Source organism: Nemorincola caseinilytica (genome assembly GCF_039540515.1).
Classification (GTDB): domain Bacteria; phylum Bacteroidota; class Bacteroidia; order Chitinophagales; family Chitinophagaceae; genus Nemorincola; species Nemorincola caseinilytica.
In genome coordinates, this window is sequence record NZ_BAABFA010000015.1 from 115,343 (window position 1) to 173,013 (window position 57,671).

The 57,671-nt window shown below is 52.3% G+C and carries 37 protein-coding genes (2 of these 37 running past the window's edge); 15 read left to right on the forward strand and 22 right to left on the reverse strand.

Annotated elements, in window-relative coordinates; translation table 11 throughout:
* Nucleotides 1–700: the 3' end of an ATP-binding protein gene (locus ABD843_RS11705; RefSeq protein WP_345083336.1), read on the forward strand. It extends 1,364 nt beyond the left edge of the window; only the last 700 of its 2,064 coding nucleotides appear in the window; its start codon lies beyond the left edge, outside the window; it ends in the stop codon at nt 698–700.
* 116 nt (nt 701–816) lie between these two features.
* Here ABD843_RS11705 and rplL read toward each other — a convergent pair whose 3' ends face one another.
* The 5 genes from rplL to ABD843_RS11730 all read right to left on the reverse strand — a co-directional run bounded on the left by rplL (nt 817) and on the right by ABD843_RS11730 (nt 5,469).
* Entirely contained in the window at nt 817–1,194 is a 378-nt protein-coding gene (gene rplL / locus ABD843_RS11710) for a 50S ribosomal protein L7/L12 (RefSeq protein WP_345083338.1), read from the reverse strand.
* Between the two features lie 90 nt (nt 1,195–1,284).
* Nucleotides 1,285–1,797 (reverse strand): 50S ribosomal protein L10, encoded by a 513-nt coding sequence (gene rplJ / locus ABD843_RS11715; RefSeq protein ID WP_345083340.1) that lies wholly within the window; start codon nt 1,795–1,797, stop codon nt 1,285–1,287.
* Between the two features lie 84 nt (nt 1,798–1,881).
* The gene (rplA, locus tag ABD843_RS11720; RefSeq protein ID WP_345083342.1) at nt 1,882–2,568 is read right to left on the reverse strand and encodes a 50S ribosomal protein L1; all 687 of its coding nucleotides are present in this window, start codon (nt 2,566–2,568) and stop codon (nt 1,882–1,884) included.
* Nucleotides 2,569–2,619: 51 nt separating this feature from the next.
* The gene (gene rplK / locus ABD843_RS11725; protein WP_345083344.1) at nt 2,620–3,072 is read right to left on the reverse strand and encodes a 50S ribosomal protein L11; all 453 of its coding nucleotides are present in this window, start codon (nt 3,070–3,072) and stop codon (nt 2,620–2,622) included.
* A gap of 300 nt (nt 3,073–3,372) precedes the next feature.
* Nucleotides 3,373–5,469 (reverse strand): dipeptidyl-peptidase 3 family protein, encoded by a 2,097-nt coding sequence (locus tag ABD843_RS11730; RefSeq protein ID WP_345083346.1) that lies wholly within the window; start codon nt 5,467–5,469, stop codon nt 3,373–3,375.
* Nucleotides 5,470–5,705: 236 nt separating this feature from the next.
* On the opposite strand from ABD843_RS11730, the gene ABD843_RS11735 reads away from it, so the two are divergent.
* Complete coding sequence (locus ABD843_RS11735) at nt 5,706–6,239, forward strand: DUF6252 domain-containing protein (protein ID WP_345083348.1); 534 nt, start codon at nt 5,706–5,708, stop codon at nt 6,237–6,239.
* Nucleotides 6,240–6,353: 114 nt separating this feature from the next.
* Nucleotides 6,354–7,568 (forward strand): lipoprotein N-acyltransferase Lnb domain-containing protein, encoded by a 1,215-nt coding sequence (locus tag ABD843_RS11740; protein ID WP_345083350.1) that lies wholly within the window; start codon nt 6,354–6,356, stop codon nt 7,566–7,568.
* Between the two features lie 15 nt (nt 7,569–7,583).
* Here ABD843_RS11740 and ABD843_RS11745 read toward each other — a convergent pair whose 3' ends face one another.
* Nucleotides 7,584–8,318, reverse strand: coding sequence for a lysophospholipid acyltransferase family protein (locus ABD843_RS11745; protein WP_345083352.1), 735 nt, complete (start codon nt 8,316–8,318; stop codon nt 7,584–7,586).
* A 281-nt stretch (nt 8,319–8,599) separates the two neighbouring features.
* Here ABD843_RS11745 and ABD843_RS11750 point away from each other — a divergent pair, with 281 nt between their 5' ends.
* Both ABD843_RS11750 and ABD843_RS11755 read left to right on the forward strand, forming a co-directional pair.
* The gene (locus ABD843_RS11750; protein ID WP_345083354.1) at nt 8,600–24,634 is read left to right on the forward strand and encodes a T9SS type A sorting domain-containing protein; all 16,035 of its coding nucleotides are present in this window, start codon (nt 8,600–8,602) and stop codon (nt 24,632–24,634) included.
* Nucleotides 24,635–24,705: 71 nt separating this feature from the next.
* Entirely contained in the window at nt 24,706–25,749 is a 1,044-nt protein-coding gene (locus tag ABD843_RS11755; protein WP_345083356.1) for an agmatinase family protein, read from the forward strand.
* Between the two features lie 67 nt (nt 25,750–25,816).
* On the opposite strand, the gene ABD843_RS11760 is transcribed toward ABD843_RS11755, so the two are convergent.
* Together ABD843_RS11760 and ABD843_RS11765 are read right to left on the reverse strand one after the other, a co-directional pair.
* Nucleotides 25,817–26,488, reverse strand: coding sequence for a zinc metallopeptidase (locus ABD843_RS11760; RefSeq protein WP_345083357.1), 672 nt, complete (start codon nt 26,486–26,488; stop codon nt 25,817–25,819).
* 427 nt (nt 26,489–26,915) lie between these two features.
* Nucleotides 26,916–27,356 (reverse strand): hypothetical protein, encoded by a 441-nt coding sequence (locus ABD843_RS11765; RefSeq protein ID WP_345083358.1) that lies wholly within the window; start codon nt 27,354–27,356, stop codon nt 26,916–26,918.
* 148 nt (nt 27,357–27,504) lie between these two features.
* Here ABD843_RS11765 and amaB point away from each other — a divergent pair, with 148 nt between their 5' ends.
* The 4 genes from amaB to mdh all read left to right on the forward strand — a co-directional run bounded on the left by amaB (nt 27,505) and on the right by mdh (nt 32,297).
* Complete coding sequence (amaB, locus tag ABD843_RS11770) at nt 27,505–29,037, forward strand: L-piperidine-6-carboxylate dehydrogenase (protein WP_345083359.1); 1,533 nt, start codon at nt 27,505–27,507, stop codon at nt 29,035–29,037.
* Nucleotides 29,038–29,117: 80 nt separating this feature from the next.
* Entirely contained in the window at nt 29,118–30,377 is a 1,260-nt protein-coding gene (locus tag ABD843_RS11775) for a hypothetical protein (protein ID WP_345083361.1), read from the forward strand.
* Nucleotides 30,378–30,498: 121 nt separating this feature from the next.
* A complete protein-coding gene (locus ABD843_RS11780) occupies nt 30,499–31,200 on the forward strand; it encodes a response regulator transcription factor (RefSeq protein ID WP_345083363.1) in 702 nt (233 codons plus the stop codon).
* Between the two features lie 161 nt (nt 31,201–31,361).
* Entirely contained in the window at nt 31,362–32,297 is a 936-nt protein-coding gene (gene mdh / locus ABD843_RS11785; protein WP_345083365.1) for a malate dehydrogenase, read from the forward strand.
* Nucleotides 32,298–32,480: 183 nt separating this feature from the next.
* On the opposite strand, the gene metK is transcribed toward mdh, so the two are convergent.
* Nucleotides 32,481–33,734 (reverse strand): methionine adenosyltransferase, encoded by a 1,254-nt coding sequence (gene metK / locus ABD843_RS11790; RefSeq protein ID WP_345083367.1) that lies wholly within the window; start codon nt 33,732–33,734, stop codon nt 32,481–32,483.
* A gap of 255 nt (nt 33,735–33,989) precedes the next feature.
* Here metK and ABD843_RS11795 point away from each other — a divergent pair, with 255 nt between their 5' ends.
* A complete protein-coding gene (locus ABD843_RS11795; protein ID WP_345083369.1) occupies nt 33,990–37,616 on the forward strand; it encodes a T9SS type B sorting domain-containing protein in 3,627 nt (1,208 codons plus the stop codon).
* A 78-nt stretch (nt 37,617–37,694) separates the two neighbouring features.
* On the opposite strand, the gene ABD843_RS11800 is transcribed toward ABD843_RS11795, so the two are convergent.
* The 4 genes from ABD843_RS11800 to ABD843_RS11815 all read right to left on the reverse strand — a co-directional run bounded on the left by ABD843_RS11800 (nt 37,695) and on the right by ABD843_RS11815 (nt 45,149).
* Nucleotides 37,695–39,059 (reverse strand): T9SS type A sorting domain-containing protein, encoded by a 1,365-nt coding sequence (locus ABD843_RS11800; protein ID WP_345083371.1) that lies wholly within the window; start codon nt 39,057–39,059, stop codon nt 37,695–37,697.
* Between the two features lie 149 nt (nt 39,060–39,208).
* Nucleotides 39,209–41,089, reverse strand: a complete 1,881-nt coding sequence (locus ABD843_RS11805; protein WP_345083373.1) for an Nramp family divalent metal transporter — start codon at nt 41,087–41,089, stop codon at nt 39,209–39,211.
* A 61-nt stretch (nt 41,090–41,150) separates the two neighbouring features.
* Nucleotides 41,151–43,808, reverse strand: a complete 2,658-nt coding sequence (locus ABD843_RS11810; protein WP_345083375.1) for a LamG-like jellyroll fold domain-containing protein — start codon at nt 43,806–43,808, stop codon at nt 41,151–41,153.
* 24 nt (nt 43,809–43,832) lie between these two features.
* Nucleotides 43,833–45,149, reverse strand: a complete 1,317-nt coding sequence (locus tag ABD843_RS11815) for an MFS transporter (RefSeq protein WP_345083377.1) — start codon at nt 45,147–45,149, stop codon at nt 43,833–43,835.
* A 63-nt stretch (nt 45,150–45,212) separates the two neighbouring features.
* Between ABD843_RS11815 and ABD843_RS11820 the strand changes: the two genes are divergently transcribed.
* Nucleotides 45,213–45,674 carry a PaaI family thioesterase gene (locus tag ABD843_RS11820; protein ID WP_345083379.1) on the forward strand — a complete coding sequence of 154 codons (462 nt, stop codon included), beginning with the start codon at nt 45,213–45,215 and terminating at the stop codon, nt 45,672–45,674.
* A 38-nt stretch (nt 45,675–45,712) separates the two neighbouring features.
* Here ABD843_RS11820 and ricT read toward each other — a convergent pair whose 3' ends face one another.
* A complete protein-coding gene (gene ricT / locus ABD843_RS11825; RefSeq protein ID WP_345083381.1) occupies nt 45,713–47,251 on the reverse strand; it encodes a regulatory iron-sulfur-containing complex subunit RicT in 1,539 nt (512 codons plus the stop codon).
* A 341-nt stretch (nt 47,252–47,592) separates the two neighbouring features.
* Here ricT and ABD843_RS11830 point away from each other — a divergent pair, with 341 nt between their 5' ends.
* Both ABD843_RS11830 and ABD843_RS16425 read left to right on the forward strand, forming a co-directional pair.
* Nucleotides 47,593–47,871, forward strand: coding sequence for a DUF2442 domain-containing protein (locus tag ABD843_RS11830; RefSeq protein WP_345083383.1), 279 nt, complete (start codon nt 47,593–47,595; stop codon nt 47,869–47,871).
* Nucleotides 47,858–48,118 carry a DUF4160 domain-containing protein gene (locus ABD843_RS16425; protein WP_425575743.1) on the forward strand — a complete coding sequence of 87 codons (261 nt, stop codon included), beginning with the start codon at nt 47,858–47,860 and terminating at the stop codon, nt 48,116–48,118. Before ABD843_RS11830 ends, ABD843_RS16425 begins: the two co-directional genes overlap by 14 nt.
* Nucleotides 48,119–48,134: 16 nt before the next feature.
* On the opposite strand, the gene ABD843_RS11835 is transcribed toward ABD843_RS16425, so the two are convergent.
* Nucleotides 48,135–50,378 (reverse strand): GH92 family glycosyl hydrolase, encoded by a 2,244-nt coding sequence (locus ABD843_RS11835; RefSeq protein WP_345083385.1) that lies wholly within the window; start codon nt 50,376–50,378, stop codon nt 48,135–48,137.
* A 168-nt stretch (nt 50,379–50,546) separates the two neighbouring features.
* Here ABD843_RS11835 and ABD843_RS11840 point away from each other — a divergent pair, with 168 nt between their 5' ends.
* Complete coding sequence (locus tag ABD843_RS11840; protein ID WP_345083387.1) at nt 50,547–51,542, forward strand: YihY/virulence factor BrkB family protein; 996 nt, start codon at nt 50,547–50,549, stop codon at nt 51,540–51,542.
* 122 nt (nt 51,543–51,664) lie between these two features.
* Nucleotides 51,665–52,216 (forward strand): DUF4142 domain-containing protein, encoded by a 552-nt coding sequence (locus ABD843_RS11845; RefSeq protein WP_345083389.1) that lies wholly within the window; start codon nt 51,665–51,667, stop codon nt 52,214–52,216.
* 232 nt (nt 52,217–52,448) lie between these two features.
* Here the strand turns inward: ABD843_RS11845 and ABD843_RS11850 are convergent, their stop codons facing one another.
* The 7 genes from ABD843_RS11850 to ABD843_RS11880 all read right to left on the reverse strand — a co-directional run.
* Nucleotides 52,449–52,721, reverse strand: coding sequence for a ribosomal protein L7/L12 (locus ABD843_RS11850; RefSeq protein ID WP_345083391.1), 273 nt, complete (start codon nt 52,719–52,721; stop codon nt 52,449–52,451).
* 275 nt (nt 52,722–52,996) lie between these two features.
* Entirely contained in the window at nt 52,997–53,281 is a 285-nt protein-coding gene (locus tag ABD843_RS11855; protein WP_345083393.1) for a hypothetical protein, read from the reverse strand.
* 3 nt (nt 53,282–53,284) lie between these two features.
* Nucleotides 53,285–53,533: a hypothetical protein gene (locus ABD843_RS11860; RefSeq protein ID WP_345083395.1), complete on the reverse strand. Its 249-nt coding sequence runs from the start codon at nt 53,531–53,533 to the stop codon at nt 53,285–53,287.
* Nucleotides 53,534–53,812: 279 nt separating this feature from the next.
* On the reverse strand, nt 53,813–54,412 hold the full coding sequence (locus ABD843_RS11865) for a YciE/YciF ferroxidase family protein (RefSeq protein WP_345083397.1): 600 nt from the start codon (nt 54,410–54,412) through the stop codon (nt 53,813–53,815).
* A 225-nt stretch (nt 54,413–54,637) separates the two neighbouring features.
* A complete protein-coding gene (locus tag ABD843_RS11870; protein ID WP_345083399.1) occupies nt 54,638–55,852 on the reverse strand; it encodes a DUF763 domain-containing protein in 1,215 nt (404 codons plus the stop codon).
* 134 nt (nt 55,853–55,986) lie between these two features.
* Nucleotides 55,987–57,378 (reverse strand): T9SS type A sorting domain-containing protein, encoded by a 1,392-nt coding sequence (locus tag ABD843_RS11875; protein ID WP_345083401.1) that lies wholly within the window; start codon nt 57,376–57,378, stop codon nt 55,987–55,989.
* 172 nt (nt 57,379–57,550) lie between these two features.
* A protein-coding gene (locus tag ABD843_RS11880) for a T9SS type A sorting domain-containing protein (protein WP_345083403.1) crosses the window boundary here: on the reverse strand, nt 57,551–57,671 show its 3' end. The gene runs 1,322 nt beyond the window's last position; the window shows 121 of its 1,443 coding nt (coding positions 1,323–1,443); its start codon lies beyond the right edge, outside the window; its stop codon occupies nt 57,551–57,553.

Consider the following 57,671-nt stretch of genomic DNA (forward strand, 5'->3'; position numbering starts at 1 on the left):
ACTGCGCAATAAAGAGAAGGATAAGACAAGGATACTGCGGTCTGTAGCGCATGATGTGATGAACCCCATAGCTGCCATAGTATCGCTGACAGATATACTCTTTTACGAAAAAGAGAGCCTTACGGAAGAACAGGTACATGTGATAAACCTGATACGCGAGGCCAGCGCCAATTCGCTGAACCTGAGCAAAGACATAATAGAGGCGGCAGAGCAGTATGATGACAAGACCATGACCCGCGAGAACACCGATATAAATATGCTGGTGGCGCGTGCGGTAGAACTCCTCAATTTCAGGGCGCTATCGAAGAGGCAGCAGATCATCACTAAGTACCCCGCACAGCACATACATGCCAGTGTGTATAAGGATAAGATACGCAGGGTGATAAACAACCTGGTAGCCAATGCCATAAAGTTCAGCTACGAGAGTACGGTGATAAACGTGGTACTGGAGCAGGTGGGCGATAAGGTACATATATCTGTACGCGACTCAGGTATAGGCATACCTGCCAAGAATCTGCCTCATATCTTCGATGTTTTCACGGATGCACGCCAGGCAGGTACACAGGGCGAGGTGACGCATGGCCTGGGTCTATCTATATCTATGCAGATAGCCAGGGCCCATGGCGGCGATATATGGGTAGAGAGCGAGGAAGGCAAGGGCGCTACTTTCCATTTCGAGTTCCCTGTCTCCGGGGAATAATACCAAATGTAATAGTGTTGTGATCTGATTGGGTAATGCAGGGTGTTATGCATACCGCCATAAAGAAAAAGACCATCCCGAAGGATGGTCTTTCCTATAAGATGTGCCGGAGAGAATTAGGCTATCTCTACTTCAGCGCCAGCTTCTTTCAGCTTGTTAGCGATGTCTTCAGCTTCTGCTTTGCCAACGCCTTCTTTCACGTTCTTAGGAGCGCCATCAACCAGTTCTTTGGCTTCTTTCAGGCCAAGACCGGTGAGGTCTTTCACTACCTTCACAACGTTCAGCTTAGACGCACCTGCGTTCTTCAGCACTACGTTGAAAGATGTTTTCTCAGCAGCAGCTGGTGCAGCGTCTGCGCCACCACCACCTGATACTACTACTGCAGCAGCAGCTGGCTCGATGCCGTATTCTGATTTCAGTACGTTAGCCAGTTCCTGTACGTCTTTTACAGTAAGGGCTACTAATTGCTCGGCTAATGCTTTGATGTCTGCCATTTTATTATGTTTTGTTCTGTTTTTAAAATTGTTTTTTGGTACTCACTTAAATATATATTGACCTGGAAGCCGTTGTTGATCGCATCAGCATTATGCCTCTGCGGTAGCCTCTTCTTTGCCTTCGTGGTGGTGCAGCAGGGCAGCCAGTACACGCTTGGCAGGAGACTGAAGGAGACCGATGATCTCGCCGATGAGCTCGTTCTTGGTCTTGATCTTGGTAAGTGCATCGAGCTGGTTGTCGCCTACGAACACGTCAGTGTCTATAAGCGCAGCCTTCAGCACGGGCTTGTCGCCGCCGCCTTTACGGAAAGAAGACAGTATCATGGCCGGTTCTTTCGGAGAGTCGGAGAACATGAGGGCAGTAACACCATGCAGGGAGTCGTATATGCCATCATATTTCGTATCGTTGAAGCTTTCGAGGGCTTTGCGGATGAGGGTGTTCTTGGCCACCTTCATTTCCACATTCTTCTCGAAGCAAAGCCTGCGGAGCTTGCTCACCTGTTCTACCGTCAGAGACTCGGTATTGGTGATGTAAAAATTGCTGTACTGGGCGAATTTGCCTTTCAGTACTTCTATTGCTTCATTTTTTTGAGCAGGTGTCATTTTATTTTATTTTGACGATCTGGGTGTTCCGGCTTTTGGCCGTTATTGCCAGATAGGTTATTCAATTTTGTTTCAATTCGACAATTAAACGCTCTTTGTATCTATCGCAAGGCCGGGGCTCATGGTAGATGCCATGCTGATGCCTTTGAGGTAGGTACCCTTGGCAGTAGCGGGCTTCATGCGCACCAGTGTATTGATGAGTTCCTGTGCGTTCTCTGCTATCTTGCCGGGCTCGAAAGACACACGGCCTACAGAGGCGTGTATGATACCGGCTTTGTCTATTTTGAACGCTATCTTACCACCCTTTACGTCAGTAACGGCTGCGGCCACATCGTTGGTCACAGTACCGGTCTTGGGGTTAGGCATGAGGTTACGGGGGCCGAGTATCTTACCCAGGCGGCCTATCTTAGGCATCACCGAAGGTGTAGCTACTATCACGTCCACATCTGTCCAGCCACCTTCTATCTTCTGTACGAATTCGTCCAGACCTACATAGTCAGCACCTGCGTTCTTTGCTTCTGTTTCCTTATCGGGAGTGCAAAGTACGAGTACACGCTTGGTCTTACCTGTACCGTGAGGCAGGGTAACTGTACCACGGATGGCCTGATCGGCCTTCTTGGGGTCTACACCGAGGCGTATGTGCATATCCACCGAGCTATCGAACTTTGTAAGGTTCACGCTCTTTACCATACCGGCAGCTTCTGCCAGTGTGTATTGCTTGTTTTTATCGAGTTTAGCTTCTACAGCTTTTCTTTTTTTAGTGATCGCCATTTCAGTTCTTTTGAAATAAGGTGAAAAAATACTGTTAACAGGTGGCTGCCATTATTTAACAGTGATGCCTTCGGGTGCTGTACCTTCTACTGTGAAGCCCATGCTGCGTGCCGTACCTGCTACCATGCTCATAGCGCTAACGAGCGTAAAGCAGTTGAGGTCGGGCATTTTGTCCTTGGCTATCTCTTCTACCTGTGCCCAGGTCACCTTACCTACCTTCTGGCGGTTAGGTTCTTTAGAACCTTTCTGCTGTTTTGCAGCTTCCATGAGCTGAATAGCAGCGGGAGGGGTCTTGATAACGAAGTCGAAAGACTTGTCGGTGTAAACGGTAAGGGTAACGGGAAGTACCTTGCCTATCTTGTCCTGTGTGCGAGCGTTGAACTGCTTGCAGAACTCCATGATGTTGACGCCTTTGGAGCCGAGCGCCGGGCCGATGGGCGGAGCTGGGTTCGCTTGTCCGCCTTTTACCTGCAGCTTCACGAAGCCGCTGATCTCTTTAGCCATTTTAATTGGTTTTTGGTGTTAACGAATCTGTCCCTGGCCATTGTGGCTTCGGGGCCTATTCTCCCAATGCATTCTTAAATTAAGAGCAAAATGAGAAATTGGAGTGCAAAGGTATGGGTAAAAAATAAAAGTAAAAAATAAAAAAGAAATTTTTTTGTGTTGTGTTGGTCGAGACGCGGAGCGGGATGGGGCCTGATATAGACCAGGTGTATATATAATGAGACGCAAACCCCAGAGTTTGCGTCTCATTTATATAAAATAGATAGAAGATGCACATGTGCATCTTCTATCGCTATTTTTTTAATTCTTCACAGGCAGGAAGCCATAGCTTTTGCCGTATTCCATCATTTGTGAGAAGAAGTTGTCGGGGTATTCGATCTTTACATCGGTTATATCTTCTCCGTTCTTCACCGGCACCAGCCTCGGCTGTATGAAACCACGGTATGGCTTAATGCCCAGCGTAGAGAAACGGGCCAGCACTTCTTTGTGCAGGGTAGGGTCTACCTTTACGCCATAGGTCTCTACCAGCGCCTTGCCGGCCTTGTAGTCGCCTTCCGATTTGATGCGCTGTATCTCGCGCAGGAGCTCGCCGAAGAGCTGGCGCAGCTTGGCATAGTCGTTGACCTGCACATAGGTCTTGCCATTTTTCTTCACCATGCTCACTACATTGTCCTTCTTGCCTTTTTCGAAGGCCCAGCGGGCTACCAGCGCACGGTTGCGCATGTGTGCCTCTTCCAGCTGCTCGCCCGGCTTCAGGCGGGTAAGCTGGGTAATGATGCCATTCATCATATAATTGTCGTAACCGGCCATACCTACCTCAAGGCTGGGCATAACACCGAGGTCTACGAGCTTTTGGTCGTATATATAATACAGGCCCACAAGATCGGCACGGGCCTCTTCGAGGCAGCTGGCATAGTTCTTCAGCGTTACATCGGTAGTGGCTACGCCGGGGTTCAGCTTGCCCGATGCGTGGCCGATACATTCATGCATATCGGTATGCAGGTCGCTGGCCAGTGAGCCATGCTGCTTCAGGCGCTGTAGTACGGTATCGTTCACTGCGAATTCGGCAGCCAGTCCACCCTTGGCGCTAGCTACATTGTAAGAATGAATGATATTGGTAAGCGATACGGACTTCGAGCCATGCTCTGCACGGATCCACTCGGCATTGGGAAGGTTGATACCGATAGGCGTGCTGGGGGCAGCATCGCCGCTTTCCACTATAACGGTGATGGCCTTGGCAGTGATGCCCTTCACGGTATCTTTCTTATGCTCCTTCATGATGGGCGAGTTGTCCTCGAACCACTGGGCCTCTTTGGCTATGGCCTCTATGCGCTTGGTCTCTTCCATGTCTTTGAGAGACACCGTGCTTTCGTAGCTGCCTTTTTTGCCTATAGCATCCATGTATACCTCTATGAAACCGTTCACGGCATCGAGGCGTGAAGATGTGTTTCGTACCCAGGCTATGCTATACTCGTCGAAGGTCTTGAGGTCGCCGGTCTTGTAGAACTGTACCAGGAGCTCGAGCGCCTTTTTCTGCTCGGCATCTTCGGCCACGGTAACGGCTTTTTCGAGCCAGAAGATGATCTTGTCTATGGCTGCGCCATACATGCCACCGCTCTTCCATACCTTTTCTACCATCTGGCCATTCTCCTTCATCACCTTGCTGTTGAGGCCCCATGAGGGTGCATTGGCGCTGGAGTCGAATTTTTTGTAGAAGGCCTCTACTTCTTTCTGAGTGACCCCTTCGTAGAAATTGTTGGCAGAGCCCACTATGTTATCGACATTGGGGCGGAGGTCTACGAGCTTGGGTTTGAACTTGAGGTCGTACACGGTGGGCTTTATGCGTGCCAGGAAACCATCCACACTTTCTCCGGCCTCTTTAGGCAGCTTCGATGTATCGCTGGCCTTGAGCACAGAGGTGAAGTACTCGTAAGAGCACTCGGGTATGAACTTCTCGTTGCTATAGTGGTGATAGTTGCCACTGCTGAACCATACACGGCCGCAGTAGGTCTCGAACTTCTTCCAGTCATCGCTCTGCTTGTCGCCGGTATAGGTGCCATACATGGTCTCTATGGTCTTGCGGAGCATTATACCTTCCTTGCTCTTCTGATCGTAAATGATGTCGCGGCCGCAGAGGGCGGCCTCGTAGAGGTAGTAGGCGAGCTTTTTCTGCTGCAGCGAAAGCCCTTTGAAGCCGGGTACCTGGTAGCGCAGTAGCTGGAGGTCGGCAAAGGCCTGCGCCTCGGTGACGAAATTGTCGTCATAGCCATCGGCCACAACTGTGGTATCGGCCTTGGGGGCAGATGCTGTGTCGGCACTGTTGCCGCAGCCGGTGAGTACATGGGCGCCTATGGCCATGGCCGGTATGGCCCATTTAAGGTTCATTCTGTTCTTCATGTATTATAAGAAATGGACGTTAAAAGTACATTTTATTTCATTATAAGTATTTGCCCCAGTGCAGATGTAGCGGAAGTGCGGCAGTAGAAAAATATTTGCCACGAAGCATACATTCCGGAGAAATAGCACGTCTCATCTTCTGATGAGGTCCATATGGAGCTACAAGCAGAACATGTGGATAAATATTGACAAGGAACATTTTTTTTGTTTATCTTTACCCGTTATAATTTCTATACATGAAAAAACTATTGTACGGCACTTTGGTATGCGCATTATTGGGTAGTATGGCATCGTGCAGTAACGGAGACTACCAGACAGATCCGAAAAGCCCGGCCAATGGTGCTGTGAACCCTGTGACACCCCTGGATGGCTCGGAGTTCAACTGGAGCGGTTCGGAGCCACTGAGCATGGATATAAACGGCTCTAAATGGGTGGCAGATGATGTATACTTCTACCTCGATACATCGGGGAGCAATGTACTGATAGCTTCTAAGGTCAATAGCTCTGTACGACTGATGCTGTACCTGCGCGATGTGTGGGCAGGTAATGTGTATAGCATGGAATGGCAGAACTATGGCCGCAGGGCAGAATTCAGCGACAGCACTTACATAGGCGAGATATTCACCAGCGACCGCAGCAACTCTGGCGGGCTGAGGATAAGCCGCAATGATACGGCCGTGATAGAAGGCAAATTCTATTTCAAAGGCATATCACAGAACAGCAAGGTTGTGAATATCCGCAATGGGTACTTCAAGATAAATAAGTGGTAAAATATTCTCTGCAGTTAATTTGAGAGACCGCATCCTACAAGATGCGGTCTCTTCATTTATGCGCAGTGCTGATATTTATTGCCCGTTATTGCCGGGATCTGATATTTTTGGCAGATGTTGCAACGTTTTCTTTTCCTGCTGGTATTCGTGGTATCGAGCCAGTTGTATCCGGCACGGTGCTATGCTGTTACCGATCCTGATACAAGCGGGGAGAACTATGCGCACCTGCGAATAAGCCTGCTCATTAGCGGCCCCAGCAAAGAATTCTGGTCGGCCTTCGGGCATGGCAGCATACGGGTAATAGATAGTGCCCGTAATAATGATGAGCATGACAAGATCTACAATTTCGGAGTGCTGGAGCCGTTCCCGGAAAGCATAATGCACCAGTTCCTTACTAAGCGGGTAAAGGCGTCTTTCGATAGTATCACCTATTCGGAGCTTTTGCAGGAATATGCCTTTGCCGGAAGAAGGCTTACGGAATACGAATTTATTCTGACTCCGCAGCAAAAGAAAATGCTCATTGTGTACCTGCGCCGTAAGCTCGACTATAACGAGCGATATTACGATTATGATACTTTTCATGATAACTGCAGCACCCGTATCCTCGATCTTTTCCGGAATGTGTTCGGAACTGCCTTTGTACCCGGGCCCAGCATGCCTCCCGGGGTAAAGATGACCTTCAGGAACGTTTCTGTGAACAGGTATTGTGCGCCATATGGAAAATACTGGTTCGGCCTGGGGCTGAACCTGCTTTACGGCCGCCCTGCCGACAAGATAATGCAGGGCTACGATGGCATGTTCCTTTCCACCTATCTGCAAAAGGGTATGACAGGCGCTACCCTGGCGGGCAAAAAGATATGTACGGGGGAAGGACACGACATATTCAGCGAGACGATAGACTGGTCGCCGGGCCCTAACCCGCCGCACTGGATAGCATGGATGATAGCGGCGCTGGTAATAGTGTGTTATGTGTTCCCAAGATCTGCGGTTCCGGGGCGCATCATGGGGGGGCTGGTGCTGCTATCCATAAGTGTGCTGGGATGTTGCATACTGTATACCTGGTGGCTGGACGGCGAACCTGCATGGACCAATAACCTGAATATATTATGGGCCCTGCCTACCCATTTCCTTATACCATTCCTGGGGCGTAATGCCAGGCGGTGGTATGCATGTGTGGCGCTTGCGCTGCTGGCAGTGGCCGTGCTGGCAAGCGCAATGCAGGTACAGTACTTGCCCTTGTTCGAGGTGGGGCCGCTGCTGCTGGCATTGGTATGGATATATAGTAATATGTATCGGAAGAACACACCCGGCAGCGCTGCGGCGCAATAATACGGCCCATGCTGCCTACTGGCGCGCGTGCCTTAGCAGCTCCTTTTCCATTATAGAGTAGGCATGTGCTTTGAGAGCTGGCAGGTCATCGGTCGTCATGCCATTTACATGTATAGGAGCCAGGTGAAAAGCCCTGTTGCGGCCCGGCCATATCTTCCACCACGCGGTGTGCGGGGCTCTTTTCTCAGCATCGGGGAAAATGATGGGCACAATGGGGGTTCCGGTATCTATAGCAAGGCGGAACGCGCCGTCATAAAAATCTTTCAAGGGTCTGTCCGTAGCGTTGAAGGTACCCTCGGGAAATATGAGAATGCTACCCTCGGTAGCCAGTGTATGGGCCATAGCTGCCATGCTGGCTGCCCTGCTTTCGGGGCTTTTGCGGTCCACTACTATTACCACATGCTTATATAGGTAGCCCCATATAGGCACTTTGGTCATTTCTTTTTTGCCCAGGGGTCTGAAATGACCTTTTATTGCCGGGAATATATTTATGTCGTCGATGTAGGAAGCATGATTGGCAATGTATATATACCTGCCTTTGGCTGTCTTGTTACGGACCCACAACGGCATACCTGTAAGCCAGGACCATGTGGTGAAGCTGAGCCTGATGCCCATATTTATCGCTCTTTTTGAGGCTACGGAGCTAAACAGGCTTGCTATGAAATTGAAAGGGTAAGTGGCCATGAAGCAGATCACGAATGCCAGCAGTGCATATGTGGTGTAGAATAGCTGAAGTATCTTCCTGATCATTGGGGGCGTTGGGACTGCGATGTGTTCTAGCAGGTGCGTACTGTTGTAAAAATAGGTAGTTGGGAGAAGAAAGGAGGGCAAAAAATATGCCCTGTAACTCATTTGCGTGCTTTTAGTTACATCCGGCCCACTAAAAGAGAGGTAACGAAATCATATTGATATCTTAATGCTGTATTTATATATAATTATTATATAATTTGTCTACGAATATTGGCTTTCCTTTAACTATATTGCGAGACACCGTGAAATTGGCGGGTGTGAAACACTCAAATTCTCAGAATATGAACAAAACGAATATACTGACAAAAGTGTACAGGCAGGTCTTATTGTGCCTGTGTCTGCTTGTGTTCTTTGCTGTAAAGCCAACGGATGCGCAGGCTTCTACCGTTACCCAGCGGTATATCAATGGGGTGTCCGCGATATCGGGGAGTACGAGTTTTTGTGCCGGTGCAGCGCCGGGTGGATATGGGTGTAGCTATACAGTAACAAGTTGCACCTCTACTTCGCTTGTAACGTCTAACTACACTCAGACCTTCACTTCTCAGTGGCAGTTGGATGGTGTGAACGTAGGCGGCGCTTCTTCGGGAACGGCATCGTCGAACGGTACGTTCGCGGCAACAGGGCTGACAACGGCGCAGGCTAATACTTTTGCGGCGGGTGTTCATACACTTACCTGTGTTTTCACGCCAACGAACAGCCCCTCAGGGATACCATGTGCTACTACGGCTGTTTATACTGCCACGCTGGTAATAACAGTGAAATCACCGGCGGCGGCCATAGGTGGGGTGTCGTCGGTCTGTGCCAGTGGGGGAACGGGAACCGTGACGAATACAGGTGTAGGCGGAGTATGGAGCGTAGTGAACAATACAGGAACTGCAAGTATATCGACAGCCGGGGTGGTAACGGGGAGTACCGCAGGTACGGTGACAGTGTCTTATAACACCGGCTGTGCCACGCCAGCCGTAACATCGAAGACCGTGTCGGTCAATGTTTTGCCTACCATATCCGGAACGGCAAGTGTTTGCCAGGGTTCTACCACGACCCTGACAGGTTCGCCGGGTGGTGGTACATGGGCGAGCAGTAATGGTACATTGGCAACCGTGGCTGGAGGGGTAGTGTCGGGCCTGTTACCGGGAAACCCTCTCATATCCTATACATTAGCGGGTTGTTTAAGGACGGCTACGGCAACGGTGAATGCGACACCAACGGCTTTTACTATCAGTCCCTCGTCTGGTAACACATGTCCAGGGGTCTCATCTCAGTTGCTAACGGCAGGCAACTCGCTCGCTCCCGGAAGCACTACGCTGGGCACATTCGTGTCTCAGAATACGCTTTCCACATATCCTGCTGTACTGAGCCAGTATTACGGGGGACAGAGGGCACAGTTCCTGGTACTGGCCAGTGAACTACTTAATATGGGATTCGTCAATGGCAGCAGCCTTACAGGTATCAACTTCGTAGTGGCCTCGCTGGGTGGCGCATATACCAATAACAGTTTGCAGATACGTATCGTTCCTACGGCATTGACGGCGCTATCGGGTACAGCATTCACTACAGCGGGTATCACTACTGTAAGGAGCGCATCGAACTATACGCCCCAGGTAGGCAACAACATACTAACTTTTACGAGCCCCTATACATGGAACGGGACCTCTAACCTGATATTCGACGTTACTTTCGGGAATGGCGTAACGGGAAATACCGGTACGGCGTGTATACAATACTATACTACCACGGCCTTCAACAGTCACATGTACTACCGCGCAGATGGGACAGCCGGCTCTGCTGCCACTGCTGCGGCTGCAACTACGGCCAGCTTCGCGGCCTCGAATACAAGACCTACATTCGAGCTTTTCGGTACTAAGGTGGTTGCGCCAGTGTGGACCAATACCAGCGGCCTGTATACCAACGCAGGAGCCACTACCGCATATGTGGGCGGCACAATGACCAATACGGTGTATGCATCGCCGGCAGCTACTGCCACATACACTGCCACATCTACCCTGGGCACATGCTCGCGTGCCAGCACAGCCACCATCAATGTGAACGTGCCAACAGCAGTGACAGTAAGCACTACCGCAGCTACATGCGGCGCTACTACCATTACTGCCACAGGCGGCACGGGTGGCACTATGTATTTCCAGGGCACTACATCGAACGGTACTTCTACGGCCACAGCGGTTACTACCGCCAATATCACTACGGCGGGCACCTATTATTTCCGTTCGCTTTCCGGTACAGGGTGTTGGAGTACGCAGGGGTCCAGAGCGGTGACCCTGCTTACTGCGCCTAACCTGAGCGTACTGAGCACATCCTGTTCTTCGCCATGCCAGAACCTGCCTGCTACAGTAACGGTGAACTCCACAAGTATGGTAGCAGGCTCCTATACCGTTACCTATAGCCTTTCGGGTGTGAATTCCACCGTCAATGCTACTGCAGCCATAACAATGGCATCTAATACGGGTACATTCACAGTGCCGGGCGCACAAATGCCCAATGCAGGCGCTACTACCCTCACCATTACCGGTATAAGTAATGGCTGTAATACCGTGCCCGGCAGTGGCAATACGGCCGCATTCACGGTGAAGACCAACCCCGTAGTAACGAACTTCAGCACTATAGCGCCAACAATATGCCAGAGCACTACAGCAACGGTAACGGTGAACTCTACCACACTCTCGGCAGGCACATACACAGTTGTATACGGTCTTTCTGCGCCTAATGCGGCAGCGGGGCTTACGGCAACCCTCACCATGTCGGTAGGAACGGGTACATTCGCCGTGTCATCGGGATCGCTGGGCAATGCAGGGGCGACCACCATTACCATAACCAGTGTGCAGAACGCATCGTTATGCAGCGTTGCACCGGCATCGGGCAATACTGCATCGATAACTGTTTCGGCAGTGCCTAATGTGAGCAATTTCAGCACATCGGCATCATCGCCCTGCCTGGGCTTTGCATCTACAGTAACGGTAAACTCGTCTACACTTGGTAATGGCACTTTCACAGTGACCTATGACCTTACAGGAGCTAACGCCACTACGGGCAGTACCGCAACCTTGACAATGTCTGGCGGTACGGGCACCTTTACCACGTCGACCCTCGGTGTGGCCGGAGCGACCAACCTGACCATAACCAATGTGACCAATGCAGCGACCTGTAGCTCGGCGCCAGGCAGCGGAAACACCGCGGCTTTCAGCGTGAACTCGAATACCAGCTCTGTATCGGTGACAGGAGGTGGTACCTTCTGCGGCAGCGCTACGCTGAACGCATCGGGCGGTTCGGGCGGTACTATTTACTACCAGGGCACTACATCGGGCGGCACATCTACAGCTACGCCATCTACATCGCAGGGAGTGGCAACTTCCAATACTTACTATTTCAGGGAACGTTCTGTGGCGGGTTGCTGGGGTATACAGGGCAGTGCGTCCGTTACCATAGACCCCTTGCCCAATGTAAGCGACCTGAGCGTATCGGCAACATCGCCCTGCCAGAATGCGGCATCTACTGTGACCGTGAACTCATCGAGCCTGGGCGACGGCACATTCACTGTCACATACGACCTTACCGGCACCAACACCACGACCGGGGCTACGGCATCGCTTACTATGTCTGGCGGTACGGGTACCTTCAGCATACCCGGAGGGTCGCTGGGTACATCGGGCAGTACTACCATATCCATCACCAATGTACAGAACAGCTTCTTGTGCAACAGTGTGCCCGGCACCGGCAATACCGCGGCTTTCACCGTGAATGCCAACCCCACGGCAGTATCGGTAAGCGGTGGCGGCACTTTTTGTGGCAGCGCTATACTGAACGCATCGGGTGCAGGTGGTACCATCTACTACCAGGGTACTACATCGGGCGGTACGTCCACCACTACCGCCTCGATATCGGAAGTAGTGACATCGACCGGCACATATTATTTCAGAACACGGTCGGCAGCGGGCTGCTGGGGGCCGGAGGGCAGCGCATCTGTTACCATAAACCCTTTACCGACAGCGGTAAGCGTGAGCGGGGACGGTACCTTCTGTAACAGCACTACCATAAGTGCAACAGGTGGCGCCGGTGGTACCATATACTACCAGGGAACATTTACAGGGGGAACATCTACCACTACCCCAAGTACTTCGGAGAGTATAGCTACCAGCGGTACCTACTATTTCAGAGCACAGTCGGCAGCAGGCTGCTGGAGCAATGAGGGCAGCGCAGCGGTGACCATCAACTACAGCTCTGATGTGAGCAACTACAGCATGTCTTCGGCTACTGTATGTATGGGTACTGCGGCTACTGTGACCGTGAGCTCATCGAGCCTGGGAGATGGTACCTATACCATTATCTATGACCTGTCGGGCGGTACTACTGCTACGGGGCTTACGGCATCGCTGGTACTGACCGGCGGAACAGGGACCTTTAGCATTCCTGCCGGTTCTATCACCGGTACGGGCGCTACAACGGCCACTGTGACCAGTGTGCGCAATTCTTTCTCTTGTGATGCTACTCCGGCTAGCAATACGGTATCATTCAATGTTAACCCATTGCCAACTATCACATCGATAAGCGCATCGTCATCTATCGTGTGCATAGGTGCGCCGCTTACACTCACAGCAGTTGGCACTACAGGTACGGGCAGCCCTACATCGTTCAGCTGGGGCGGACCTAACTCGTTCAGCGCAGCTACGGCAACAGGCAGCACAGGTTTTACCGCAACTACTGCCGCAGAGAGTGGCGTTTACTCTGTGACCGTTACATATCCGGGTACGGGCTGTACAAGTATGCCTGCCACATCGGGCACTATAGATGTGAACGCAGTGCCTACCGTAGCGGATGTGACAGCAGATAACAATACCCTGTGTGTGGGTACTGCACTGACACTTACGGCTGGTGCCGTGACAGGAACAGGTACGCCATCGTACAACTGGAGCGGCCCTAACAGCTACAGCGCTACTACCAGTGCCAACAGTGCAGTATTCACAGCCACTACTACAGCGGCCAGCGGTGTGTATACTCTTGTTGTCACATATCCGGGAACAGGGTGCAGCTCTTCGCAGGTAACTACCTCGCCTGCTGTAACAGTGAACGCACTGCCTACAGTAGCAAGCATAGACGCTACACCAGGTACATTGTGCGTAGGCGAAACGATATCGCTGAGCGCGGGTGCGGTGACAGGCACAGGCACACCGACCTATAACTGGAGCGGACCAAACAGCTACAGCACTACCACCAGCGGCAACAGTACCAGCTTTGCGACAAGTACCACTGCGGCCAGCGGTGTGTATTCGCTCTCTGTTACTTACCCGGGAGCGGGCTGTACCAGTGCCGGTGTGGCTTCTTCGGCCATTACGGTGAACGCAGTGCCGAGCATTGCAGACATAACTGCATCGACAGACCTGATATGTACAGGTACGCTACTGACCCTGACAGCAGGAACACCGAGCGGTACCGGTAGTATCACATCTTATAACTGGACAGGGCCCAACTCTTACAGTACTACTACATCTTCTGGCAGCACATCGTTCACGCCGGGAACTACGGCCGCTACGGGTAACTATTCGCTGAGTGTGACCTACCCAGGTACCGGCTGTACCAGCCCGGTAGTGCAGACCTCTACTGTAGTGACCGTGAACGCAAAGCCTACACTATCGGGCATAACAGCTCTGCCATCGAGTCTGTGTATCGGTCAGACACTTACGCTGACCGCTAATGGTACAACGGGTACAGGTGGTGTGGTATCTTATGACTGGAGCGGCCCGAACTCATATAGCAGCTCTACCACAACATCGACACAAGGCATTACCATGGCTTCTACCTCTGAGAGCGGGCAGTACAGTGTTTCTGTTACTTTCCCCGGCACCGGATGTACAAGCAATGTGAGATCATCGACCGCAGTGACGGTGAACCCGCTTCCGGTGGTGTACAATGTGACCGGCGGCGGCGTGTACTGCCTGGGTGGTGGTGGCAGCGGCCTGCCTGTAGACCTTAGCGGATCGGAGACAGGCTACAGCTACCAACTGTATCGTGATGGAGCGACCCTTGGATCGCCTTTCATAGGAACAGGGTCGGCACTGAGCATGGGTACATTTACGGTGGCGGGTACATATAGCGTGCTGGCTACAACGCCCAAAACGTGTACGAGCAATATGGCTGACAGCGCAGTGATACAAGTGAGCCCGATACCTAACTACCATAACGTGACCGGTGGCGGTAACTATTGCTTTGGTACGGGTGGTGTTCCCATAGGACTTTCTGCCTCTGACGTGGGGGTGAGCTACCAATTGTACAGGGACGGTATAGCGGTAGGGTCGCTGGTCCTGGGTGACGGTAACCCGCTGACCTTCGGTAACTATAGTACAGATGGCAACTATACGGTAGTGGCCAACCCGGGATCGGTGTGTGTACGCACAATGACAGGTAGCGCTACAGTATTCACTTACCCTCTGCCAACAGTATATGATGTAAGCGGCGGTGGTACCATATGCGAGGGCGATGCGGGTGTGCATGTGAACCTGAGCTGGTCGGTACTGGGCATCAACTATCAGCTATACCTGTCGGGTGTGGGCATAGTGGGTGCGCCTGTGGCAGGAGCGGTATCCTCTCTTGATATGGGTGTAGTGAATGTGGCAGGTACCTATACCGTGCTGGCCACTAATGCAACTACAGGCTGCAGGAGCGACATGAACCTGAGCGCAACGGTATCGGTGAACCCGGCGCCTACACAATACACTGTGACAGGCGGCGGTACTACCTGCAACAATTCGGGTGCGGTATCGGTAGGTCTTGGCAACTCTGATAATGGTGTATCGTACCAGCTTTATAACGGATCGGTAGCGGTAGGTACTCCTGTAGCAGGTACAGGAGCGGCCATCACTTTCGGTTCGCAGAACGCAACAGGAGTATACAGTGTACGCGGCACCAATACGGTGACCACATGTGCCGGACCAATGAACTCAAGCGTGGTGGTAAGCATCAACCCATCGCCGGTAGCATATGCTGTGACGGGTGGCGGCCAATACTGCGCAGGCGGCAGCGGCTATACCATAGGCCTTGCCAATACGAATGTTGGTATATCATACCAGTTATATAATGGTGCTACCAGCGTGGGCTTGCCCATGGCGGGTACAGGTGCATCTATCAGCTTCGGCACCTTCACTGCAACGGGTACATATTCTGTACTAGGCACGAATATGCTTACCCTGTGTACCGGTCCGATGAACGGATCGGCCACGATATCTGTCAACTCATTGCCGGGTGTATATGATGTCACCGGTGGCGGACATTACTGCGTAGGCACTACAACAGGGGCAGCCGTGAACTTGTCGTTCTCGGAGACCGGGGTGAACTACCAGCTCTACAGGGGATCGACAGCAGTAGGTACCCCTGTTGCAGGTACTGGCTCTGCACTGAGCTTTGGCAACCAGCTGACAGCAGGTGTGTACACGGTACATGCCACTAATGCCACCACGGCCTGCGCCAGCGATATGAACAGCAGCGCCACCGTAGTGCCAGATCCGCAGCCAACGCAGTTCGCAGTGACAGGCGGTGGACATTTCTGCACAGGAGGTGGCGGCATGCCAGTGGGTCTTAGCGGATCGCAGAGCGGTATCAACTATCAATTGTATAATGGAACGCCTACCGTAGGCAGCCCTGTAGCAGGTACGGGCAGCGCTATCTCTTTTGGTAACCAGGCAACAGGCGGTACCTATACCGTACTGGCCACCAATGCACTCACTACCTGTACCAGCATAATGACAGGCTCTGCTACTGTAGTGGCCGACCCGCTGCCTACACAATATGTAGTGACAGGCGGAGGGCATTATTGCCAGGGTGGATCGGGTGTAGCTGTTGGTCTTAACGGATCGGATGCGAGCAATATCACTTATCAATTATACAACGGATCGACAGCAGTGGGTAGCCCTGTAGCGGGTACTGGCTTGGCCATCAGCTTTGGCAGCCAGACCGTTATGGCTTCTTATTCTGTAGTGGCCACAAATACCGTGACCGCATGTACGAGCAATATGTTCGGCAGTGTAGCGGTAGTTATAGATCCGCTGCCTACAGCACATACAGTGACCGGCGGCGGCGCATACTGCGCAGGCGGCAGCGGTGTACCTGTAGGACTGAACACATCGAACACGGGCATCAATTATCAACTGTATAATGGTGCATCGCCGGTGGGCGGTCCTGTGGCAGGTACGGGTGTGGCCATCAATTTTGGCAACCAGACGGCAACAGGTACTTATACGGTGCTTGCTACCAATAGCGTGACCTACTGTACCAATGCTATGGCGGGTAATGCAGTAGTATCGGTGAACCCACTGCCGACACAATACAACGTGAGCGGTGGCGGAAGCTACTGCGAGAATGGTACAGGTGTGCCTGTGGGGCTGGTAGGATCGCAGAGTGGTGTTTCTTACCAATTGTACAACGGAGCTACCGCAATGGGCAGCCCTGTGGGTGGTACAGGCTCGGCCATCAGCTTCGGCTCGCAGACACTTGCAGGTACCTATACTGTACTGGGTACGAATACTACCACACTTTGCAGCAAGGCCATGACGGCTAGCGCAACGGTGATAATGAACCCGGCACCTACCACTTATAGCATGACCGGTGGCGGTAGCTACTGCGCCGGCGGAACAGGTACGTCGGTAGGCCTGAGCGGATCGGATATAGGTATCACTTACCAGTTGTACAGGGGAAGTGCGCCTGTGACCTCGCTGAGCGGTACGGGCAACCCACTGAGCTTTGGCACATATACTGCCGCAGGTACTTATACGGTACTGGCAACGAACAATATAACAGCTTGTACAAAGGGTATGAACGGCACATCGGTAGTGGTGATAAACCCGCTGCCTACGCAATACAGCATGACAGGCGGCGGCGGCTACTGCAATGGCGGTACGGGTGTGACCGTGGGTCTGGGCAATTCTGAGGCAGGTGTGAACTATCAACTGTACAGAAGTGCAACATCGGTGGAATCGCCGGTGGCAGGTACGGGCAGCGCCATCAGCTATGGCCTGCAGACAACGGCAGGTACTTACTCTGTACTTGCGACCAATGCTACCACGGGTTGCACGCGCGCTATGAGTACGGTAACTATGGTAGTGGTGAACCCGCTGCCTATAGTATCGAGCGTGACAGGTGGCGGCGGCTACTGTACCGGCGGACCCGGTGCGCATATAGGTGTACTGGTTACCGAGACAGGTGTGAACTATCAGTTGTATCTCGGTTCTTCATCGATAGGCGCTGCAGTACCGGGCTCGGGCGGCGGAATAGACTTCGGTGAAATATATGTTGCAGGTACTTATACGGTTCGTGCTACGAATTCTTCAACAGGCTGTACATCGCACATGAGCGGCAGTGCAACAGTGATCGTGAACGTACCGCCTGTGGCCTATAGTGTAACAGGTGGCGGATCGTACTGCGCAGGTGGCAGCGGTGTAGCTGTGGGCCTGAGCAACTCTGCAAGCGGTGTGAACTATGCGCTGTACAATGGCTCGTCTGTAGTGACGACAATAGCAGGTACAGGCAGCGCTATCGCATTTGGCACACAGCTATCGGCAGGTACATATACAGTGCGCGCTACGAATGCCACATCGGGCTGTGTGACGAACATGACAGGCAGCGTGAGCGTGAACATAAATGCGCTGCCTACGGTATACAACATATCGGGCGGCGGCAACTACTGCCCCGGCTCCGGTGGGGTGAATATAGGACTGAGCGGCTCTAACGTTGGCATCACTTACCAATTGTATATGGGCAGTACGGCCGTAGGCGCACCTATAACAGGTACCAATGCTCCCATAAGCATGGGCGCATATACTACAATAGGTACATACTCTGCAGTAGCTACCAATGTGGTGACGGGTTGTACCAATAATATGACAGGCAGTGCATCGGTAGGACAGTACGCATTGCCAACGGTATACACTATGACAGGCGGCGGCAGCTACTGCAGCGGCAGCAGCGGTGTAGCTATAGGCCTTAGCGGATCGCAGGCAGGAGTTACTTACCAGTTGTACAATGGATCTACGGCCATGGGCTCGTTCGCAGGCACAGGCGCTGCACTGAGCTTCGGTATGGAGACCGCAACGGGTACTTATTCTGTACGCGCTACGAATAACACAACATCTTGCGCAAACAATATGACCGGCACGGCTACAGTAGGTGTGAACGCATTGCCGACCGTATACCTGGTGACAGGGGGCGGCGACTACTGCGCAGGCGGTATGGGATATACAGTGGTGCTGAATGGCTCGCAAAGCGGCATCAGCTACCAGCTATACAAGGATGGTGTGGCTACAGGAACTGCCATGAGCGGTACGGGGTCTTTCCTTGACTTCGGTATACAGTCGGCAGCAGGTTTCTATACAGTAAGGGCTACGAATGCTACATCGGGCTGTAACCGCACAATGGCAGGTACGGCAGAGATAGGCGTACTGCCTTTGCCAACAACATTCAGCGTGACAGGTGGCGGCAGCTACTGCGCAGGTGGCAGCGGCGTAGCGATAGGCCTTTCCGGATCTGCCAATGGTGTGAGCTATCGCCTGTATAATGGCAGCACACCTGTGGGCGCACTGATACCCGGTACAGGCGGCGCCATCACCTTCGGCTCTATGGCCGCAGCAGGAACCTATACAGTACAGGCTGTGAATACAGGTACGGGTTGTACCCGCGGCATGACAGGCAATGCGGTGGTGAGCATCAATACACTCCCTACAGCTTATACTGTGACCGGCGGCGGTGGCTACTGCTCAGGCGGTAACGGTGTGGCAGTAGGTATAAGCAACTCTGATATGGGCGTTAACTACCAGCTTTATTATAATGGTGTGCCTTCGGGTGTTATACTTTCGGGTACAGGTAGTGCGTTGAGCTTCGGGCTGAAAACTGCTACAGGTACCTATATGGTAAAAGGTACTACCAGCAGCACATCGTGTGTGAACAATATGACCGGATCGGTAACGGTGAGCATCAACCCTGCTCCGGCCACACACTCTGTAGCAGGTGGCGGCAGCTACTGCTCGGGCGGTGCTGGTGCCGAAGTGACACTAAGTGGTTCTAATGCCGGTGTGAACTATGTACTCTACAATGGTTCTACACCGGGTACTACAGTGGCCGGTACAGGCGCAGGTATCAGCTTCGGAATGCAGACATCAGGTTCTTACTCTGTAATGGCAGTGGATGCTACAACATCTTGCACCGCAGATATGACGGGCAGTGTGAGCGTATCTATGAACTCGCTGCCGGTGACCTATGTGGTGACGGGCGGTGGAGCTATGTGCGCAGGCAGTGCTGGTGTGAACATAAGCCTGTCGGGATCGGAAGGTAATACCAACTATACTCTTTATAACGGATCGGCATCAACGGGTATCACAGTGGCCGGTACAGGCAGCGCTATCAGCTTTGGTATGAACGCTGCTGCGGGTACATATTCGGTGCTGGCCACCAATAGTATGTCGGGCTGCGCGAATGGAATGACCGGAAGCGCTACCATAACAGTGAATGCACTGCCTGCACAGTACTCTGTGACAGGTGGTGGTAGTTACTGCGCAGGCGGTACAGGTTCTGTCATCAGCCTGTCGGGTACAGAAGCAGCTATACAGTATAACCTGTATAGGAATGGTATCGCAACAGGCACATCGCTGACAGGTAATGGCAGCGCAATGTCTTTTGCTCCTCAATTGACAGCAGGTAACTATACAGTAATGGCCGTGAATAACAGCACATCATGCACACGCGCCATGACAGGTAGCGCTGCGGTGTCGGTAGGTGCAAGCCCTGTGGCATACACGGTATCGGGCGGCGGCTCTTACTGTACAGGTGGGCCTGGTGTGAATGTGATGCTGAATGGTTCGGCGAGCGGCGTTACCTACAAGCTGTACAATGGCGCTGCGCAAGTGGGCAGCACAGTGTTCGGTACAGGTAGCGCTATCAGCTTCGGTATGCAGACAGCGGCAGGTACCTACACAGTACTTGCTACAAATACTACCTCATCTTGTACCGCCGCCATGACCGGCAGCGCAACAGTGATAATGAACACACCACCTGTAATACATGCTGTGACCGGTGGCGGTTCTTACTGCTCGGGTAGCACAGGTGTTAATGTAGGCCTGGCCAGCTCTCAGGCAGGTGTAAGCTATAAGCTATACAGAGGCGCTACACAGGTAGGCGCAGCTGTGAACGGCACAGGTGCAGCGATAGACTTTGGTGTGATGAGCGTAGCGGGTACCTATACAGTATCGGCTACCAATGTAGCTACCTCTTGTGCTGCAGCTATGAGTGGCAATGCCGTAGTGCAGGTGAACACACTGCCTGTGACACAAACGGTAATAGGCGGCGGTGCATACTGCAACGGTGGTACCGGTGTGGATGTGTCGCTGAGCGGCTCTGAAGCAGGTGTTAACTATCAGCTTTACAATGGAACGACCACAGTAGGCGGCCCTGTTGCTGGTACAGGCAATGTGCTGTCGTTCGGTCAGCAGATGACCGTAGGTACTTACTCTGTACGCGCTATGAATGCAAGCACGTCCTGCGCGCGTGATATGACCGGCACTGTGCCGGTGAGCATCAATACTCTGCCTGCAGTATATGCTGTGACAGGTGGTGGCAACTATTGTGCCGGTGGTACAGGTATGGCTATTTACCTGAGCGGATCTGAAACGGGTGTTACTTACCTTGTATACAGGGACGGTGCTCAGGTAGGTGTAGTGACAGGTACTGGCTCTGATATCAACTTCGGAACACAGACAATGGCCGGTAACTATACCGTGATGGCCGAGAACTTCAGCACACATTGTACCTCTTCTATGACAGGCAGCGCTACCATAGGTATCAATGCAGCGCCTGTGGCATATACTGTATCGGCAGGTGGTACATACTGCGCAGGCGATGCCGGTGTGAATGTAACACTGGGCGGATCGGAAGCAGGAGTGAATTACAGGCTGTACAATGGTGCTACGGCAGTGGGCAGTATAGTAGAGGGTACAGGCTCTGCCATCAGCTTTGGCATGCAGGCTGCAGGTACCTATACAATAAAGGCAACCAATGCTGTTACTTCCTGCACCTCTGCAATGAGTGGTTCTTCTTCCATAGCTATGAACGCACTGCCTAATGCATATAATGTAACAGGCGGCGGTGCCTACTGTGCCGGTGGTACGGGTATGCCAGTGGGCCTGAGCAATTCGCAGACAGGCGTGACATACAAACTCTATAATGGTGCTGCACAGGTAGGTGTAGCTATATCGGGCACAGGTGGCGCTATCACATTCGGTAGCCAGCAGACGGGTGTATACACCGTAGTAGGCACCAGCAGCGCTACAGGTTGTGCCAGGAATATGAACAACGCTGTGACGGTGAGCACTCACGAGCAGCCAACGGCCTTCGATGTGACAGGCGGCGGCAGCTACTGTGCAGGTGATAACGGTGTAGCTATACTGCTTGGCGGATCGCAGGCCGGTATCAACTATCGCCTGTATAGAGGTGCGACCGCTATAGGTAGTGCGGTGGCCGGTACAGGTAGCGCTATCGCGTTCGGTATGCAGACAACAGCGGGCAACTACACAGTTAAGGCCACTAATGCTACCACAGGCTGTACAGCTACGATGGCGGGTAGTGCAGATGTAATGATAAACATACTGCCTGCTACCTATGCAGTGACAGGTGGTGGCAGTTACTGTGCCGGTGGTACAGGTGTAGCGGTAGGCCTGGCCGGCACAGATGCCGGAGTATCTTACCAGCTATACAATGGCACTACCGCGATAGGCGATGCTGTGACGGGCAATGGCGCTATATCGTTCGGGGCACAGACAGCGGCAGGTACATATAAGGTGCGTGCTACTGATATGACGACATCTTGCGCTACAGATATGACAGGCACTGTTGCAGTGAGCATCAATGCACTGCCGGTAGCATATACACTCTCTGGCAGCAGTACTGGCTACTGCGCAGGTAGCGCCGGTGTACAAGTAACGCTTGAGAATTCGCAGATAGGTGTTTCTTACCGCCTGTACAACAATGCTACTGCATCGGGCAGTGATATGGCAGGTACTGGCAGCAGCCTGAACTTTGGTAACAAGACAGCCACAGGCACTTACTCTGTACTGGCCACCAATACCATTACAGGTTGTACATCAGTGATGAGCGGTATGCCTACGGTCTCTGTTAATGCACTGCCTTCGCTCTACTCTATGACAGGTGGTGGCAGCTACTGTGCCGATGGTGCAGGTGTGGCCGTAGGGTTGGTAGGCACTCAGACAGGTGTGGGCTATCAATTGTATAAGGGTGTTGTAGCTACAGGCAGCGCAGTGGCCGGTACCGGTAATGCCATCAGCTTCGGTGTGTTGCCCGCAGGTATCTATACTGTTAAGGCTACCAATAATGCTACAAGCTGTAAGAACAATATGATGGGTAGTGTAGCCGTAGTGTCCAACCCATTGCCTGCGACCTATGCTGTAACAGGCGGTGGCCAATACTGTGCCGGTGGTGCCGGGGTGAGTGTAAGCCTTGCCAACTCTGCTACGGATGTAGAATATCAGCTTTACAATGGCGCTACCATGGTAGGAACTGCAATAGCAGGCAATGGCGGATCGCTGAGCTTTGGTATGCAGACCGCAGCAGGCACATACTCTGTAAGGGCTACTAACCCATCTACTACATGTGCTGCCAATATGAGCGGCAACGCTACTGTAGGCATCAATGCAGCCCCTGCAGGGCAGACCGTAACAGGTGGCGGCGCACTTTGTGCAGGTAGTGCAGGCATAGTGATGGGCCTGGGTGGCTCTGAGACAGGTGTGAACTATCGCCTGTACAAAGGCAGTGTAGCAGTAGGCAGTGTACTGGCAGGTAATGGTGGTGCGCTGAGCTTTGCCGCTGTAACTACTGCGGGTACATACACAGTGCTGGCAACGAATGCCACTACATCTTGCGCCAAAGCAATGACCGGCAGCGCTACAGTGATAGTGAACGAACTGCCTGCGGTATTCGCAGTGACAGGTGGTGGTGCTTATTGCGAGGGTGGCGCAGGACTGGCCATAGGCCTGAGCGGATCGGCAAGTGGTGTGAACTACAGGCTGTACACAGCTAGCGGTATCGTAGCAACTGCGCCGGGTAATGGTGATATAGTGAACTTTGGCCTGCAGACAACTGCCGGTACCTATACCGTACAGGCCGTGAACGCAACTACAGGTTGTGTACGCAATATGAGCGGCAGCGCGGCGATATCTGTGACACCATCTGTGATACCTGCGGTAGATGTGGCATCTGCTAATGAGGTTTGCGCAGGTACTACCGTTGTATACACTGCTACACCTACCAATGGCGGAACATCGCCTGCGTACCTGTGGAAAGTGAACGGCGTTACAATGAGTGTGGCATCGGGTATGTTCAGCTATATACCTGCCAATGGCGATGTGGTGAGTGTGACGCTGACCAGCAGCGCTAATTGCGCATCTCCTTCTACGGCCATGGCAGCTACAACAATGGTAGTAAGAGCCAACCAGACACCTGTAGTGACCGCAACGGTATCTGTACCGGGCGATACGGTGTGTAAGGGTAATACAGTGACATTCTCTGCCACTGCACTGTACGGTGGCGATGCGCCTGTGTATGAGTGGGTGCGGAATGGTGTGGTAGCATCTACAAACCAGGTATACGCCTATGTGCCAGACAATGGCGATGTAGTGTACTGCCGTCTTACCAGCAACTACGAATGTGTAAGCACTGCAATGGTAAGCAGCGACAGCCACACTATGAATGTGCTGGCCCCTACAGCGCCATCGGTACTGATAACAGCTAACCCGGGCACGAAGATCGCAAGGGGACAGTCGCTGACGCTGACAGCAGTGGCAAGCAATACTTACCAGCCATCGTACCAGTGGTACATCAATGGCGCTGCGGTGCAGGCCGCTACCAGCACTACATTCACATACAGCAACTATAATGATAAGGACACAGTGACATGCCGCGTTGCCAACAATACGGTATGCGGCGAGTTCGCTGCCTTCAAAACAGTGCTGATAAATGTGAACGAGATGGCGGTGTCGAACACTGTATCAACTGCGTTCGATGTGCATGTAATGCCTAATCCATCGAATGGCAGGTTCTTCATACGCGGCACTGTAAATGGTCTTGCCAACGGCAAGGTGGATGTAGAAGTGGCCAATATGCTGGGCCAGGTGGTATACAAAGGCCAGGCAGATGTGCGCGGCGGTAATATAGATACCCAGGTAGACCTCGGAAACGGGCTGGCCAATGGCATGTACCTGCTGAACCTTCGTACGGAGACCGACGGGCGTATATTCCACATCACTGTGGCACAGTAATATAGGAAGCAGATCTTTTTAGGGCAGGGGGCTTTTCGGCTCCCTGCTTTTTATTTTACCTTTGCAGCATCATGTCTGGTATATCTAATTTCGACCCTAACTCAGTAGGGCTTAAGTCAAACAACATCTTTGGTCTTCCGTTCAGCGAGGAAGAATCGGCACTGGTACTGCTGCCGGTGCCATGGGAGGTGACCGTATCTTATCGTACGGGTACGGCCAGGGGGCCGGAGAACATATTCAGCGCGGCTATGCAGGTGGACCTTTATGATCCCGATGTAAGGGACGGCTGGAAGAAGGGTTTTCATATGCTGCCGGTAGATAAGATAATACGCGGCAAGAGCGACTACCTGCGTCAGTGTGCAGAGCTGATAATATCGCACATGACAGAGGGCGGAGCTGTGGACGACAATGTGCAGCTATGCAAAAAAATGACCGAGATAAACAACGGTGGCAAGATGCTGCGCGACTGGGTATATGAAATGACATCGTCGCTGCTGAAAAAGGGTAAGAAGGTAGGGCTGATAGGAGGTGATCATAGTACACCGCTCGGGTTCATAAAAGCGCTGGGAGAGATGCATGGAGAGATAGGCATACTGCAGATAGATGCCCATGCCGACCTGCGTATAGCCTATGAGGGTTTCACATACTCGCATGCATCTATAATGTACAACACACTGAACGAGGTGCCACAGGTAAGTAAGCTGGTGCAGGTAGGTATACGCGACTACTGCGATGAGGAGCTGGATATGATAAACGAGAGCAACGGCCGCATAGTAACTTTCTTTGACCGTGATATAAAGGCTCGCCAGTACGAGGGAGATACATGGAAGGCCATTTGTGATGATATAATAGCTGCGCTGCCACAGAAGGTGTACATCAGCTTTGATATAGATGGGCTGGACCCCAAGCTGTGCCCCAATACGGGTACGCCTGTACCGGGTGGCTTTGAGACAGAGCAGGTGTTCTACCTTTTCAGACAACTGCACAGGGCGGGGAAGGAGCTTGTGGGCTTCGATGTGAACGAGGTGTCATGCGGCAGCCATTCGGGAGATGGTATAGATGCCATAACCGGCGCCAGGGTGCTCTTCAAACTTTGCAATTTTATGGTAGCCTAGAGGATGCCGATATTCTTTATTCTAACAGAACAGGCCGCGATCGCGGCCTGTTCTGTTGTTAAGTAAGTTAATCGTCGCGGCGGCCCAGGTATACCGATATGAAGTATACGAGCTGTGCCACAGAGGCCAGGGCAGCTACAAGGTAGGTACGGGCAGCCCATTGCAGGGCATCGGCAGCCTTGTCGTGTTCCTGGGGAGAAGTGAGGTGTGTGGTCTCCATCCATTTAAGGGCGCGGGCACTGGCATCGTACTCTACGGGGAGCGTGATGAGCGAGAAGAGGGTAGACATGGCGAAGAGGGCTATGCCAATGAGCAGGATGGTCTGGTTGCCACCGCCAAAACCCATGACACCAAGGCCCGCCAATATGACCCATTGCCCCAGTGTGGTGCTTACCTGTACCACAGGCACCAGCGTACTGCGGAGCTGTAGCATACTATATGAGCGGGCATGCTGTACCGCATGGCCACATTCGTGGGCGGCCACTGCGGCAGCAGATATGCTGCGACCCGAATAGACATCGGGGCTGAGGTTCACGGTCTTGTTGGCAGGGTTGTAGTGGTCGGACAGGAAGCCCTCGGATGTGGTGACACGCACATCGTTGATGCCATTTTCGCGCAGCATACGTTCGGCCACCTCGCGGCCGCTAAGGCCCTGCGAGAGCGGTATCTGGCCATACTCGGTGAATTTGCGTCTCAGTGTAGCGCTTACGGCCATTCCCGCAAGGAACAGAACACCCATAAGCAAATAATATCCCATCATTTTGTTTGCTCTTTTTATAGTATACCATCAAATAGCTTACCAAAGTAAAAATGGCAGATATTAGTCTGAACCTTGATTTGAAGGATAGCTTGATAGCCATGATCGGGGATATAACATTTTTTTGCTGCGATTTATTGAGGGTCAATTTGTTGTAGCAGTTTTACCTCGGTTTAGTGAAGCCCCTCCCGGCCTGCCCCAAGGGGAGGAGATGGGATGTATGTGTATGTACAAAGTGAAGGAGCCAAACAGAAGTGACATAGTGTGTAGGAGAGGTGCATGTATTGGTTCGATACTTGATGTACTTGTTTGTGCCGACCTCGCAAAGAGGTGGTTGGGACGATGCATAAAAAAATAGAGGTCATTATGACCTCTATTTTTCATTATATATGTGGTGGCAAAGTAGCTACTAGAATACGGGCAATGGTGCAAGACCGCCGAAGGCCAGTATGGACACGGCTATGATACCGAGTATGAAGGCTGCGATGCCGTAGCCTTTTTTGCTGAAGTTCCTGTTGGAGAAGCCGAGGAAGCCGAACAGTATGGCGCCTATGGCGAATATGGGCAGGAAGAAACCGAGAATGGCGAAAATGAAGGCTATGGTGCTGACCTGGCCCCTATAAAGCATGCGCACAAAGGTGCCGGATGGAGAGCGGGTCTCTTGCAGGGTAGAGAGCATTTCGGCTACCTGGGCGTTGCGGGCATCGGCACCGGTGGCAGATGATGTGGTAGTGGCTGCGGCGGTAGTGCGTACCACGGCATGTTTTTTCATAAGGAAACCTGCATGAGTGGTGGCAGGTGCGAAAAATGAGATAGTAATGATAAGAAGGAAGAGTATCCTGTTCTTCATAAAGCGGAAATTATGGTTTCAAATATACAGTTTTATGGACACCTTATATAGGGTTCAGTAACAAAAAATTATGAGGGGCCGGGTGGGAGAGTTGTTTTCGCTTGCGGGCTAATTGAAGTAACTTTGCCGCCTTAAACTATACGATAATATGAAAATGGACAAAGTGCTGGGCAAGCTGGGTATAGAAAAGGTGAACGAAGGAGCCGCAACAGGCGCCGAATGGCTAAAGGCCAAGGGCGAAAAAATAGAATCTTTCTCGCCGGTGGATGGCAAGAAGATAGCCGCCGTGACCACCGTGACCCGCGAGACCTATGATGCTGTGATAGACAAGGCACAGCAGGCATTTGCCGAATGGCGCATGTGGCCCGCGCCCAAGCGCGGCGAGGTGGTGCGCCAGGTAGGCGAGGCACTGCGCAAATACAAGGAGCCGCTGGGCAAACTGGTATCGTACGAGATGGGCAAGAGCCTGCAGGAGGGCTATGGCGAGGTGCAGGAAATGATAGATATATGTGATTATGCAGTAGGCCTGTCGCGCCAGCTCTATGGCCTGACGATGCATAGTGAGCGCCCGCTGCATCGCATGTACGAGCAGTGGCATCCGCTGGGTGTAGTAGGTGTGATAAGCGCATTCAACTTCCCGGTAGCGGTATGGAGCTGGAACAGCATGATAGCTTTTGTGTGTGGTAATACCTGTGTATGGAAACCGTCGGAAAAGACGCCGCTGTCGGCCATAGCTTGCCAGAATATAATAGCAACAGTATTCAAGGCCAATAACGTACCCGAGGGTGTGTGTGGCCTGGTAGTGGGCGGCCGCGATACGGGCGAATGGATGAGCAGCGATACAAGGGTGCCACTGGTATCGGCCACGGGATCGACAAGAATGGGCAAGGCTGTGGGCGCTACGGTGGCTGCACGCCTGGGCCGGTCGCTGCTGGAGCTGGGTGGCAACAACGCCATCATAGTATCAGAGCATGCCGACCTGAACATAGCGCTGCGCGCGGCCATATTCGGTGCGGTAGGTACAGCAGGCCAGCGCTGCACCACTACACGCAGGCTGATGATACATTCATCGGTATATGATGCCTTCAAGAAGAAGCTAGTAGCGGCTTACAAGCAACTGGTGATAGGCGATCCGCTGGATGAGAACACGCATGTGGGCCCACTAATAGACAAGGACGCTGTAGCGGCCTATACCAACGCCATAGCTCAGGTAAAAAAAGCAGGCGGCAAGGCTGTAGTGGCCGGCGGCGTACTGGAAGGTGAGGGCTACGAGAGCGGCTGCTATGTAAAGCCCTGCATATTTGAGGTGCAGAACGACTGGGAAGTGGTGCAGCATGAGACCTTTGCGCCTATACTGTACATAATGAAATTCGATGTGCTGCAGGATGCGATAGCCATGCAGAACAATGTACCGCAGGGCCTGTCTTCGTCTATAATGACGCTGAACATGCGCGAGTCGGAACTGTTCCTGTCGCACGCGGGCAGCGATTGCGGTATCGCCAATGTGAACATAGGCACCAGCGGCGCAGAGATAGGTGGCGCATTTGGCGGTGAAAAAGAAACAGGTGGCGGCAGGGAGAGCGGGTCGGATAGCTGGAAGGCATATATGCGCCGCCAGACGAACACCATAAACTGGAGCGACCAATTGCCACTGGCACAGGGTATAAAATTCAGTGTATAAGTATTTGATGATAGATATAGAAAAATGCGGCATTTTTGTGCCGCATTTTTTGTGTGTACACTTTTTATAAAATATACCCGATGAGGAAGTTATTGCTGATATGCTGCCTGTGTATAGCCGCAGGTGCAAGAGGGCAGGTGAGCGAGGAGGCCGTGAAGCCACTTATAAAGCAGCGGCTGTACAGTTGCTTCGAGGTAGAATACAATGCCGTGATCGAGGTGCAGCGCCTGTACCGTGAAGGGAAGACAGATACTATGGATGCGCTGATAGGCTTCTGGCAGCGGCATTGCCAGATGACCGAGCGAGTTTTCTCTATAGGGCTGCTGAACAGTATAAGGAAGGGAGACTTCAACGAATATATAAGCAGCAACAACTTTCTGATGCCGAGAGAAAGGCCGGTGGCCATAGACAGCGATGTGTACAGGCCCGGCATACTGGCTATGCTGAACGACTACAAAGCAGCAGGCAAGGGCAGCATATTTGACAGGAGCTATACGGCCTGGGAGAAAAATAATTATGCATACCCGAAGAACGTAACGGAGTTCTACGACTTTTACGAGCGTTATTATAATTTCCTGAGGGAAATGGCGAGGGATCTGCAGGGGAAGCGTAAGTACACACCTGTGGAAGACTTCCTGCTGCGGTATTATGCCGACCCCAAGGGGGTAAGCTATGCCGAACTGGACTCTGTGCTGTATAACGGATCGATATTGTATGATGTGTACCACGACTACAAGAAGTATGACAAGAGTATACAGGGATACAGCTATGGCATGACCGCAGGGATATGGGTGCCCACCGATAAACTGGCGCTACTGGGCAACCACCCGAGCTTCGGTTTCAATATGGGTGGGAAGACCTATAAGACGGCATGGGATATGGTGGTAGGGTTCAGGACGAACAGGGCAGCGAATACCTATATGGTGTATACGGAAGATTCGCTGTATTCTACGAATTATTTCTTTGGGGCGTACCTGGGTATGGATGTGACGCATACCCTGTGGCAGAGGGGCAAGCATCAGCTGGACCTGTTGTGGGGCATAGGATATGAGGGCATACAGACACTGAATGAAATAGATGAGACACGGAAGGGGAGCTCTACCATAGACCACTACCTGAACATATGGTATGTGAACCCGGGAGTGGGGTATAAGCTGTATGTACGGAACAAAGTGAGGGGAGAAACACGAAAATTCTCTTACCTGGCGCTGCAGGGCAGATACTATATAACGGATATAAGGAACAGAGGCGGTACCGACCTGCACGGCAACTATTGTACCATAGGGCTGGTGTATGGCGCCTACAGCCACACTTACAGCAAATACCCGCACCTGAAATAGGCCCTGTGGATGCGGGGCGGATATGCGCTATAGAGGTATGACCGGTATGGTGATGCACCTTAACAAAATATTGCACATTCTGTGGTCATATGGTATTATATTTGGTGTACAAACCACAGACATGGAAAAAGAGAAAAATAAAATACTGCTTGTAGAGGACGATACTAATTTTGGACAGGTACTGAAAAGCTACCTGGAGCTGAACGATTTTGTTGTAGAGCTGGCCCGCGATGGTATACTGGGCCTGGCTGCCTTCCGCAGGGAGCGTTTCGATGTGTGCCTGCTGGATGTGATGATGCCGAACATGGATGGCTTCACGCTGGCAGAGGAGATACGCAATGTAGACCCGGATGTGCCGCTGTTCTTCCTATCGGCCAAGAGCATGAAGGAGGACATACTGCAGGGCTACAAGCTGGGCGCCGACGACTATATAACCAAGCCTTTTGACAGCGAAGTGCTGCTGCTGAAGATAAAGGCCATACTGAAGCGCAACCAGGAAATGCATGACAAGAACCACTCTCAGGTGGAGTTCAATATAGGTGGTTACCATTTCAACAGCAAGCTGCGCACGCTGAAGCATGGCGCGGATACCAATACGCTGTCGCCGAAGGAGAACGAGCTGCTGCTGATGCTGTGCGAATACAAGAACGACCTGCTGCCTCGCGAGACCGCGCTGAAGCGCATATGGGGCAGCGATACCTACTTCAACGGCCGCAGTATGGACGTATACATTGCCAAGCTGCGCAAGTACCTGAAAGAGGATAGCTCTGTAGAGATAGTGAACATACATGGTAATGGCTTCCGCCTGGTGGTGCCGGAATAGTGTACCGTGTGGATATTATATTGGGAAAAGGGGCCGTACGGCCCCTTTTTTATGTGCGTGCAACAGTAACGGACAGATAAAGATGGACCATATTATCATTGCCATGCTGTATCTTTGCAGCGCAATTTTATATTATCTAACACCTAAAAAATAAAAAGTAAATGAAAATTACTGTAGTAGGCGCCGGTGCTGTAGGCGCTACCTGCGCAGATAACATTGCCCGCAGGGAACTGGCCGAAGAACTGGTGATACTGGACATCAAGGAAGGTTTTGCAGAAGGCAAGGCGCTGGATATAATGCAGACAGCATCGCTGTGCGGTTTCGATACCCGCGTAAAGGGTGTTACCAATGACTATGCTGCAACTGCAGGCTCGGATGTGGTAGTTATCACATCGGGTATACCCCGCAAACCCGGCATGACGCGCGAGGAGCTGATAGGCACTAACGCACGCATAGTAGAGACAGTATGCAAGAGCGCGCTGGAATACTCGCCTAATGCTATAATAGTAGTGATATCGAACCCGATGGACACTATGACCTACCTGGCGCTGAAGGCCACAGGCCTGCCAAAGAACCGAGTGATAGGCATGGGTGGTATACTGGATAGTGCACGCTTCAAGTGCTACCTGCAGAAAGAGCTGGACTGCTCTGCCAACGACCTGCACGCTACAGTGATAGGCGGCCATGGCGATACTACCATGATACCCCTGACACGCCTGGCCACGCTGAACGGTACTCCGGTATCGAACATGCTGAGCGCGGATACGCTGAAGCAGGTAGCTGCCGACACTATGGTGGGTGGCGCTACGCTGACGAAGCTGCTGGGCACATCGGCATGGTATGCACCGGGTGCTGCAGGAGCCGAGCTGGTAGAGTCGATAGTGCGCAACCAGAAGAAAGTATTCCCCTGCTGCGTATCGCTGGAAGGCGAATATGGCCAGAACGATATATGCCTGGGCGTGCCTGTAGTGATAGGCAGCAACGGCTGGGAAAGCATAATAGACTACAAACTGAACGAGGAAGAAATGGCCGCGTTCAATAAGTCGGCAGAGGCGGTTCGCAACATGAACCAGGTGCTGGATACGCTTGTTGCTTAATTAGCTGATAAGCTGATGTGATAATTAGCTGATGATATATATGTAGAGCCGCTTTGAGAGCGGCTCTACTTTTTTGCCCAATACTGTTGGGCGAGATCTTACAAAAAGAAAGAAGCCGCATTAGCGGCTTCTTTCAGTATAGTGGGACATCAGCTTATCAGCTAATTACTTCATCAGCTGATTTTATTTCAGCTTGAAGGCTTTTTTCACTTTTGCTACATAGTCCAGTTTCTCCCATGTGAAGAGCTCTACCTTCATTTTCTTGGTCTTGCCATCGGCGCTCTTGAAGGTCTTGTCTACGGTAACGGGTACACGGCCCATGTGGCCATAGGCGGCGCATTCGCTATACATAGGCTGGCGCAGCTTCAGGCGCTCTTCTATGAAATAAGGACGCATATCGAACACGCCTTCCAGTATCTTAGCTATCTGACCATCGTTCATGTCTACCTTGGCAGTGCCGTAAGTGTTCACATACAGACCCATGGGCTGGGCCACGCCTATGGCGTATGATACCTGCACCAGTACTTCGTCGCACACACCGGCAGCAACGAGGTTCTTGGCTATGTGGCGGGTAGCGTATGCTGCAGAGCGGTCTACCTTGCTGGGATCTTTACCAGAGAACGCACCGCCACCGTGTGCGCCCTTGCCACCGTATGTATCTACGATGATCTTGCGGCCGGTGAGGCCGGTATCGCCGTGTGGGCCACCTATCACGAACTTGCCTGTGGGGTTGATGTGGTACTTTATCTTTTCGTTGAAGAGATGCTTGTACTGAGGGTAGCTCTTCAGGATGCGAGGTATGAGTACTGTCTTCACATCTTTCGTTATCCTTTCCTGCATGGCCTTTTCTTCAGCGAAATCGTCGTGCTGGGTAGAGATAACTATGGCGTCTATGCGTACGGGCCTATTGTTGTCGTCATATTCCAAAGTTACCTGGCTTTTTGCGTCGGGACGCAGATACTTCATCTGCTTGCCTTCGCGGCGTATAGCCGAAAGCTGGAGGAGCAGGTTGTGCGCGAGGTCGAGCGCGAGGGGCATATAGTTGGCCGTTTCGTTGGTAGCATAGCCGAACATCATACCCTGGTCGCCGGCACCCTGGTCTTCTTTCTTCTTGCGCTCTACACCTTGGTTGATGTCTGCAGACTGCTCGTGTATGGCAGAGAGCACACCGCAGGAATGGGCTTCGAACATGTATTCGCTTTTGGTATAGCCTATCCTGGCTATCACCTCGCGGGCTATTGTCTGTACGTCTATGTAAGTGTTACATTTTACTTCGCCTGCCAGTACTACCTGTCCGGTAGTTACCAGCGTTTCGCATGCTATTTTGGACTGGGGGTCCCATGCAAGGAAATTATCAACGAGAGCGTCCGATATCTGGTCGGCGACTTTATCGGGGTGTCCTTCCGACACGGATTCTGATGTGAATAAATAAGGCATTGTTCGTACTATATTTTTTTGGTGAAATAATCAATAAAAAAAATGGTCGGGTGCAAATGTAGGAATTGTTATGTGTTTTTCAGTTTTTTTCATAGCAGTTGCATTCAAAGCCCCGGTTATTTACCGGCAGATGAGATATTGTGCATATTGCAGCTACACAGATAAATGGTGTGCCGGCGCACCTGCCCGAATTTCCTTGCTGTTTTGTCGGCTTTCGCATATTATATCATAGATTTGCATGTATATTTACGCATAATGAATATGACACGATACCTTATCTGGTCGGTAGTATACCTATTGCCCTTCGTGGCTACCGCACAAAAAGCCATTAATGTGCAGGAGGGCATGACCTCGCGCGAGCGGAACTACCGCACATTCTCACCACAATATAAAAAGGTCTCAGAGGAGGCGCTGCAAAAGAACACAGGTTATGAGCAGCACCCCGAGCTGGGTATGCTCTTTGCCGGGGCGCCTGCGGCGGATTGCTACGAAGTGCTGGGCTCGCGTACCGAGATGTCGAAGACATTTGTAAAGGAAGGCACCAATGGCACCGAGATACTGCAGCAGACCAGCAGCCATTCTATGCACTATAAAGATGCAAGCGGCAGGTGGATGACCATAAAGACACAACTGCAACAGGTAGGTAAGGGTATATATGCTGCTACAGAGCAGCCCGTGCCTGTGACCATAGACATGCAGGCCGGCCATACGGCCCTGGGCAGGGCAGATGTGGATGTGATATTCAACAATGGGCTGGAGCTGGTATATGTGGCGCCTGACGGCAGGGAGACATCCCTGGGCCATGCCGACCTGGGCAAGCATACAGCAGGCGATGATGGCGTATATGTGACCGATGTGTGGCCCGGTGTGGATATGGAGGTATATGTTGCCCGTGGTACTGCGAAGACCAACTTTTATATAAAACATGCCATGCCTGCATATGCCGCAGGCAAGCTGCTGGTAAGGGATCACTGGAAGACGGACGGATATGCGATATATGCACCTGAAAAGAAGGGCTATAAAGGCAATATAGAGATACGCAATAGTGCAGGCAAGGCAGAATACCTGGTATCTGCGGCGACGGCCTATGAGCAGAACGATGTGCAGCATACGCTGCAAATGATAGGGTACGACATAGATGGCAATACGGTGGACATAGTGCTGCCCGGCGACTACCTGAACAGGGGTGCGAGCGCATACCCTGTAGTGATAGACCCGCTGGTGACGACCGCAACGGCATCGGCAGTGGGCGGGTCGTCCTACAGCCCATCGAATACAGTGAGCTGCAATTATGTGAACGCTGCCACCGTACCACCGAATGTGACGGTGACAGATGTGCGCTGGTCGTTCAACTATGTGGCGAGCGGTGGCGCTCTGCTGCTGAACGGCGCCATAGACTTTATGCAGGGTACCTGCCGCAGCCCGAGCGTGGCCGGTTTTTTCTGGTTCTGCAACCTGGCAAGCGCGGGAACGTGTACGGGTACCAATGTGTCCATTTTTTCAGACATAGCATCGTGTATACCTGCACCACAGTGCCCATCTTACCCGCTGAACCTGACCATGAGGTTCTACCAGAACTTTGCCACTACGGCGCCATGTGCATCCACCTACATTTCTGCAGGGTCGCCGCTGACGATAACGGTATCGGGGCGTACGGTAGAGACAACACCTGTGACCATAACCAGCGGTGCGAACTCGATATGCCTGGGGCAATCGGTAACACTTTCTACTACGCCCAGCTTCGGCGTGCCGCCATATAGCTATTCATGGAACCCCGGTGCTACACCCGGCAACCCGGCGACGCTATCGCCAACCACATCGACCAACTATACGGTGACCGTAACGGATGCATGCGGACAGACCGCAGAGGCAACGCAGGGTGTCACCGTTACGCCTATAGCGCCCATCAACGGTACGCTGATAATGTGCGTAGGTGGTACCACCACACTGTCGCACCCATCGGGGCCGGGAGTGTGGACGAGCCTGGACCCATCGGTAGCAGTGATAGGGCCATCTACAGGTGTGGTGACAGGTATAGCCGCAGGAACTTCCCTTATATCTTTCAAGACACCGGCAGGCTGCTATGCTACCACTATAGTGACCGTACTGGCCATGCCGGGCAGCATAACCGGTGTGATGGACATGTGCGTGGGCAACAGCACTACACTGAGCAACCCGCTACCGGGCGGCACATGGGCCAGCAGTAACCTGCCGGTGGCCGTGGTAGGCGGTGGTACCGGCCTGGTGACAGGCATTTCGCCGGGTACATCTATGATAACTTATACCACCAGCCCGGGCTGTACCGCTACCGCAGTAGTGACGGTGTATGCCAACCCATCGATAGCATCGGTGGTGCAGACGAACCCTACGGGCTGTGGCGCTACAGATGGTACTATATCGCTGCTGGGGCTGGCACCGGGTGTCACCTATACTGTGACCTATACCTTTGGAGCAACGCCGGTAACAGTGTCCCTGACAGCAGATGGCAGTGGTACGGTAGTGATAACGGGTCTTTCGGCAGGGACGTATACCGGAATATCGGTGACATCGCCGCAGGGATGTACGGGAGTGACGCATGGGGCCATTACCCTTACCGACATAGGCGCGCCACCTGCGCCTACACCAACATCGAACTCGCCGATATGTGATGGTGGCACCCTGACACTAAGTGTGACATCGGTACCGGGCGCGACATTCAGTTGGACGGGGCCGGCGGGCTTCGCATCGGTTCTGGCTAACCCCATCATTTCCCCGGCCACTGCCGCCAACGCAGGTGTGTATACCGTGACGGCAACAGCATCGGGCTGTGTATCGCTGCCGGGTATGGTAACAGTGGTGATAAACCCCATACCGCACATAAACGATATACAGTTCACCGACCCGGTAACATGTGGCGGCAACGAGGGCACCATTACCCTGACAGGACTGGTACCCGGTGTGACCTATAATGTAGCCTATGTGTATAACGGCGTAGCCGTAACAGTACCTATAGTGGCCGATGAGCTGGGCAATGTGGTGATATATGGTCTGAAGCAGGGAACATATACAGGTATCTTCGTAGAATCGTTCACATGCGTATCGAACGTGACAGGGCCTGTGACATTGACAGACCCACCACCACCGCCCAAGCCTACGATAAGCAGCAATGCACCTATATGTGTGGGACTGGCACTACAGTTGTATGGTGCGGATGCGAAACCGGGCGGTACCTATGAGTGGAAGGGGCCGAATGGTTTTGCATCGAACGAGCAGAACCCCATAATACCCTATGTGACCACAGCGGCGCAGGGTGTGTATACACTAACGTACACACACTTCAACTGCAAGAGCAGCGATACAGGCTCTATAACGCTGAGGCCCGAGATAAAGCTGACAGGAGTAAAGGCGGACAAGTATGACGTACCATATGGCGACAGCGTACAGGTGCATGCCGAGGGTGCTACCTACTACATATGGACGCCGCTGAACAAAGGCATTAGCGATCCGTACATAGCCAACCCATTTGTGAAGCCCGTGGATGAGATAACGAAGTATACCGTGCGTGGTATGAACGAGTGGGGCTGCCGCGATTCTGCCGATGTCATCATCCGCGTGATCTTTGACGAGATAGAATACATCCCCAACTCATTCACGCCTAACAATGACGGCCTGAACGATATCTTCCGGATAGGTAAGATGAAGTTCAAGAAGCTGGTGGACTTCACTATATACAACCGCTGGGGACAGGAAGTGTACCACAATGCCTATGACCCCGCTGGCGGCTGGGATGGTACCACCGGCGGTACACCGCAGGATATAGGTGTGTACTACTACAGCATAATAGTAGAGTCGGCAAGCGGCAAGCTGAGGTATTATAAGGGAGATGTGACACTGCTGCGATAAGGACATGTAACTATGCATCATAGAGAAAGGCCCGGAACATTCCGGGCCTTTCTTTGTAGTAGACCATAAGGGTCGGAGTTATTGTTTCAGTACCTTTTTGTAGGTGATATTCCCGTTGGCATCGGTGAGTTCCAGCACATACATAGCAGGTGGCAAGTGACCGAGCGCAAGTTCGCTCACTCCCTTTGCAAGTGTATATCTGCCGGTCTCGCGACCCATCATGTCCAACAGGTGGGCAGTATGGGTAGTGGTCGTTGTTTCTATTATCAATGTATTGGTAAAAGGCTGCGGATAGACCTTTATATCGCCAACGGCTGTGCCGTTCACAGAAAGATCGTGGAAGCGGTAGCGTGATACGCGGGATGCAGCGCCGGCAGAAAATGTGGCACCACCCACCAGCAGGGCGGTATCGTCATAGGTTATCAGACCTTCCAGCTCGCCATTGGTAATACCACCATCAAGCGTACTGACCGTACCGCCGCCGAATGCTATGATGCTGCGTGCATTGATGGTGTCGCTGCCTATGATCACTCTATCGAAGCCACCCTCGAAGATGCCCCTGGTACCGCCTGCCCCAATAGTGTGCACATAGGCATGCATGGCCACCGTGCTGTAATACACCCCAAAGCCGGGATGTACCCAATCGGTACCATTCCACCGGGCTATGCGCTGCAGTACGGTACTGCCCGACATGGTGAACTCGCCACCTGCATACAGTTCGCCATTTACCATGGCCAGCGCATACACGAAGTTGTTGAAACCCGCGCCCATAGCGTGCCAGTTGTAGCCATCCCAGCGGGCTATGCCATTGACCGTAACGCCACCTGCATATTTGAAATTGCCCACTACATATAGGCTGGTATCTATCACCAGCATCTGGTGCGGGTATATGACACCTGTTAAGACGACCTCGCCAGAGAGCCCCGAGCCTACACTGTCCCATTGTGTGCCGTTCCACTGCATGATGCCCTTGATGGGCCTGCCGCCTACTATGTCGAACTCGCCGCAGGCCACCAGGCGGCCACGGTAGCTCACAACATCGTATATATTGGGGACCCGGGAGCTCATGGGCGAGACGGTAGAAAGATAGACACCCTCGCCCACACGGCTGAAATGGGAGCCATCCCACTTCAGTACCCAATTGGAATCGGCGCTTTGCATATAGGGCGATATGTAGAGCGTCCCACCTATGTCAGATATCCTGTGCCCGGCATCGGTGAGGCCTGTGTCCATGGCGTGCCATGAGGCGCCATCGTAGCGCGCGATATGTTTTGCGTTCTCGCCGCAGATATTGGTGAAGAAGCCTGTGGCGTAGATATCGCTGCCCACGGGCACCATATTCACCACCATGCCATTGCCTGTGCCGCATACAGTGGTCCACTGAGAGAAGGAGGCCGTGGCCATGAGCAGGCAACAACCTAATGTAGTAATTAGTTTCTTCATAACGTCTTTGTTTTAGGTCTGGACATAAGCAGGACATATGCACATGGCATATACCTGCTATAATAGACGATGAAGCAGGGTGATAGCTTGGGTAGCAGTATGAAGATCGTTAGCCGGCAACTGTAGTGGGCTGATATTCAGCATCAGCCCTATTGCGCGATGAATAAGGGGATCTTTACCAGGTGGCGTACGGTATTGATGGTCTCGCCATAAATGATGTCTTTGGCGGTATTGTGGCCATGGCTGCCTATGATGAGGAGGTCGCAATCCTGCTCTTTTACGATACGAGCTATCTCCTGCGCCCTGTCCTTATAGCCCAGCACACCCGTGGCCTTGCAGCCGCGTGCGGTGAACATTTGCACATATTCATCGAGGTGACGGCGGTCCTCGCGTGTTTCGTAGTCGTGGGCCTCATTGCCCATCATGCGGGCCGATGCGCTCTCTACCACATGTATGAGTACAAAGGAGGCATCGGGGTTGCCAAACTGCATGGCGTAGCGAATGACGTTTGCATCGTTGCTGCCGAAATCGAGCGCGAGCGCTATGCGGCGAAAAGCCACAGTGGTATCGATAGCGGCTGCCGCCTGGTGGATGTTGGTATGCACGTTGATATTGGCCTCCTTGTTTCGCCGGATGAAGGGGTATATGGTAGTGACCACCAGCAACACACAGACCAGTAGAACGGCCAGCAGTATGAGACCCATGACAAAGATATTGTCAGTAGCCGCCAGCCATTGGAACACGCTTTCGAAGAACAGTTTCAGATTGAGCGCTACGATAACGGCGGCTATGAGCCAGGCAGCTATTTTGGTAGGAGTGCAGATGGTGAAATCGCCCATTTTTTTGCGGTCGCTGACAAAGTGTATAAGTGGTATGACCGCAAAGGCAAGCTGCATACTGAGGAGCACCTGGCTGAAGATAAGCAGTTGGTCTACCATGGTCTCGCCGGTGAGTAGCAGTACTATAACGGCTGGTACTATGGCCAGCAGGCGGGTAAGGAGGCGACGCAGCGCGGGGTTGATGCGCAAGCGCAGGTAGCCTTCCATTATTATTTGTCCGGCGAGGGTGCCGGTAACGGTAGAGCTTTGCCCGGCGGCTATGAGGGCCACAGCAAAAAGAATGGGCGCTACCTGGCTACCAAGCAGAGGAGCCAGCAGCATATGCGCATCTTGCAGAGAGGCTATCTCGTGGTGGCCCGAGGTATAGAACACGGCGCCCGCAAGTATGAGTATGGCGGCATTGACAAAGAATGCAAGGTTGAGCGCGATGGCACTATCTACTGTATTGAGCCTGAGCGCCTGTTTGATAGATGGTGCATCGCGGCCTATTTTGCGGGTCTGCACCAGGGCCGAATGCAGGTAGAGGTTGTGAGGCATGACGGTGGCGCCTATGATGCCTATGGCTATGAAGAGCGCGCCATCGCCGGGAAGAGAGGGCTTGAAGCCTTTTACCACATCGCCCAGGTGCGGACGTGCAATGATCATCTCTACGAGGAAGCAGCTACCTATGATGGCAACGAGGGTGATGATGAAGGCCTCGAGCTTGCGCATGCCCAGCTTCTGGAGGTAGAGGAGCAAAATGGTATCGAGCAGGGAGATGAGGACACCCCAGAGAAGGGGTATGCCGAACAGTAATTGCAGACCTATGGCCATACCCAGTACCTCGGCGAGGTCGCAGGCGGCAATGGCTATCTCTGCCAGTATGTAGAGTATGAAGTTGATACCGGCAGGATACATCTCGCGGCTGCACTGGGCCAGGTCGCGGCCCTGTACTATGCCCAGCCGCGCGCTGAGCGACTGCAGCAGGAGGGCCATCATATTGCTCATGAGCAGCACCCATACCAGCGAGTAGCCGAACTGGCTGCCACCTGCTATATCGGTAGCCCAGTTGCCGGGGTCCATATAGCCAACACTGACGAGGTAGGCAGGGCCAAAGAAGGCGAATATCTTCTTCCACTTGCCGCCAGCGGCCGAGGGATCGACCTGGCCATGTACCTCGCTAAGCGACCTATCGTTCTTTATGTGTTCCATTTATAATGGCAAAACTAAAAATAAAAATTAGACTTGACTAATTTTAAATTATTTTCACATTCTATTGACGTGTCTCTAATTGTGGCCGCATACTGTTCCATATGCTTTTTATGGTAGCGCTATCGATGTTTCCTTGCGCAATGGCTACCTCGGCTATGGCCCCGGTGAAATTGTGCGAGTCGCCGAGGTTGCCTATGGCCATCTTTTGCCGGGGGGTGCGAATAGGAGTGGGTATGAGGCGCCCGCCCATATAGCGGCCATTGACGAACAGCTCTATGGCAGTGGACGATATGTTCATGACCGTATAGCACCATGTATTGCGCGGGAAGACCACCGATATGGCGCTACCATTGACACCGAACAGGTACTCGTTCTGCTCTGTGTTGCAGGTGATGATAAAGCCACTGCTGTCCTCTATATTGCCTACTATGACGGGCCTGTCGGCGAACTGGGTAGCGGAGTAGAACAGCGTGGATATGGAGAAGGAGCCGGGAAATGCCATGGTCTGTATACCCGCTGCATCGCTGATGCGCTGCTCTATGCTCTTCCTGTCGTCGGTGTACTTGCGGTGAAAGAGCAGGTCGCTGCCGGTAAAGAAGGTAGTGGCAGGAAGCGGGGACCTTCTTCTCTGTAGCATCACCATAGAGGCATTGGAGGTCACATATTCGCAGGTAGCGGCCACGGCAGTGATGTGTGGCGCCATGAAATCGTACAGGCGGGAGCGGGGCTCCAGGTAGACCTTGGCAGCAGAATCTATGATGATGTTGCGGAAACGATCGAGGTCGCTGCGGAGGAAGAGGTCTATATAGCCGGGGTCGAAGGCAGAGCGTCTTTTATTGCCATTGAAGAAGAGCGGTTGCAGCTTCTTGGCAGTGAACACAATTATCTTTTCGCCCTCGGCAGAGGTATTCTCTATAAAGGCGGTATTGGCCTGTACCCGCTGCTGCAATGGAGCCTGTGCCTGTTTGGCGGCATCCTGGTCGGAGAGGGCTACTATTTGGGGTGCATTGTACACTATCTCTGCAAACGAGAACGAGAGGCAGCCGAGCGCAATGACGAAGAGGCCATAGAGAGGAGCGACCTTCTGATCTTTTATCTTATCCCATAGTTCATCGGCCAGAATGGTGAGCACTATGAGGGAGAAGCCAGAGCTGAGGGCATAGTTGGAGTTCTGGCTGCGACCCTGGAAATAGGTGAAGTAACCTATGCCCACAAGAGAGAGGAACATGACCATGGTGCTTTTGGGCGTGATGCGCCTGTGGTGCCATGCGGCGCCCGCGTATATGAAGCCCAGCAGAAGAATGATGGCAGAGATGTTCCACGGATGGAGCAGGGACATGGGCAGGAGGCTCATGCCATATTTTGTATAGTAGGTGATGGGCTTGAAGAGCAAGCCACTATCGGGCCACACACCATAGCCCAGATATATAAAGAGCTTATGGCCGAGTATTATCATTATGAAGACCGCTATGGCAGTGACGATGTGCATGACCATGCGCCTGATAGCGGGCCTGCCCTGAGCATCGAAGAAAGAGGCATATACATTGGCGAGTGTCCATGCCATGTAGCAGGAAAGGCCGATCTCGGGATTCCAGAGTATAAAGAGGGCAGATACAAAAAATGTAGTGTAGTAGCGTATGCGGGTGGGCCTTGTAAAGTACAGCAATGCCAGCAGGCCTATGCTGCTGGGTATGATGTAGCGGATGGGGTAGAGCGAGAAGATACAATCGAAAACGGTGAGCAGCTTGAAATCGAGATAGGGGAAGAAGACGAGGGTAAAGAAGCCCAGGAAGAAGAGAGTGGTGTTGCGGATGAGCCTGCGCATCATGAACAGGTTCATGATAAAGGCAAGGCCCAGCAGTACCGACATGGTGGCCGAGAAGGTAGTGACCGACAGGCCTGTGATGCGGAACAGGGGCAGCAGGAAGTGGGGGTACATGCCATAGGTATCAATAAACCCATTTACCAGCATAGGCTTGCCGGAGAATACCTGGGTGGCAGCATAGTAGACGGCGCTGAAGTCGAACTTGTTCTCATCGGTATAGGGAAAGTGGATGGAGTTCATGGCCACAATGGTGATGATGAGAAAGGCTGCTGTGGTGTAGCCAATGGTGTTGATGGTGAGCTTGTATGTCCTGTTGTCATCGATGCGTTTTTGGCGCATGCCTATAAAGAACAGCACTGCGATAAGCGGCAGGATTATGAGCAGGTATGCCCAGAGGTATTCGCCTGTAAAGAGGCTTTTGAAATAGAACTGGAAGTTGGTATCGCTAACGAGGTCGCGGGTGTTCTGTGGAGAGTCGCCACCTTTGGGGCCATAGGGGTTTACGGCGGCCATGCCACCGTAAATGAGCAATGCAAGAGCGGCAACACTGCCCCATGTGAGGACGGGGAAGGCGAGCGTCTGCGATAGTCGCCGTATGATGCTTTTCCCTGAAAGACCTTTGTATAGCAGTATAGCAGTGGGTACCACCAATATGACGGACAGGCGGAACAGTAGAGATTCTACTGGCTCTGGGCGCAGGTGGGCGCTATCTATGAGTACTGCCTGTGCCGATCGGTTGACCTCGGCCATATCGGGGTGATAGAGGGAGGTGAGCACAAAGGTCAGTATGGCCCATAGTACTACTGCACCCATGGCAGACAGCAGCCAAAGTATTACCTCTTCCTTTAGTGCGGGTATATGTACGGGAGCCTGTTCTGTATCCTGTTTTGGCATAAGTGTGGGGTGTATAGTAATGGTCTATTTTTTGCGCATGGCTATATACAGTATCAATGCACCTAGGGTAAAGAACGTGATGAGCGCGATGATAGCACTGCGCATATTCATGATACTATCGATATAGCCGAAGGAGAACATGCCTATGACTATGGCGAGTTTCTCTGTGACATCGTAAAAACTGAAAAAAGAAGTAGTGTCGTGTGTGGGGGGCATGAGCTTGGCATATGTAGAGCGACTGAGTGACTGTATGCCACCCATGATGATGCCTACTACCGTGGCCACTATATAGAACTCTGTGGCCGTATAGGTGTAGTATGCGGCTATACATACGCCTATCCATATGAGCACCACTACGAAGAGCACCTGCAGGTTGCCGAAGCGCTCCGAGAGCTTTGCCATGATGTATGCCCCCAATATGGCCACCAATTGTATGACCAGTATAGCGCCTATTAGCTGGCCGGTATCCAGCTTCAGCTCTTTGCTGCCGAATATGGTAGCGGCCAGCATCACCGTTTGCACGCCCATGCTGTAGAAAAAGAAAGATGCCAGGTAGGTCTTTAGCTTTGGCATGTGACGCAGCTGCTGCCATACCTTGTTCAGCTCCTTGAAGCCGCCTGTGAGCACACTTCTGCCGGCCTGCTGGGGCAGGGCAATGCTATTGGGCAGTTTTGCGAAGGGTATAAGGGCAAAGGCGGCCCACCATATACCTACCAGTACAAAGGAGAGGCGCGGGGCAAAGGTGTCGTCGGTGATGCCGAACCACTGCGGCTGCAGCACGAACAGGAAACAGATAAGCTGCAGCAACACGCTGCCTATGTAGCCATAGGAAAAGCCCAGGGCGCTTACCCTGTCGCGCTCGGCAGGCAGGGCTATCTCGGGCAGGTAGGCATTGTAGAACACCAGGCTGCCGCAATATCCCAGGGCAGCTATGGCCGCGCAGATGACACCCAGCTCTACCGTGTCGGCCTTGAAGAAGTAGAGGCAGCAGCAGGATATGGCTCCCGTGAAGCAGAAGAGCTGCATGAAGGTCTTCTTATTGCCCCTGTAATCGGCAATGGAGGACAGTATGGGCGATATGAGCGCAATGATGAGGTAGGCGGCAGCTATGGAATAATCGAACAGGGCGCTGTTCTTTACCTTGTAGCCCAGGAAGTTCACAGTATCATCTACCACTACGCCATCTTCTTTGATGGTGGTAACGGCATTGTAGTATGCAGGGAAGATGGTAGAAGTGATAACAAGATTGTAAGCAGAATTGGCCCAGTCGTACATGGCCCATGCTCGCTGTACCTTTCGGGATGAGGTGATGGACGGGGTATAGCTTGTTATGGTTTCCATGCAACTAAAATAGTGTTTTAATATGAATTTGGAATTTGGTGGAGACTGCGTGAGCTTTGCAATATGGGATACAGAGAGATACCACGCGGACAAGTGCTGCAGTATATAAAGGATACCTACCTGGGCAAGGAAGTGACGGACTCGCGTTCGCCTGCGGGCAACTGGCTCAAATTCACCCTGGAGCATATAGAGAAGGGCAGGGCCGTACTGAACCTGGTGGTGCGCCCCGAAATGACCAACCCATATGGCCACATACATGGCGGTATGATGAGCCTGGTGATAGATGAGGCCATAGGGTGGGGGGTAGTGAGCATGGACACAGAGCTGCACTATACGTCGCTGACGCTGAACGTAGATTTCCTATTTGCCATAAAAGCAGGTGAGAACCTGCGTGCAGAATCGAAGGTGCTGCGGGTAGGGAAGAAGATAATAAATGTAGAATGCCATGTGTATGATATGGCCGGCCGCATACTGGCGCGCGCCAACAGCAACCTTATAGTAACAGGAATGGAGTATACCGGCTAGGCATACTCCATTCGTTATTGTTGTGTTCTTTTTTGTTCTTAATTGCCGGCGGGTTGCGGAGCAGGTGCGTTGTCACCACCACCGTCGTTCGGCCTTGGTGGGCGTGGCGGCCTGTTCTGCTGTGGCCTGTTCTCCCTGGGCTTGTTATTGTTGCCTTCTCCCTGCTGCTGACCATCGCGGGGTGGCCTGGGGCCTTGCTGCTGTTGCGGACGAGGTTGTCCTTGTGGTCTTTGCTGCTGATCGCGCTTTTCGCCCTGTGGTCTATTGCCTTGCTGGCCGCCTTGTGGTCTTTCTCCCTGCGGACGATCGCCCTGTGGCTTTTCTCCCTGTGGCCTTGACTGACCCTGTGGCTTCTGCTGGCCTTTGTTCTGCTGCGGCTTGTTGCCACCCTGCAGCTGGCCTTTGGCCTGCTGTGCTGGTACATCGCCTTTGCTGCCACCTTTTTCGTTGCCTTTCTTTTTCTTCTTCTTGTTCTTTTCGAGGTTCTTCAGCGTGATCTGGCCCACATCGTTCACAAAGCCCATGTCGGCGGTCTTCAGGCTGCCGCGTGCGTCGCGCGCTTCCAGCTCTACGGGGTGCAGCTCATCGGCTTTTTTACCTTCCTTGTTCAGCTTTATTATCTCCTTCACTCGCGTGATGGTGAGCGGGTACTGCTTGTTGTTGCCGGGGAAGCTGTACCACATCAGGTTCTTGAAGATATCCTTCTTCTGCAGGTGCGCTATGCCGTTGGCAGTATCGAGGGAGTCGGCCTGGTCGGGGAATACGGAGAGGGCATCCATATAGGTGTCCAGCTCGTAGTTGAGGCAGCATTTGAGCCTGCCGCACTGGCCCGATAGCTTGGCCTGGTTGATAGAAAGATTCTGGTAGCGTGCAGCGGTGGTATTGACCGAGCGGAAGTCGGTGAGCCATGTACTGCAGCAGAGCTCGCGGCCGCAGGAGCCTATGCCTCCTACCTTGCCGCTTTCCTGGCGGGCGCCTATCTGGCGCATCTCTACCTTCAGCTTGAAGTCGGTAGCGAATACACGGATAAGCTCGCGGAAATCGACACGCTGATCGGCGGTGTAGAAGAAGGTACCCTTCTTACCATCGGCCTGCATCTCTACCTCGCACAGTTTCATGTCCAGGTTCAGCGTTTTGGCTATGGCGCGGGAACGTATGAGCACCTCGGGTTCACGGTCCTTGTTCTTAACGCTGGCTGCCAGCTCTTCTTCGGTAGCGGTATGCAGTATGCGTTTGGTCACATCGTTCTCCTTCACACCATACTTCTTCATCTGCAGCTTCACCAGCTCGCCGGTGAGGCTCACCTGGCCTACATCGAAGCCACCTGTGCCCTCTACGGCCAGCCATTCGCCTTTTTCCAGTATCTGGTTGGTATTGTTGCGGAAGAACTCTTTGCGGCTGCCCTTGCTGAAGGACATCTCTACTATGGTGTACGGTTTGGCCCCATCGTGCAGGGGCATAGACTTGAGCCAGTCGAACACATTCATGCGGTTGCACCCGCCGGTGCTACATCCGCCATTACCTTTGCAACCGCCCGGCTTGCCATTGGCGCCGGTACTGCAATTGCCACATCCCATCTTGTAAAATAAGTTTATATCGAGCAGGTGATCAAATGGTCTTTTGCCGGGGCTGCCAGTGCAGGAAAGCGGATATATCATCTACCATACTGCAAAAGGCATAATATATTACTAACACCAACTATCGTTGTTCCATACGCACGGACCATTATCTATTGCCTGCCAATTGTTAAAACAATAAATATCAATGTACAAACCTACGAAAAAATATCGGGATGAGATGTGGTGGTATTTTATATGTTGTGTGGGTGCAAACAGTTGTTATGTGTGCCTGCTGTATGTGAGTGTGTTCTTTGATGATATATGTTTCTGTAATTGTGTAAATTTGTTATCAAATATCAATGATGAAAGCGAGCAGTGTACAGGCAATGCATGGATATAAGCTGATGGTCCGTTTTGAGGATGGTGTGTCGGGAGAGGTAGACCTAAGGGACCTTGTAGAAAATGGCATCTTCAGGGAACTAAAGGATGTAAAAAAATTTCAGAACGTTTACATTAACGGTTCAGCGATAGCCTGGTCAGACGAGTTGGAGATAGATGCCGACAATATCTATGCGGAAATAGTGCATAGAGAACCTTCACAACTTTTTCGGAAGCTAACGCACCATGCCACAAATTAGTATCTTCTTAGGAATCATCATAAAAATGTACTACCGGGATCATAACCCACCTCATTTCCATGCTGTATATGGAGAATATGAAGGCCTGGTAGATATAAATAACCTAGAACTTTTGAGCGGCCATTTACCCCCAAGGGTCTTGGGGTTGGTAATAGAATGGGCGGCTATTCACCAAAGCGAATTGCTCCACAACTGGGATAAGGCAATGAAGCAAGAAACGCTGCTTCCCATTCAACCTTTAGTATAATGGCCTTCGAGGGTGTTTAGTTCACCGAGCTGGGCCAGTCCTTTTCGTCTTTACCAAATTGCTTGTTGGGTGTGGTTCCCATTTCAAAGACCAGTTCGCCGCCCTGCATGAGGGTGGTATGGCTGATGTAGCTGCGGGTATATGGCTTGCCATTGAGGGTAACGCTCTGTATATAGCAGGCATCTTTGCCATTGTTGTGGGTGGCTATCTTCATGGTCTTGCCGCCGGGCAGCTTTATCCTTACCTCATCGAACACGGGACTGCCGAACACATACTCGCCGCCCGAGGCATTGGCAGGGTAGAAGCCCGCCATGCTTAGCACACCCCAGGCGCTCATTTGCCCACAATCCTCGTTGCCGGAGTAGCCCTCGGGATGATCGTGGTACATAGAATCTATGATGGTGCGTGCCCATTTCTGGGTCTTCCAGCTTTGGCCTACATAACTGTACATATAGGCTATGTGATGGCTGGGCTCATTGCCATGGGCATACTGGCCTATGAGGCCGCTCACATCGGGTGGGGCCTGTTCTCCCTTGATCTCTGAAGAGGTGGAGAAGAGCTTATCGAGCATTTCGGTGAAGCGGTCGTAGCTGCCATAGCCCTTTGCCAGGCCGCGTATATCGTGTGGTACGAAGAAGGTGTACTGCCATGCGTTACCCTCTTCGTAGAACGACTTGCTGCCATCGGTAGAGGTGAAGTAGGGGTCGAAGGGTTCTGTCCATTTGCCATCGCTGTTGCGGGCGCGTATGAAGCCCGTCTCTTTATCGAATAGCAGCTTGTAGGCGGCCGCCTTTTTCATATAGAGGTCGTGGTCGGCGGTCTTGCCCAGCTTCTTTGCCACCTGTGCTATGCACCAGTCGTCGTAGGCATATTCCAGTGTCTTGGTAACGGTCTGCCATGCGCTATCCTGCGGTACATAGCCATAGCGGCGATACCACTGTGTACCGCGAATATTCTGCATGGCGCTCTTTTTCATGCATTCCAGTGCTTTTTCGGCATCTATGCCGGGCGTGTTCTTCAGTACGGCATCGGCCAGCACGGGCACGGCATGGTAGCCGCTCATGCAATTGGTCTCGAAGGTGGAGAGGTCCCATACGGGCAGCAGGCCGGTCTCGTCGCAGAAGGCCATCATGCTGTTCATGAGGTCGGGCAGGCGCTGCTGCTGGGTGATGGTGAACAGCGGGTGCAGGCCACGGAAGGTATCCCACAGGGAGAACACGGTATAGCGCTGGCCTTTCTTCATGCGCAGCATATCGCCATTGGCGTTCTGGTACTGGCCATCGGCATCAGAGTAGAGCGATGGCGCTATACAGGTATGGTAGAGCGCGGTATAGAAAATGCGTTTAAGCTTTTCGTCTGATGTGGTCACTTCCATCTTTGCCATTTCGGCCTCCCATTTGGCCTCGGCAGCGGTGCGAACCTTCTCAAAGTTCCAGCCCGGTATCTCGCCGAGTGCCAGCAGGGCTTTATCCATGCTGGTGTTGGAGAGGGCTACTTTCATCATCAGCGGTCTGCCATTCATCTCTGCAAATTCGAGCACACCATTGTAGCGACCGCTATCGTTTAGGTTGCCCTGGCCTACTTCCTGGTGGGTATTGTTGTCGTAGGTATACATCTTGCGGATGGGAGCAGATACCCTGGCCGCGAAATATACCCGCTGTGTACGCGCCCAGCCGCGCGACATGCGATAGCCGGTAATGGTAGAGTCGTTGATGTATTTTATATAGGTGTGTGTGGCGCTATCCCAGTTCATCATATAGGTGAGGTGGAAACGCAGCAGGGGTTTTACACCTTTTGGGAACATATAGCTGTGCAGGCCGCAACGCTCGGTGGCTGTAAGGCCTACGCTTATACCATTGTCCATGCGCACATAATAATAGCCGGCAGAGGCTTTTTCGTTCTTATGGTCGAAGCTGACACGGAAGAATTTGCTGGTATCGCTGATGGGGGCCGTAAGGGGCATAACGGAGATGTCTGTCCAGTCGCCGCAGCCGGTGCCGCTGAGGTGCATGTGGCTGAAGCCTGTGATAACATTATCGGAATAATTGTAACCGCTGCACCAGTCCCACCCCTGCGAGCCATTATCGGGGCTGAGCTGTACCATACCAAAAGGTACACATGCACCCGGGAAGGTATGGCCATGCCCGCCGGTACCTATGAAGGGGTCGATGTAGCGGGTGAGCCTTTGCGCATGTGCGGCATAACCTGTAAGTGCCAGTATAACAAATAGTAATGAATTGCGGAAGTTGATAGATAGCATGGTGCGAAGGTAAGACGGCTATGGCAAAAAATGTACTTGTGACAGCGCCATTGATACGTCAATGTTAAAGCATATTTAAAGGTGCTGACCTGTGCTTTATATAACGAATAGGGGTGGTGGTGTGGGTAATTTTATAATGTCTTTCGTATCACTATGGATATCTATGTTATGACAGAGAAGACCAACGACCGGAAAACAGGAAGGAAGCCGATATCGCTAAAGGGTATGTGGCGATCGCTGAAAGATGCCGTAACGGCCATGGGCGATGATAAGGTAATGAAGCTGAGCGGATCGCTTGCCTACTATACCGTTTTTTCGATGGGGCCACTGCTGGTGGTCATCATATCGCTGTGCAGCCTGTTCTTTGCGCGCGATGCCGTGGAAGGGCAGGTATATGCTGTACTGCGCGATTTTGTAGGCAGCGATACTGCCCTGCAGCTACAGGATATAATAAAGAATGCGGCCATAGGCAATAAGAGCACAACAGCGGCCATAATAGGTGGTGTGACCCTGCTGATAGGCGCTACAACGGTATTTGCAGAGATACAGGACTCTATAAACGGTATATGGGGCCTGAAGCCCAAACCAAAGAAAGGCCTGCTGATAATGCTGCGCAACCGGCTGATGTCGTTCTCGGTGATAATAGGGCTGGGTTTCATACTGCTGGTGTCGCTGGCCATAACGGGGGTGATAGAGAGCATCAGTACCCGGGTGCAGCTCTATTTTCCGCAGGTGACGGTGGTGGTGTTCTACATCATCAATCTATCGCTATCCTTCATTATCAGTGTGTTCATTTTTGCGGTCATCTTCAAGGTGCTGCCCGATGCCCATATAAAGTGGCGCGATGTGGTGGTAGGCGCTTTTGCGACCGCTATATTGTTCCTGATAGGGAAGTTCGGTATATCGCTCTATATATCACAGACCAAGGTGGGTAGTACCTATGGCGCAGCAGGATCGCTGGTGATACTGCTGGTATGGGTCTACTATTCGTCTATGATACTGTACCTGGGCGCCGAATTCACGAAGGCATATGCCATACAGTTCGGGTCGGAGATACATCCCAACGACTATGCTGTGACCACCAAACAGGTAGAGATAGAGACAGGACATAAGAGCGTACAGGAGAAAGAGCAGGTGACCGTTGTGAAGAAACATGTGCCATGATAACCTAATACCATCAATGTGAGATTTTTATAACTAACGAGTGAAGGTTCATAACGATCTGCGCGTATATACATGCGACCTTCGTATAAGAAGATAACACTACAAACACACAGATGTATTTTATGAAAAAGAGTATCGTATATATGGTGGCTTTATTGCCGATGATATGGCTGGGTTCTTGCAAGGATGCCGACACCCCTGCCGAGGAACATAATGAACAAGCGTTCAACAATACTGACATGGAACGCGATGCGGATTTTGTGATGAAGGCCGCTACAGCAAGCATGGCAGAGATAGAGCTGGGCAACCTGGCCATGGCCAATGGCGCACTGCCGGAGGTGAAACAGTTCGGCCAGACGATGGTGACCGACCATACTGCAGCTAACGAAGAACTGAGAGCCGCAGCACAGCCTAAGAACATAGCGCTGCCTGTAGCGCCCACCGATGCACAACTGAAGAAGGCAGAAGAGCTGCGCGGCAAAACAGGCGCCGACTTTGATAAGGACTATATAGACCTGATGGTAAAGGACCATAAGGATGTGATAGATGCCTTTGAGAAAGAGGCGGAAAAAGGCAATGACCCCGACCTGAAAACATGGGCAGGAGCAAAACTACCTGCATTGCGCCATCATTTGCAAATGGCAGAGGAACTGCAGCAACGACTAAAAAAATAATAGGGTGAGCGATGAGCGAGACCTCAACAAATGGTCTCGTTAAGAGTGGCCGGCCGTCTGACCGGCTACTTTGTTTTTATAGTGTTTCCAAGACCAAGCGTATCGTAAGTGCCTTACTACAATGAACACTCAGGAATACACAAGCAACACCAGCAGTATCAGAACGGCGCAAGATGCATGGCTCGCTTTCTTTTACAAAAGTGGTCCCATATTGACCACTTCGTTCGTAAGGTCATGTGAGTGAACGGGCTGCCACCACCTCAGCTTCAGCCCCCGTAGCCCTAAGCTGCCCGGCCAGCTCTTCCGCCTTTTCCAGCGTTGCATCATGCAGTATGTGACATGGCGCCCTATCCACGGCATCGCTGGCCTCTATCAGGCTCATTGTCGTGAATTCTTTTAGCACTTTTATTACCTCCAGTTTATTATTTCCACTCACTTTTTTCAGGATCACATTATATAGTGTTTCGCCGTTCGCCTGCCCGGCGAGTGTTATTCTGTCTGTCATTTTGTTGCTTTTAGTAGCGTCTGTCGACAATTACAGGCTTCATATGTCCGAAGATATTAATTTTCATCGACCATACGGCCAATATGGATAAAGCCTTTAGCATATCCTATCAACCATTTTGGGCTATATATCTACAAAGCAAGCAAGAACAGAACACCCTGCAAGGTGATGCCCTGCAGGGTGATGCAAATGTGGTAGCTCTTTATATGGCTGTATAGCTACCTGTCGTCGTTGTTCCCGGCCGTGTGTAGTAACCATCCGGTCTTTTAATATCCTCATCCTTCCGGCATGTGGCGCATAAGGCGCACGGTGCCTGTATAATTGTTGCCATCGGCCGGTGCATTCTCTATGGTACATATGTTCATCGTTATCTCGTCCTTGTGTTCCAGCTCGGTGAGCAGGGAAACGAGGTCGGACACGGATATGTCCAGTATGGCGGCCAAGCTCTCTATACTGATACCGGTATGGCCGGCATAGTTGTCTATAGACCCGAGTTTCTGTAGTACTGTCGCGGCATTCATGATAGTGATGTGGTCTATTCGTTCGAATTTGATGTTCATCGTTTATAGACTGAGCAGGGCAGCATTGTTATATATGTCATTGCGCAGCAGCTCGTCGTCGGCATGTACTTCTATGCTTATCTCGTCTGCTTCCATTTTGGTACGGGCCATCAGTTTTATCTCGGCCCTTTTGCCTTCTGCATCGTACTGTCTTAGTGTGTTCTTGAATGTCCTCAATTTTGAATTGAAGCGTTTCTGTGAATGCTCATTGCCATAATTAAGGCTTATCACAGTTAAAAATATGTTCTTCATCGTAGTGGTATTTGGTAAGTTCGATAAATGGTCGTTCCTCGTATTTTGATACGGATGGCAGAACTTCTGTTCCGTTATCTGTATCCAGAACATAAAAATGTTCTGACCTGCCTGTGGTTGTAGCTGTGTTTCCTCTGCTGTACCGGGCCTATTGTTTTTTCTTTATCGCTTATACCTGGTCTGTTCTATCCCGATCATTCTCATTTCCCGGAACCATTTTTTGCCTGTATGGCAGTGTCCCTTTGTTCGTTCTACGTCATTTATGACGCTCCTGTCGCGTTAGTGGTCGTCGTCTGTTAGTGGTGCATCGCCGACGGTGGGGTGTATACGGGTATCGGCTATATCGGCCAGTTCTATGTCGGTATACTCCCTTTCGCGCAGTATATCTTCCAGTATGCAGGCGGCCTCGCTGTGGCCCAATGCATGGGCGGCATATACGAGGTCGTTGTAGGTGGCTATGCCATATTGCTCCATACGCTGTGCAAACAGTATAAGGCCTGCATCGCGGGTGGTAGAGTGTTCGGGGGTCTCTGCTATCAGCTTTTCGGTATCGTGCTCCATAGAGGCGACCGATGCATTCTTGCGGGCCTCTGCAGTGCTGCCTAGCATCGTGAACACCCGTTCCAGTTTCTTCAGGTGCCTTTTAGAAGCATGGCGAATATCTTTCAGCGTGTTCTGTACCAGGCCGGTAGTGGCTGCGCTGTACATACGCTGCAGTACGGCCGCAAAGTGCTGCTCGGCGCCATAAATGTCTTTCAGCAGGGACAGAAACATATGGCGGAACGTGTCTCTGTCGGTCCTGGGATCGGGCAGGGCAATGGCCATACCCGGGCGGTGTGGTGCGCCATTGGGGCCTTGATGTGGTCTGTTCGTTCTCATAGCAATGCGGGTTTTAATGTTTTCGCCTATAGTGCGGTCCTGTCCCGTAGACAATTGTCTATCATGGACTTTTGTATATCTTTCTAGTGGGGCGTACTACAAAGATCATCTGCATATGGCGTTTTTGCGTTACACAACGTACCTTTGTTGTTACATAAATCCCACATTTTCCGAACATTCCGGCTTCTATATGAGGTAAGTATGCAGGTAGACGGGCGGCGGCGGTCAGAATAGTGAGAGTTGAGAGGCAGTGACTGGTGCTGAGGGAGGCAGGGCTTTCCCCATGACGGTACGGCCACCGTACTTCCACGAGTCTTTGCGCTCCTGTTCGATCAGTTCTTCGAACCTGCGGTTATCGGGTACTATGTCCTTTTCCAGTAGCTGTGCGGCTTTTGAGAGGCCTTTTATGGCATCGCTTTTGTCTGTATTACCCAGTTTTGCCCGCTCTATGGCGGTGCGAAGGGTATGTATGGCCTCATCGTAGACGATGGTGGGCACGGGGAAGGGATGGCCGTCCTTGCCGCCATGCGCGAAGGAGAATCGGGCAGGGTCGTCGAAGCGGGAGGGTGTGCCGTGTATGACCTCGGATACCAACACCAGCGACCGCAGGGTGCGAGGGCCAAGCCCCTCTAGCAGCAGGAGTGATGCCATATCCGGTCCCCGGCGCTCATGGGCTACGGCAAGCACCCCTGCCAGCCGCTTGAGGTCCACATCTTTCCGCTTTACATCGTGGTGGCGGGGCATGAGTATCTTCCGGATCTCGGACATCAGTTTTTCGGGCGGTTCCTGCACCAGTTGCAGCACGCCCGACCGTGTGCCGGCGGCCTGCCTGTCGGTAATATTGAGTATGGGGCCTTGCTGTTGCCCGTAGATAAAAGTATGCGGCTCTTCGGTAAAAGAGCGGATAGCAGGTGAGTGCCAGTGGTACCTACGCGCCATGCCATTGGCATCGTTCATGCCCTGCTGTATAACGGCCCAGTCGCCGTCGGCGCTGAGGATGAAGGAGTGCAGGTATATGTTGTAACCATCCTGTATGCCGGTATTATCGACCTTGGCAGTGAGCCTGCTGTTGCGGGCGAGTGCGGAACCGTCGAGGCCGGTAGCGTCGGCTATCCGCTGCAGTTCGGCGGGTGTCTCGCGCGAGTGTTTGCCCTTGCCGCCGCAGATGTATATGCCCAGCTCGTGCGCGCGCTCGTTCACAGTACGTTTAAGGGCGCCCAGTACAGATGTGGTGATGCCGGATGAGTGCCAGTCCATACCCAATACACAGCCCAGCGCCTGGAACCATGCCGGATGGCTGATGCGCTGCAGGAAGGCAGCACGGCCATATTCATGCACTATGGCCTCGGTGATGGCAACACCCAGCTTGCCCATACGAGTATATAGCCAGGGTGGTACCTTGCCATAGTGCAACGGCATATCTGCATACGAACGTTCCATTTATGCAAAGTTGCTGAAATGTGCGGGTGTACCCCTCTTGCCTACTGAAAATGTGGATAAGATATGGTAGGTATAGCATAGAAGAGGCGCTCCGCAAGAGCGCCTCTTCTGCAATGTAGTATATGGTAATGTACCTAGTGCATCACCGCTATGCGGCCGGTCTTTCTCTGGCCCTGTGCAGATACAGAGTAAGAATACATACCGGCAGGCAGTGTAGCGGTATTGAAAGTGGCTTTGCCCTGCGATACACCCGTTATGCTGCGTGTGGCTACCACCTGGCCCACCATGTTATACAGGTTAACGGTGACATCGGCGGTGGCAGAGAGTGTGAATGGTATATTCACCTCGCCGGTAGAGGGGTTAGGGTAAGCATCGGCATCTATTGTGCCGGTCACCTCGCGCACGCTTACATCAGATACTATACCGCAGGTAGGGCATACCACACGGAAGTCGATAACAGGGTATTGCAGTGTGCTGGCAGAGCCACCGGTAGCGCTCCAGAACCACAGGGGTATGTACTGGCCGCCCCAGCCAAGAGCTGTATCGGGCAGTGTCTTGAACATGCCATTGTTGCGGTCATCTACGCTATATGTAGCGAACTGTGGTACAGAAGCCGTACCCCTGAAACAGGTGAAGGGGCGGAACATATTGTACTTGTAACCCATGGTAGCACCGAACACAGTATCGTGCGGGGTGAAGGCAGGGTCGCCGCTGATGAAGGACACGCTGGCGCCGAGCATATTGCCTGCAGGTATATTGACATCGGAGAGGCGGATAGCGGCCATAAAAGTGCCATCGGCAAGGGTATCGCCCCAGGCAGGTGATGTACCACTATTATCGAGCAGTACGTCTTTTACTATCACATTTACGCCGGTGGCCCTATTGGTGGCGGGATCGTAATGCAGGCGGTAGGTCTTCATGGTATCGCCTGCAGATAGGCCGTAGCGGGTCACCACTGAGGGGTTACCGGTCTTGGCCAGGTACACATCATCGGTAGATGTGAGGCCGGGGCCATATGCAAAGGCTATACGCAGTGTATCTACCACGGTGGTCTTTGTGGGGTTGAAGCCATAGATGCCGAACACCCTTACAGAGTCTACCATATATGCATCGGTAGGGGTCACCTTCATAAGGCCGTTATAATACACAACATTGTTGAAGCCGCTGTATGCGGGGTCTGTAGTAGTGCCGAGCGATACCGAGCGGTTGTGGTGCCACTCTGTGCCGCTGGTACCTGAATAGGCCATTACGGCCATAGTATCGTTCCAGGCATACTGTGAGAAGTAGGCAGCAGAACTGGAGGATGCGGCCTCGTTGGTAAAGAAATAGTCGGAATAGCTATACCAGCGCGGAGAGGTAGCGGTGGTCTTGCGGGCCACGTTGTTGTTGGTCTGCGGTTTTGCAGCGCGGAAGGCGGCCGTGTTCACATCGCCCTGCTGGGGTGTGGCCATGCTAAGGGTGCGTTCCTGAGCGTGGGCAATGGTAGCAAACATGCCTGCTGTAAAGAGTAAAAGTTTTCCTTTCATTGTGTGATGTTTTTTGTAGTTAAAGATAGGTTTTTGTAAAAGGTGATAAAATATCACCCATAAACATCAAATATCATACCAAAGGAGCTGCGAATGGCCTGTGTCGCATAAAAAAACGAAAGCAACAGGTGATCCTGTTGCTTTCGTTCGGTATGAAATCGTGCGTTAAAGCTTAGTGAGCTACAGCTACACGGCCAGTGGTACGTGTACCGTTAGCTATAACAGCGTAAGTGTACAGACCAGCAGGCAGAGCGCTAGTGTTGAAAGTAGCCTTGCCGCTAGCAACGTTGCTG

Coding starts and splice junctions, on each gene's coding strand:
- rplL (WP_345083338.1), bottom strand. CDS start 1,194: ATGGCAGACATCAAAGCATTAGCCGAGCAATTAGTAGCCCTTACTGTA.
- rplJ (WP_345083340.1), bottom strand. CDS start 1,797: ATGACACCTGCTCAAAAAAATGAAGCAATAGAAGTACTGAAAGGCAAA.
- rplA (WP_345083342.1), bottom strand. CDS start 2,568: ATGGCGATCACTAAAAAAAGAAAAGCTGTAGAAGCTAAACTCGATAAA.
- rplK (WP_345083344.1), bottom strand. CDS start 3,072: ATGGCTAAAGAGATCAGCGGCTTCGTGAAGCTGCAGGTAAAAGGCGGA.
- ABD843_RS11730 (WP_345083346.1), bottom strand. CDS start 5,469: ATGAAGAACAGAATGAACCTTAAATGGGCCATACCGGCCATGGCCATA.
- ABD843_RS11735 (WP_345083348.1), top strand. CDS start 5,706: ATGAAAAAACTATTGTACGGCACTTTGGTATGCGCATTATTGGGTAGT.
- ABD843_RS11740 (WP_345083350.1), top strand. CDS start 6,354: ATGTTGCAACGTTTTCTTTTCCTGCTGGTATTCGTGGTATCGAGCCAG.
- ABD843_RS11745 (WP_345083352.1), bottom strand. CDS start 8,318: ATGATCAGGAAGATACTTCAGCTATTCTACACCACATATGCACTGCTG.
- ABD843_RS11750 (WP_345083354.1), top strand. CDS start 8,600: ATGAACAAAACGAATATACTGACAAAAGTGTACAGGCAGGTCTTATTG.
- ABD843_RS11755 (WP_345083356.1), top strand. CDS start 24,706: ATGTCTGGTATATCTAATTTCGACCCTAACTCAGTAGGGCTTAAGTCA.
- ABD843_RS11760 (WP_345083357.1), bottom strand. CDS start 26,488: ATGGGTGTTCTGTTCCTTGCGGGAATGGCCGTAAGCGCTACACTGAGA.
- ABD843_RS11765 (WP_345083358.1), bottom strand. CDS start 27,356: ATGAAGAACAGGATACTCTTCCTTCTTATCATTACTATCTCATTTTTC.
- amaB (WP_345083359.1), top strand. CDS start 27,505: ATGAAAATGGACAAAGTGCTGGGCAAGCTGGGTATAGAAAAGGTGAAC.
- ABD843_RS11775 (WP_345083361.1), top strand. CDS start 29,118: ATGAGGAAGTTATTGCTGATATGCTGCCTGTGTATAGCCGCAGGTGCA.
- ABD843_RS11780 (WP_345083363.1), top strand. CDS start 30,499: ATGGAAAAAGAGAAAAATAAAATACTGCTTGTAGAGGACGATACTAAT.
- mdh (WP_345083365.1), top strand. CDS start 31,362: ATGAAAATTACTGTAGTAGGCGCCGGTGCTGTAGGCGCTACCTGCGCA.
- metK (WP_345083367.1), bottom strand. CDS start 33,734: ATGCCTTATTTATTCACATCAGAATCCGTGTCGGAAGGACACCCCGAT.
- ABD843_RS11795 (WP_345083369.1), top strand. CDS start 33,990: ATGAATATGACACGATACCTTATCTGGTCGGTAGTATACCTATTGCCC.
- ABD843_RS11800 (WP_345083371.1), bottom strand. CDS start 39,059: ATGAAGAAACTAATTACTACATTAGGTTGTTGCCTGCTCATGGCCACG.
- ABD843_RS11805 (WP_345083373.1), bottom strand. CDS start 41,089: ATGGAACACATAAAGAACGATAGGTCGCTTAGCGAGGTACATGGCCAG.
- ABD843_RS11810 (WP_345083375.1), bottom strand. CDS start 43,808: ATGCCAAAACAGGATACAGAACAGGCTCCCGTACATATACCCGCACTA.
- ABD843_RS11815 (WP_345083377.1), bottom strand. CDS start 45,149: ATGGAAACCATAACAAGCTATACCCCGTCCATCACCTCATCCCGAAAG.
- ABD843_RS11820 (WP_345083379.1), top strand. CDS start 45,213: ATGGGATACAGAGAGATACCACGCGGACAAGTGCTGCAGTATATAAAG.
- ricT (WP_345083381.1), bottom strand. CDS start 47,251: ATGGGATGTGGCAATTGCAGTACCGGCGCCAATGGCAAGCCGGGCGGT.
- ABD843_RS11830 (WP_345083383.1), top strand. CDS start 47,593: ATGATGAAAGCGAGCAGTGTACAGGCAATGCATGGATATAAGCTGATG.
- ABD843_RS16425 (WP_425575743.1), top strand. CDS start 47,858: ATGCCACAAATTAGTATCTTCTTAGGAATCATCATAAAAATGTACTAC.
- ABD843_RS11835 (WP_345083385.1), bottom strand. CDS start 50,378: ATGCTATCTATCAACTTCCGCAATTCATTACTATTTGTTATACTGGCA.
- ABD843_RS11840 (WP_345083387.1), top strand. CDS start 50,547: ATGACAGAGAAGACCAACGACCGGAAAACAGGAAGGAAGCCGATATCG.
- ABD843_RS11845 (WP_345083389.1), top strand. CDS start 51,665: ATGAAAAAGAGTATCGTATATATGGTGGCTTTATTGCCGATGATATGG.
- ABD843_RS11850 (WP_345083391.1), bottom strand. CDS start 52,721: ATGACAGACAGAATAACACTCGCCGGGCAGGCGAACGGCGAAACACTA.
- ABD843_RS11855 (WP_345083393.1), bottom strand. CDS start 53,281: ATGAACATCAAATTCGAACGAATAGACCACATCACTATCATGAATGCC.
- ABD843_RS11860 (WP_345083395.1), bottom strand. CDS start 53,533: ATGAAGAACATATTTTTAACTGTGATAAGCCTTAATTATGGCAATGAG.
- ABD843_RS11865 (WP_345083397.1), bottom strand. CDS start 54,412: ATGAGAACGAACAGACCACATCAAGGCCCCAATGGCGCACCACACCGC.
- ABD843_RS11870 (WP_345083399.1), bottom strand. CDS start 55,852: ATGGAACGTTCGTATGCAGATATGCCGTTGCACTATGGCAAGGTACCA.
- ABD843_RS11875 (WP_345083401.1), bottom strand. CDS start 57,378: ATGAAAGGAAAACTTTTACTCTTTACAGCAGGCATGTTTGCTACCATT.